The sequence below is a fragment of the Pseudomonas sp. P135 genome, assembly GCF_020312125.1.
Taxonomy (GTDB): Bacteria; Pseudomonadota; Gammaproteobacteria; order Pseudomonadales; family Pseudomonadaceae; genus Aquipseudomonas; species Aquipseudomonas fragariae.
On sequence record NZ_JAGPYR010000015.1, the window covers coordinates 56363 to 113569 of the forward strand.

Below are 57207 nucleotides of genomic sequence, written 5' to 3' on the forward strand. Positions count from 1 at the left end.
CGCTGCCACGCGACGTACGCAAGCCGCTCAAGCGCTTTGCCAAGGAGCTTGAAGAGCGCGCCTCCCAGGCCCGTGAGCTGCCCCTGCTGCTTGGCGAGCTGAGCAATTTGCAGGGCCAGGCCCTGACCCAGATTGAAAAACCTGAAGAAGGTCCCCGTCAGGGGCTGCTGCAACGCCTGTTCGGTTCGCGCGAGGGTCACGGCCACGAGCCTCATCCTGAGGCGGCTCATCCCGAAGACGCCGCCTCCTCGGCGCCGGAATCGCATGAACCCGACGTCGCGCCGCAAGCAGCGAATACTTACGCCCCGCCAGACGCGTCTCCTGTCGAAGCCGAGGCCGTTGATTCCACTGCCGCAGCCGCCGTTGCCGCAGACAGCACGCCGCCAACGCCGGCCCCGGAAACCGATGCGCCTGCCGCAGTGATACCCGCCGTTGCGACGCCTGAAGAACCTGCGCCATCGACCACCGCTGCGGACATTGCTCCAGCACCAACAGAGGCCGTCGCCGAACCTGCACCGATCACTGTCGAACCCATCGATTTCGCGGATCTCCTGGCGCCTGTCCCATCAGTGCCCTACCAGCAGCGACCCGCGCCAATCGACGTGCCAGTTGAAGAACCCGACGCAGAGGCCGAGCAGCAGCCCGAGTCGGCAGAAGGCGAAGAAGGTTACGCGCTACCCTCCTCACCAGAGCCCAGCTATAGCTCGGTGGCGGCACACATTGAACAGACCCTGCTGGGCCTGCTGGACGACCTGACCCTGTCAGAGCACTTTCGCCCCCAGGTCGAGGACATGCAGTTACGCTTGAAACATGGGCTTAACTGGTACGAATTGCTGCCGATCCTCGACGATCTGGCAGTGTTGATGCTGGCGATCAACAACGGCGGCCAACAGGAGTTCGGCACTTACCTCAAGCAGCTCAATGAACGGCTCGAATCGTTTCAGAGCCACCTGCAGGCCGCCAGTGAAGATCACGCCGAGGACCAGTCCACCGCGCGCGACCTGAACGAACAGTTGCGCGAACAGGTGGGCGGCCTGCAAAGCAGTGTTCAGGACGCCTCCGATCTGCCCAGCCTCAAGCGGGTGCTCGACAATCGGCTTGAGGCCCTGCTCGGCACCATGGATCACTACCAGCTCAAGCGCGATGCCCGCGAGCGCGAAGTGGCCTCGCGCCTGCAAGGTCTGGCGGCCCGCGTCGCGAGCATGGAGCAGGAGGCCCTGGGTTTCAGGACTCACCTGGAGGAACAGCGTCAAAAGGCCCTGATCGACCCGCTTACCGGACTGCCCAATCGTGCCGCCTGGGGCGAGCGCCTTGAACGGGAGATGGCCCGCTGGCACGAAGAAAAAAACAGCCTGCTGGTGTGCATTCTGGACCTGGACCATTTCAAACGCATCAACGATGGCTACGGGCACCTGGCTGGCGACAAGGTATTGAAGATCGTCGCCAATGTCCTCAGCAAACGCCTGCGCGCCGATGACTTCATGGCACGGTTTGGCGGCGAAGAATTTGTCATGCTGCTGCCTGCGACACCTCCTGCCACCGGGCTGAAACTGCTCGATGAACTGCGCGCCGCCGTCGAGTCATGCCCTTTCCACTTCAAGGGCGAACGAGTCACCATCACTGTATCCATCGGCATGACGGCCTTTCGTCCGTCAGAGCGGAGCGACACCGCCATCAAACGTGCCGACCAGGCGCTTTACAAGGCCAAGGAGAACGGTCGCAACCGCATCGAACAGGGCTGACTGAAACATTTTGACCTGAACAAATGGCTGGTGCCCCATGCTATTTGTATACATTTTGTTATGATGTTTCATTTCCTGCCGATGCTGCCGACCTCATGAAGCTGTATTTATCCGCCTTTCTCATGCTCCTCCTCACTGCCTGTGCCAGCGGCCCAAGGCTGGACACCAGCCATCCTTCGGTAAATTTCGATGGCCGTGCTCAGTACGTGGTGATGCATTACACCTCGACGTCGCTGGAACACTCGCTGCAATTACTGACGCATGGCGAGGTCAGCGCCCACTACCTGATCGGTGACGACAGCAAAGCCACCATCTACAAGCTGGTCGATGAAAACGCGCGTGCCTGGCATGCCGGCGAAAGCGAGTGGGAAGGCCGCACCTGGCTCAACTCCAGCTCGATCGGCATCGAGATCGTCAATCCGGGTTTCAAGGAAACGCCGACAGGGCGCCTGTGGTATCCGTATACCGAAGCGCAGACCCAGTCGATCATTGTCCTGCTCAAGGACATCGTCAAACGCAACAGGATCGACCCCAAACACATCATCGGTCATAGCGACATCGCCCCATTGCGCAAGCAGGACCCGGGGCCATTGTTCCCGTGGAAACGCCTCGCTGCCGAAGGTCTGGGGAACTGGCCGGATGAACGCCAGGTTGCCCAGCGTCAGGCACTGCTGGCAACTAACCTGCCGAGCATCACCTGGTTCCAGCAGCAGTTGGCGCGCCTGGGCTACAGCACCCCGCAGACCGGTGAGCTGGATGTCGCGACACGTCAGGTACTGGCCGCCTTCCAGATGCACTATCGCCCGGCACGCTTCGACGGCGAGCCGGACGCACAGAGCGCGGCCATCCTGGAGGTGCTCAATCACTCGAATTGAAACGTATGAAGGCTGATACTCAGTCAACCGATGAGGGCCTGGTGCTCAAGCCCTCAGAGCGGTAACGCCATATAGAACTGCGTGCCCTGCCCCGGCCGTGAATAAACGCCCATGCGTCCGCCGTGCAGCTGGACAATCTCCTTGCACAGCGCCAGCCCGAGCCCGGCACCGCCTTTCTTGCGGCCGACCTGGACGAAGGGCTCGAAGATCCGCCCCTGCTGCCCATAGGCAATGCCCTCGCCGTTGTCTTCGACACTGATGATCGCCCGCTCGCCGTGGCGCCTGGCCTGCAAGCGAATCAGGCCGTTCGGCGGCGTGTGCCGCAACGCGTTGTCCAGCAGATTGTCCAGTACCCGCTCCAGCTGAGACTGATCGGCATGCAGGCGCGGCATCGGCTCCTGCATATCCAGCATCAGCACAATATCCTGCTCCTGGGCCTGATCCTCGAAGCGCGCCTTGGCTTCCTGCAGCAACGTTTCGATGGAGCACGGCGCGAGTTTGAGCTTCTGCAGACCGTTCTGGTAACGCGAGAAATTCAGCAGGTCGTTGATGAGCTGCATCAGGCGCTGCATTTCTTCGGTGACCGTATTGAGCAGGTCGGCCTCGCGGGACTCGGGAGCGAAATGCAAACGCTCCTGAAGAAGGCCGAACGCCATGTGCATGCCCGTGACCGGGGTGCGCAACTCATGCGAGGCGCGCAGGACGAACTCGCTGCGTACCCGCTCGAAAGCACGCTGCTCGGTCACGTCGTGCAGCACCATCACCGCACCCAGGATGTGGCCCTTGGTGTGGCTGACCGGTGTCATGCTGTAGGTCAGCAGTCGCGACTCGCCGTCGATTTCGATGGCCAGGTCTTCCGGCGCGCGCTCCAGCGTTCCGCCCCGCAGCACCAGATGCAATTGCTCATCCAGCTCGGGACGGCCCAACGCCTCACCGAGACTGTGCCCGAGGCGACTCTCGTCCCATCCGAGCTGACGCTGCGCAACAGGGTTGAGGTGCTCCAGGTGGCCTTGCCGATCGATCATCAGCAGGCCATCGTCAATACTGTCGAGGACCGCCTGCAGGCGCTGCTGGCCCGCCAGAAGCTCATCGACGTTGGTCGCCTGATGCTGACGCAGGGCTTCGGCCATGATGCCGAAGCGCCGGGTCAGCAGGTTCATTTCGGCAGCCGAGGAAATGGGCAGCGTGACCTCGTAATCACCCTCGCCAATGCGATCGGCGGCCTTGGCCAGCGCCTCGATCGGCGCACCGAAACGGCGGGCGATGCCGTGCGCGGTGACAAAGCCGATGCACAGCACCGCCAGCCCGACCAGGCCCAGCAAGCCGGCGATCCACAATGCTCGATCCCTGGAATTGATCTCGGCGTTGCTGATGTTCTCCAACGCCTTGCGATGCACATCCATCAGACCGTTACGCAGCGTGTCGAAACTTTCGCTCAATTGCGAGTTGCCGCGTATGCCTCGCGGATCATTGCCGTATTGCTGCCAGGTGGCGATGAATCGCTGATAATCGCCTCGGGTCTTTTCAAAACCGTTGCGCACATTTTGCTGGGTGTCCTGCGCCGATCCTTCCTCCAGCAGCTCTTCAAACTGCTTCTGCATTCTTTGCAGCTCAGGCTCATTGCGACTGGAACCGGTCATCAACACCAACTGATCGCCCATGTTCTGGCGCAGCTTCAAGCCCAGATCGAGGATGGCGAAGTTATGCTGAATCAGTGATTCCTGAGTCCGGGCCATCTGCATGACACTGACGAGCCCCAGCAGCAGCCCGAGCAAAGCGACCGTGATAAGCGCCGAAATACTCAGAAAGAGGCGGGTGCGCAACTTCATGGCCAGCTTCATTTGAGGTATTTCATAGGTTGTACTGTTTTCGTTTGCGGTAAAGCGTCGAAGCATCGATACCCAGCGTCTTGGCGGCCTGATCAAGGGTTTCACTGGTTGCCAGTACGGCCCCGATGTGTGCCTTTTCAAGCTCGTCCAGACTCAAGGCTGCCCCCACCCGCGGTGCGTTGTTGGTCGGTTGCTCAGCCATGCCCAGATGACTGACCTCTACGCGCTCCTGTGGACAGATGATGCTGGCACGCTCGATCACGTTGCGCAGCTCACGAATGTTGCCCGGCCAGCGGTAATTGAGCAGCGCCGCGCGGGCCTCCTCGCTGAAGCCGCGAGCCGGACGAGCGTACTCCTTGACGAAGCGCGCCAGAAAGCGATCCGCCAGGGTCAGAATGTCTTCGCTGCGCTCACGCAGGGCGGGCAGATTCAGGGTGATCACGTTCAGGCGGTACAGCAGATCCTCACGGAAACGTCCGCTGCGCACCATGTCCTCAAGGTTGAGGTTGGTGGCGGCCAGGATGCGCACGTCGGCACGTCGAGTCACCGGGTCGCCGACGCGCTCGTATTCCTTGTCCTGAATGAAGCGCAGCAGCTTGGGCTGCAGCGTCAGCGGGAAGTCACCGATTTCGTCGAGGAACAGGGTGCCGCCATCGGCCTGATTGACGCGACCCAGCGTGCTTTCGCTGGCACCGGTAAAGGCACCGCGGCTGTGGCCGAACAGCTCGCTTTCCATCAGTTCTGCGGTCAGCGACGGGCAGTTGATCGTGACGCAGGACTTCTTGGCCCGCTTGCTCCAGCCATGAATCGCCCTGGCCAGCTCGCCCTTACCGGTACCCGACTCGCCCAGAATCAGGATGTTGGCATCGGTGACCGCCACCTGACGGGCCGTTTCCAGAATGGCCATCATCGAAGGGCTGTGGGAATCCAGACCATCCTTGGGCTTGCGAACCTCGCCTTCCAGTGCTTCGAGACGTGCGGACAGTTGCCTGACTTCAAGCTGCTTGGCCGTTGCAAGACGCAACTGGTCAGGACTGCACGGCTTGACCAGATAGTCGGCTGCGCCAGCCTGAATGGCATCCACAGCCGTATCCACCGCCGAATGGGCAGTCACGATCACCACACGCATCCACGGCGCCTGAATCCGCATCTGCGCCAGCACGTCCAGGCCGTTGTCTTCGCCCAGACGCAAATCGAGAAAGCACAGATCGAATACTTGACGCTGCATGAGCGTGTCGGCCTGGGCTGCGCTGTTGGCAGTGGCGACACTGTAGCCTTCGTCTTCCAGACAGTACCGGAAAGTGCGGAGGATGGCGGACTCGTCGTCCACAAGCAGAATACGGCCCTGATTCTCAGTGGCTGCTTCCATTTTTCCTACGCTCCTTAATGAATTGTCTCAGTTAGTCTCGGAATCATCGGGCAAGTTGCATGGTCAATTCTGATTGATTCTTCGGCATGCATGGTAGCTTTCTGATCAGCTAATGGCGAACAGCCTGATTAATCCGCGTTTATGCCGTTAAAACCGTCTATTCGGAGACGAAATCTCACCGCAAAAGGAACGCTTCTATGTTTTCACTGAAAAAGATTGCTCTGATCACGGCCGCCGCTGCGCTGCTGGGCAGCGGCCCGGTACTCGCCCAGCCTGACCTGCCTACTCAGCTCACCGAGGCGCGTCAGGAAGGTTCGATCTGGACAGCTTTCGCGCTGAACAAGCATCTGAGCCCGTTCAAGATCGATGTGGGTGTCGAACAAGGCACTGCGACGCTCAAGGGCAAGGTTGAAAACGAGGTGGACCGCGAACTGGCCGAGCGCATCGCGCTGGATACCAAAGGCATCGAAAAGGTCGACAATCAGCTGGAGGTGGACCCTTCTGTCGCCAGCGAGCCTGGAACCCGAACCAACATGGCTCAGCGGTTCGAAGATGCGACGCTGGTCGCGACGGTGAAATCCAAGCTGCTGTGGAGCAGCGTGACCGAAGCGCTGAATATCGAAGTCGACAGCAAGGACGGCGTCATCACCCTCAAGGGCCGAGCGCAAAGCCCCGAAGCGAAGGAACTGGCCGGTAGCCTGGCCAGCAACACCGATGGCGTGGTCAGCGTCAACAACCTGATCAGCCTCAGCGCGGCCGATTCGATTGCCGCCAAGGCCCAGCCACAATCTCTGACCCCGACCGAGGAAATGAGCGATGCCTGGATCACCAGCAAGGTCAAGGCAAGCCTGATCTATAGCCGAACGCTGGATGGGCTGAACATCAAAGTGGACACCAAGGCCGGTGTTGTCAGCCTGAATGGCGTGGTCGCCAACTTCGCCGAGAAAGAACTGGCGGTGGAAATCGCGAAAAATATTCGTGGTGTCAAAGGCGTCAACGGCGACGCGCTGAAGGTCATGGCGCGCAGCGCAGGCTGAGGGTTCAGCGCCATCGCGCTGAGCGCTTCGTGCAGAACGCACGATTACAAAGGGGTAATCGTGCAGGTTGCTGGTAGGACGCTCTTGCGTTACTTATTAACTTATTGATTTTAAAGAGATTTATATCGTTCAAAAACTGGCATGCAGTCTGCAATAACCCATTCAACAAAGGTCGGTACACAACGACCCATCAGATTGAATGCCCACTCAGGCCAGGGGATTTTGCAGATGAACAGCCAGCGTATTGCACAATTGCGTATCTCTCCCCTGCATATCCAGCAAGGTCTTTTTCTGCTCCTTGCCTTGCTCGTCACTCTGATCGCCATTCAGCAGTTCCAGCGTTGGAATCAAGCCAGCGAGGCAGCTCAACCGAAACAGCAATTCATCCAGACCAGCAGCATCTCCTATCGCGGTGTTAGTGCACCAGCAGTCAAGGACATGTCCTCAAGCCTGCGCAATGTCGACGGCCTGGTTTCTGTAGATGAAGTCGCTCCACAGCAAAAATGGGTTTTCTGACCCGACCTTAAAAAAAAGCAGCACCCTTATTAAAACGGCATCAAAAGGAGTATCACCATGTTGAGTTGGGCAATCACGTTTCTGATCATCGCTATCGTCGCTGCAGTACTGGGCTTCGGTGGTATCGCGGGCACGGCTACCGGTATCGCCAAGATCCTGTTCGTCGTCTTCCTGGTGATGTTCGTTGTGTCGTTCTTCTTCGGTCGTCGCGGTCGAGGCTGATAATGCACACGTCATTTCGCACACTGGCCGCCGCCCTGTTGATGGGCGGTAGTGCCATGGTCATGGCAGCCAATGATGGACAGTCTCGGGTCAATGAGCTTCTGAGCTCCGCACCCGAGTACCGCACCACCTGGGCGAAGGTCGTCAAGAAGGAAGAGCGTTTGCCGGATTGGGTGATCAACCTGTCCGGTGCTTCCGGGCAGCAGATGACAGCGGCCACTGAAGACGGTGACAACTATCTGGTTGGACCGCTTTGCGAAACGGCCGATACGTGCAAAAGCAAGCGCCTGATCGTGGCTTTCAGCCTCGACAAGGAAGATGCTTACGCCATGTTGGTTGAGGTGCCTGCCGGTCTTCCTGCAGACAAATCGCCAACACGTCACGCGACTTACCGTTACCTGGGTAAGCCTGACGAGGGTATGCAAAAGCTCTTGAATGAAGAGCTGCGCAAAGACCCGAACTGGTATTGATCCAGAAGAAAGGTGTCGGCTCCAGGAGTCGACACCTTTCGGCTTTGTGCGGCCTGAGGAAGGTACGCACATGACCAGGGGGCCGGGACGCGTTGATCATATGATCGGCGTGACCTAGGGGTACAGGGAGTACCTCCGCCAAGGGCCGGGTCAGGCAAGCCGCCGTGCAGGTCCACGAGAATGCGTCAACCTTTCGCACGCCTCCCGTGACCTTGTACGGCGCTTTATATTTACCCTCTCGCTTTGCCCTCTTCTTAAATTGCATCCCTCGGCAGCATCAGCCCCAGCGGCAGCCTTACGCGTGCTTCCAGTCCGCCTCCCGAACGATTTCTCAACTCGACGTTGCCGCCGTGCATGGCTGCGATACGCTTGACGATGGCCAGGCCGAGGCCGGTGCCCTTGCCACTGCGTGCGCGATCACCGCGAATGAACGGGTTGAAGATGGTGTCCAGCTCGGACGGATCGATGCCCGCCCCCCGGTCCAGCACGCTCAACACCACGTAGGGCGCGTTTCGGTCGCCGGATACGTAGGCGGCGACTTCGATACCGTTACCGGCATGGTGCTTGGCATTGCCAATCAGGTTGGTCAGCAGGCGCTTCATCGACACGCGGCGTAACGGGAAGGGCGGAATGGGCTCCAGGCACAGACGGATGCTGTCTTCATCGTCATTGAAAGGTGCAACCACATCGCGTACCAGATGCCCCAGATCGACCTCTTCGATCTCTTCGTCGCGCCCATCGCGGATGAAGGCCAGGAACTGATCGAGAATGGCGTCCATGTCCTCGATATCGCGCACCATGCCTTCGGAGAACTCATTGTCGTTCATCAGCTCCAGAGACAGGCGCAGGCGCGTCAGCGGCGTGCGCAAGTCGTGGGAAACACCGGCCAGCATCAACTCGCGTTCCTGCCCGGCCTGCTCGACGTCTTCGGCCATCTGATTGAAGGCCCGGTAGACTTCGGTCATCTCGCTCGGCGTGTCACTCACCGGCAGCCGTACGCTGCGCCCCTGCCCCAACTGGCGCGCCGCAAACACCAGACGCTTGAGCGGCTGATTCAACTGGCGTACGAAAATCCAGGCTGATGCCGTGGAGAGCAATCCGATGGCCAGGAACCAGCCCAGCACGTTCCAGATTTTCTGACCGCGCAACGGGTGCGGATACAGCGGCACTTTCAGCCAGCCGTCACCCAGGCTCGGCGCTCGCACCCACAGCGCGGGCGGCGCGTGTACGCGCAGACGCACTTCCGTATCGGCACCCAGCTCGGCCTGCATCTGTCGCTGATAGATCTCACTGTAAGGCCAGTGCTGCTCGCCTTCCGGCACGCCACCGCCCACTACCCGAATCAGGCCCGCCGCCTCGGCAATCGCCTCGCGATCGTTTTCACCGGCGGCCCAGTACGCGCGCAGGGTCAGAGCAACACCGTGGCTGTATTGCCTGTCGACCAGCACGTCTTCGTTCATCAGCAGATAAACCAGCGTCAGCGCCTTGGAAAACAGCACGACGATGAGCACCAGCCAGAGCGTGCGGGAGAAAAAGCTTTGCGGGAACCAGAGCGGAGTCTTCATAACTGCAGCCATACACTTTGCAGGGCGAGCGAGGCTCGCAGGTTTGCCGAACGCGGGCCGGACCCGATGGACGAACGCAAAAAACCAGTACGTCGATAACCCTTTTAAGATTATCGACGTGACTGGCAGCAATGACGGATTTCCAGGCCGACAACCGGGTTATCAGCGACTTCCGGCACCGTCCGGAACAAATACATAACCTACGCCCCAGACCGTCTGGATATAACGGGGCTTGGACGGGTCAGGCTCGATCAGGCGACGCAGGCGGGAAATCTGCACGTCGATGGATCGTTCCAGCGCATCCCACTCCCGGCCACGCGCCAGGTTCATCAGTTTGTCGCGGGTCAGCGGCTCGCGAGCGTGCATGACCAGCGCTTTCAGTACCGCGAATTCACCGGTGGTGAGCATGTGCACTTCTTCACCGCGCTTGAGCTCGCGGGTTGCCAGAGACAGCACGTAGTCACCGAAACTGACCGACTCGTCCTCGCTGCCGGGTGCGCCGGGCACCGGTGCCGCCTGACGACGCAACACCGCCTTGACCCGCGCCATCAGCTCGTCCGGGTTGAACGGCTTGGCCAGATAATCGTCAGCACCCAGTTCGAGCCCCTTGATGCGGCTCAGCTCATCGCCCTTGGCGGTCAGCATGATAATCGGCACCTGATTGTTCGCGGCACGCAGACGACGACAGGCTGAAAGGCCGTCTTCGCCGGGCAGCATGAGGTCCAGCACCACAAGGTTGAAAACCTCACGGGCCAGCAACCGGTCCATTTGTTCCACATTTGCCACGGCGCGGGCACGATAGCCCTTGCTGGTGAAAAAACGTTCCAGGAGGCTGCTCAGCCCCGGATCGTCATCGACAATAAGGATTTTTTCGCCTTCGGCATTTTGTGCGGTGCTGCTCATCGGATGCTCCTCTGATCTCGGGGCGCATTATGGCGTAGCTGCGGTGATGCGCACCTTGTGCATTGTTAGCAGATTTTACTGGAGGCGACACTTGTGCCTGCGTTTTCGCCGAAAAAACACCCCATTTATCGGCCGATCCCCTAATCCGGCTTCGCTGGGTATAATGCGCCGCCCTCGAAGTCAGGCAACGCCGGACTCATGGCGGTTCGCCAGCTCTGAAAATAAATGCTGGCGCACGATACCCAGGCAAGGCAATTCGTACATAGCCCAGTTTTTTGCTCACAACTCCAGGTGGTTTTATGGACAGCATCAACAGCCGCATCGCCGAAGAACTCGGCGTACGCCCACAACAGGTCGCAGCGGCCGTCGCACTACTGGATGAAGGCTCGACCGTGCCTTTCATTTCCCGCTACCGCAAGGAAGTGACCGGCAGTCTTGATGACACGCAACTGCGCCATCTGGAAGAGCGCCTGCGTTATCTGCGTGAACTGGACGAGCGGCGCGTCAGCATTCTTGCCAGCATCGAAGAGCAAGGCAAGCTGACCCCGGAGCTGGCCCGCGACATCAAGCTGGCCGACACCAAGACCCGCCTCGAAGACTTGTACCTGCCTTATAAGCAGAAACGCCGCACCAAGGGCCAGATCGCCCTTGAAGCCGGGTTGGGCGAACTGGCTGACGGCCTGTTCAACGACCCGAGCCTGGCCCCGGAAGCAGAAGCAGCGCGCTTCGTCGACGCGGATAAAGGCGTGGCCGATATAAAAGCCGCGCTGGAAGGCGCCAAGTACATTCTGATGGAGCGCTTTGCCGAAGATGCCTCGCTGCTGGACAAGCTGCGCAGCTTCCTCAAGCAGGAAGCGGTGATCAGCGCACGCGTGGTGCCGGGCAAGGAAGAGGAAGGCGCCAAGTTCCGCGATTACTTCGAACACGACGAACCGCTCAAGAGCATGCCGTCGCACCGTGCGCTGGCGATTTTCCGCGGTCGTAACGAAGGCTTCCTGAGCTCGGCGCTGAAAGTCGGTGAAGAATTGCCGGGCGCCATGCACCCGTGCGAGCTGATGATCGGTGAGCGCTTCGGTATCCAGAACCAGAACCGCCCGGCAGACAAATGGCTGGCCGAAGTGGTGCGTTGGACCTGGAAGGTCAAGCTGTACAGCCACCTTGAAACCGATCTGCTGGGTGAGCTGCGTGACGGCGCGGAAACCGAAGCGATCAATGTCTTCGCCCACAACCTGCACGACCTGTTGCTCGCCGCGCCGGCCGGTCAGCGCGCCACGCTGGGCCTCGATCCTGGCCTGCGCACCGGCTGCAAGGTCGCCGTGGTCGACGCCACCGGCAAACTGCTCGACTACGCCACCGTCTATCCGCACGTACCGAAAAACCAGTGGGACCAGACCATCGCTGTACTGGCCGCACTGTGCGCCAAACATTCGGTCGATCTGATCGCCATCGGCAACGGCACCGCCAGCCGCGAAACCGACAAGCTGGCTGCCGACCTGATCAAAAAATACCCAGGCCTGAAGATGACCAAGGTCATGGTTTCCGAAGCAGGCGCTTCGGTGTACTCGGCATCGGAACTGGCCGCCAAGGAATTCCCGGACCTCGACGTGTCGATCCGTGGCGCGGTGTCCATTGCCCGTCGCTTGCAGGACCCGCTCGCCGAACTGGTGAAAATCGACCCGAAATCCATCGGGGTCGGCCAGTATCAGCACGACGTTTCGCAGCTCAAGCTGGCGCGCGGCCTGGATGCAGTGGTGGAAGACTGCGTGAACGCCGTGGGCGTGGACGTGAACACGGCCTCCGTGGCGCTGCTGGCACGCATTTCCGGCCTCAACACCACGCTGGCGCAGAACATCGTTGCGCATCGTGATGAAAACGGCGCGTTCAAGACCCGCGCGGCGCTGAAGAAAGTCAGCCGCCTGGGCGAAAAGACCTTTGAACAGGCCGCCGGCTTCCTGCGCGTCATGACCGGTGACAACCCGCTCGACGCCTCCGCCGTTCACCCGGAAGCCTACCCGCTGGTGCAGCGCATTGCGGCTGAAACCGACCGCGATATTCGCTCGCTGATCGGCGACGCCAGCTTTCTCAAGCGTCTGGACCCGAAGAAATTCACCGACGAGACCTTTGGTCTGCCGACCGTGACCGACATCCTTCAGGAGCTCGAAAAGCCGGGCCGCGATCCGCGTCCGGAGTTCAAGACCGCAGAGTTTCAGGACGGGGTCGAAGACCTCAAGGACCTGCAACTGGGGATGATCCTCGAGGGCGTGGTCACCAACGTCACCAACTTCGGTGCATTCGTCGATATCGGCGTGCATCAGGACGGTCTGGTGCACATCTCGGCGTTGTCCGAGAAGTTCATCAAGGACCCGCGCGAAGCAGTCAAGGCCGGTGATGTGGTGAAAGTGAAGGTCATGGAAGTCGATATCCCGCGCAAACGCGTCGGTCTGTCGATGCGCATGAGCGACACGCCCGGCGAGAAAATCGATGGCGCGCGCGGTGCCCGTCCGGGTTCTTCGCCTCGCCAGAACAACGCCCCGCGCAAGGAAACCACTGCGCCAGCACCCGCCAACAATGCGATGGCATCGCTGTTCGCCAATGCCAAGCAACTGAAGAAGCGCTGATGGACATTCCTGAAGATCTGACCCACAGCGCCTACTTCAAGATGCTCGGCTGTGAGCTGCGGCGTCTGGACGAGGGCGTTGCCGAAGTTGCGTTGCCGCTGGAGGCGCACCTGCGCAATCGCGGCAACGTGATGCACGGCGGTGCAATCTTCAGCCTGGTCGATATCGCCATGGGCCTGGCCTGTTCCAGCGTTCACGGTTTCGACCAGCGCAGCGTGACCATCGAGTGCAAGATCAACTACGTGCGTGGCGTCTCCGAAGGCGAAGTCCTGTGCATCGCCAGGGTCCTGCACGCGGGTCGCCGCACGCTGGTGGTCGAGGCCGAAGTCGTTCAGGGCGACAAGCTCGTTGCCAAAGCCCAGGGCACATTTGCGGTCATCTAGACCCGAAAAGAGGCGATGAACACAATCACTGCAAACTGAACCTAGCCGTATCGACATCATTTGGGTTAATTTCGGCACCATTAGCGTGGTGCCGAGTCCATTTGGGTAGTACGACAAAGAGCAGTGATTGTGAACGGGCGTTACAGACCAACCAGGCGACTACGCCAGTTCCTTTCTTCACCCTTGTAGACCGTCAAGTCCACCCCCATATCGGGGCGACCGATGCGTGAAGGATTACACCTTGAGCGAATTTTTGAACCGCCGTCTTGCCTTGCTCGGCGAGCGCAACAACCTCTCTTTGCTGGAGCAATGCCTGCACGGTATAGAGCGTGAGTGTCTGCGCGTTACTGCAACGGCAGACCTGGCCTGCACGCCTCATCCACAAGCTCTGGGTGCCGCACTGACCAATGGCCAGGTCACGACCGATTATTCCGAATCGCTGCTGGAGTTCATCACGCCTGCGCTGAAGAACCCGGCCGAGACCATCGACAACCTGGACCGTATCCATCGCTTCGTTTACAGCAAGCTGGGCGACGAGCTGCTGTGGAGCCCGTCGATGCCCTGCCCGTTGCCCGACGAAGAGCACATCCCGATCGCGTATTACGGCACGTCGAACATCGGCAAGCTCAAGTACGTCTATCGCAAGGGTCTGGCGCTGCGTTATGGCAAGACCATGCAGTGCATTGCCGGCATTCACTACAACTTCTCGTTGCCGGAAGACGCCTGGGCGCTGCTCAAGCAGACCGAAGACTTTGCAGGCGATGCGCGCGACTACCAGTCGCATTCCTACATCGCGCTGATTCGTAACTTCCGCCGCTACAGCTGGCTGTTGATGTACCTGTTCGGTGCTTCACCGGCACTCGACGCGGGTTTCCTGCGCGGCCGCAAGCATCAGCTGGAGCAACACTTCGACGCCGATACCCTGTATCTGCCGTATGCCACCAGTCTGCGCATGAGCGACCTGGGCTATCAGAGTGACGCCCAGGCCGACCTGACCCCTTGCTACAACGATCTGGTCAGCTACACCGACAGCCTGCGCAAGGCCGTGGCCACGCCTTACAAGCCTTACGTCGAGGTCGGCACTCATGACCAGAATGGCGAGTGGGTGCAGCTCAACACCAACGTGCTGCAGATCGAGAACGAGTACTACTCCAATATTCGCCCCAAGCGTGTGACCTATAGCGGCGAACGCCCCATTCAGGCGCTGGTGGCCCGTGGTGTGCAGTACGTCGAAGTGCGCTGCCTGGACATCAACCCGTTCCTGCCGACCGGCATCAGCCTGGAGCAGTCGCGCTTCATCGATGCGTTCGTGCTGTATTGCGCCCTCGAGGAAAGCCAGCAACTGGCCCGCCACGAGTGCTCCAACGCAAGCTCGAACTTCCTGTCAGTGGTCAAGGAAGGGCGTCGCCCGGGCCTGAGCCTGATGCGTGACAACCGCCCTGTCGATCTCAAGACCTGGGCAACCGAGCTGATGGAGAAGATCACACCGATTGCCCGCTTGCTCGATCAGGCGCAGGGCACCGACGAGCACCTCAAGTCGATTGCCGTGCAACAGGCCAAGATCGACGATACCGCGCTCACACCGTCTGCTCAGGTGCTGGCCAGCATGGAAGCGCATAACGAGGGCTTTACCGCGTTCTCCCTGCGCCAGAGCCAGGTCCACGCCGAATACTTCCGCACTCACCCGCTGAGCGCTGAGGAACAGGCAGACTTCGAAGCCCAGGCCAAAACCTCGATTGAGGAGCAGGCCGAGCTGGAAGCGACCGAGGAAGTGGTGGATTTCGACACGTTCGTGGGTTCGTATCAGGCGAGCATTCTGTCGATCAGTAACTGATCGTGCAATTACTGTGGGGAGATTGCTCACGAAGGTGCCGGTGCAGGCGCGACTATCGTGCGGCGCTCTGCGTCGCATGCCTTTCTGGACGCTCCGCGTCCTCTTGAGGACGCAGAGCGTCGAGAACTGCATTCCCACGCTGGAGCGTGAGGAACGATCATCTCAACTATCGTGCCCAATGCTCTGCGCTTCTGCCCGAAGGGCGTGGGTGAGCTTGCTCACGAAAGGGACGGTTCAAACGCCCCTTTCTGGGGGCTTGTTCCAGCCTCTTCGTGAGCAAGCTCACTCCCACAAAATATAGTCCGCCCCCAGGCTTATATCGCCTTTTCGAAGATCTTCGAATTACGCTGGTAGTTGTACAGCGAGGCGCGGGCGCTTGGCAGACGGTCGACGCTGCTGGGTTCGAAACCGCGTTCGCGGAACCAGTGTGCGGTGCGGGTGGTGAGGACGAACAGGGTCTTGATGCCCAAGGCACGAGCGCGGTTTTCAATGCGCTCCAGCAGTTCATCGCCACGGCCACCGTGCCGGTATTCCGGGTTGACCGCCAGACACGCCAGCTCGCCCGACTCCGAATCGGCAATCGGATACAGCGCAGCACAGGCGATGATCAGCCCTTCGCGCTCGACCACGCTGAACTGGGTGATCTCGCGTTCCAGCACCTCGCGGGAGCGACGCACCAGAATGCCCTGCTCTTCCAGCGGCGTGATCAGGTCCATCAAACCGCCGACGTCCTCGATAGCCGCTTCGCGCACCAGTTCGAACTGTTCCTGCGCGACCAGCGTGCCGCCACCGTCACGGGTAAACAGCTCGGTCAGCAGCGCGCCGTTCTCGGCATAACTGACGATATGGCTGCGCGCCACACCGCCACGGCAGGCCTCGGCCGCAGCGTCCAGCAATTCCGCCTGATAGTTGGCACCCAGACGCTGCAGGTGCGCGGGCACCTGTTGCGGACGCAGTTCGCGCACCAACCGGCCCTGCTCGTCCAGCAAGCCGGTTTCGGCGCCGAACAGCAGCAGTTTGTCAGCAGCCAGATCGATGGCCGCGCGGGTGGCGACGTCTTCGCAGGCCAGGTTGAAAATCTCGCCGGTCGGTGAGTAACCCAGTGGCGACAGCAGCACGATATGGCGCTCGTCCAGCAGGCGATTGATGCCCTTGCGGTCGACGCGGCGCACTTCGCCGGTGTGCTGATAATCGACCCCCTCAAGCACGCCGATAGGCCGTGCGGTCACCACGTTGCCGCTGGTCACTCGCAAGCGCGAGCCCTGCATGGGCGAGGCGGCCATGTCCATCGACAGACGCGCCTCGATCGAGATGCGCAGCTGACCCACGGCATCGATCACGCACTCCAGCGTTTCGGTGTCAGTGATCCGCAGGTCACGGTGGTAACGCGGCGTAATCCCGCGCTGGGCCAGGCGGCTCTCGATCTGCGGACGGGAACCGTGAACCAGCACCAGACGCACGCCCAGGCTGTGCAGCAGCACCAGATCGTGGACGATATTGCCGAAATTGGGGTGCGCAACGCCGTCGCCGGGCAGCATGACGACGAAGGTGCAATCGCGGTGAGCATTGATGTACGGAGACGCGTGGCGAAGCCAGTTGACGTATTCGGGCATGACAACAAGAGCCTGTAGAAAAAATGGACGAAGAAAAGAAGCACGCACAACGGTGTGGTGGTTATCGTCGGAACAGGCTTGGCAGCACGCGCAGTCTCCTTTTACTCAAGATGCTTTGATTAACAAACACGGGGTATGCCTGACTCACTGGGGCGTCAGGCAGTAATGTTCGATCAGTTGACGTAACAGACGCACTGTAGGGTCAAGACGTGACATTTCGAGGTATTCCCCCGGCTGATGCGCACAGGCGATGTCGCCCGGGCCGAGCACCAGTGTCTCGCAGCCGAGGCGCTGAAGATAAGGCGCTTCGGTGCCGAATGCTACTGCGGCAGCGGTATGACCGGTCAGACGTTCAGCGACACGCACAAGTTCAGCGTCAGCGATCTGCTCAAACGGCGCACATTCGGGGAACAGCGGTGCGTAGTCGATCTGTACCTGATGCAGCTCGGCCAGCGGCTGCAGCTTCTGCCGAATCGCCGAGCGCAGCATCTCCGGGTCCATGCCCGGCAGCGGACGCAGGTCGAACTCCAGCGAGCACTGGCCACAAATCCGGTTCGGGTTGTCGCCGCCATGAATACAGCCCAGGTTCAGCGTCGGCTGCGGCACCGTGAATTGCGGGTTGCGGTACTTCGCCTGCCACTGCGTGCGCAGGCCCTTGAGTTCGCTGATGGCGTCGTGCATGGCTTCGAGTGCGCTGTGCCCGAGGCTCGGGTCGGAGGAATGACCGCTGCGCCCGAGAATATCGATGCGCTCCATCATCACGCCCTTATGCAGGCGGATCGGCTTGAGCCCGGTCGGCTCGCCAATCACTGCCGCACGACCCAGCGGGCGTCCGGCGTCGGCCAGCGCGCGGGCACCGGCCATCGAGCTTTCCTCGTCGCAGGTGGCGAGGATCAGCAGCGGCTGCTTGAACGGCTGGTCAAGAAGGCCACGCACCGCTTCGATGACCAGCGCAAAGAAGCCCTTCATGTCACAACTGCCCAGCCCGACCCAGCGGCCATCCACCTCGGTCAGCTTCAAGGGGTCGGTTTTCCACAGTGCCTCGTCGAACGGCACGGTATCGCTGTGCCCCGCCAGTACCAGGCCGCCCGGGCCTGTACCGTAGGTCGCCAGCAGATTGAACTTGCCGGGGGAAACTTGCTGGATGTCGCAGGCAAACCCCAGATCGCCGAGCCATCCGGCCAGCAGATCGATGACGGGGCGGTTGCTCTGGTCCAGGGAAGGCTGAGTGCAGCTCACCGAGGGTACGGCGATCAGCGCGGCGAACTGGTCTTTCATGGACGGCAACGGCATGGACGCTTCCTGTAATCGAGACGGAACACGGCCCATCATAGGGCCATAACAACCCAGGAATAAACCGTTTCGGGCCATGTCCTGTACACTGACGGCCTCGGCAGCCGTTCAATCATGGGCTGCGCTCCCGTTTATCCGTATCAGCGTTTGGATTCCCCCGGCCATGCAAAAAGAAACAGAAATCAAACTCCGCGTCAGCCGCGAGACCCTCGCTGCACTGCGTGAACACCCGTTGCTCAAGAAGCGCAACAAGAGTGGCTGGGAGCGCCTGGAACTGTCGAACCAGTATTTCGATACCCCCGAAGGTGAGCTGGCGCAGGCCAAAGTCGCCCTGCGCATCCGCCGCGACGGCGATCAGATCATCCAGACCATGAAAACTCGCGGGCAAAGCGTGGCCGGCCTGTCCGAGCGCAATGAGTACAACTGGGACCTGAGCAAGGCCAAGCTGGACCTGAAGAAGCTCGAAGGCGATTGCTGGCCCGAACAACTGGCCGATCTGGACAAGAAAACCATCAAACCGCTGTTCACCACCGATTTCGTGCGTGAGAAAGCCGAGATTGCCTGGGGCCGTGGCAAGGCCAAAGTGGTGATCGAAGCCGCACTGGATCTGGGCCAGGTGGTTGCGGGCAAGCAGAAGGAAGAAATCTGCGAGCTGGAACTCGAGCTGCGTGAAGGCGAGCCTGCCGCGCTGCTGGAACTCGCCGCCGAGCTGGCTGCAACGCTGCCGCTGATGCCGTGCGATATCAGCAAGGCCGAGCGCGGCTACCGTCTGCTCGATGCCAGCAGCTACTCGCTGAGCCTGCACGCGCCCGCCCTGAATGCTGAAACGCCGCTGGACGACGCTTATTCCGCGCTGGCATGGCATCTGTTGGGCAGCAGCCAGCGTCTGGCCGAGCAATACCGTTTCAACGGCCACTGGCGCCTGCTGCAGGACTGGGTCGAGATGCTCGCCGAACTGCGTGCTCTGACCAGCAGCCTCGGTCAGGCCGCGCCACGCACTTCGACCGCACAACTGCGTGCTGCGCTCGACGCCTTGCTGGAAGACTGGCGTCCGCTGGTCCAGGCCGGACAGGACGATGCCGATGTACGCGGTGCCGCCCACGAGCAATTCCTCGAAGAATTGCAGGACACGCGCTGGGGCGAGTTCTCGCTGAATACCTCACGCTGGTTGCTGACGCGCAGCTGGACCACCGAACGCAACACCCGCGGCAATCGTCAGGGCGCCGCGCTGTTGAGCAGCTGGCTGCCACGCCTGCTGGGCGAAGAAGCCACGTCCCTGCAACTGAGCCGTTATCAGCAGCAGCCGGAAGACCTGGCCGAGCAACTGCCGCGCATCGAGCGCATCCAGTCCTGGCTGCACTGGGCACGCGGCGCGCTGGGCCTGCCGGAGCTGGACCGTCTGTACGGCGAACTGCGCAAGCTGGAAGAACTGGCGCACCTGGACATCAGCGACGAAGTCCTCGATGCCCGCGTGCAACAGGCAATCACCGTCTTCCAGAGCCGTGCCTGGAAAACCCTGCTGCGCTTGTAAGGCTGGATCAGAAGGCCGTAGAAGCCTGAAACGTTTTAGGGCCGCTTCGCAGCCCATCGCGGACAAGTCCGCTCCTACGCCCTCCGGGCAGAAGCACTGCTGCAGGCCAGATCATTCAGCGTCATACGCAAGTCCGCTTTTGATTCTGCCCGAAGGGCGTGGGAGCAGACCGGGCGACGCTGCGCTTGTACATGATCTCCCGTTTTTTGTAGGAGCGGACTTGTCCGCGAACTGCCGGGAACCGGCAGCAAAACCAGCCACCTCGGTGCACGAGGCACAACCGAGGCGGGCGCAACTCCGGGCACCAGCCCCGTCAGCGCAACAGCGGCAGGCTGGTCGTGGATTTGATCTCGGAGAGGGCCACTGTCGAGTTCACTTCCTGAATACCGGGTACCAGCGACAGTTTTTCGAAAAAGAACCGCTCGTACGCCTCGATATCCGGGGTCACGATGCGCAGCAGAAAATCCACCGATCCCATCAGCACATAGCACTCCAGCACCTCCGGGAAGCCACGAATCGCGTCGGTGAACTCGGTGAAGTTGGAGCGCCCGTGGGCGTTGAGTTTCACCTCGGCGAATATCTGCGTGTTCAGACCGATTTTCTTGCGGTCCAGCAACGCCACCTGACGGCGAATCACCCCTTCATCCTTGAGCCGCTGTATGCGGCGCCAGCAGGGTGATTGCGACAGACCGACCTGCTCGGCAATCTGCGCACTGGAAAGCGAAGCATCTTCCTGCAGCAGCGCCAGAATCCTGCGATCGTAACTGTCCAGCTCGATTTGCATAATTAATTTTCCGAAATAGCCTGCAGCGCATTAACAAGTCTTATAAAGACTAATCCACCCAATGATGGACCAGAAATTTCTTTTCACGCATGCAAAGATTTCCAGCATCCTTGTGGAGTATCAGCATGCCCAATCTCGAAGCCGTCACCCTCCCTTCGCAGCGTCCAGATAGCTGGTCGTCCAGCAATGCGCAGTGCTGCGCACGCTACCGTGTCTGCGCCGAAGCCGAGCCTGCCTTGCTCTGTCAGGTGTTGAACCTGTTTGCCATGCAGTACCTGATTCCCGACCAATTGAGTGCTGTGCAACAAGAGAGCCTGCTGCTCATCGACCTTCAGGTTTCCAGATTGAGCTGGCATCGAGCACAGGTGATTGGCGAAAAAATGCGCAACCTGATCGACGTCTGCTCAGTGGAAGTCGAGCAGGTCGACGCCCGGAACACCGCGCAATCCCGTGCCGCCCTGGCGACGGGCTGAATCAATTCGCCTGCTCCGGCAATTCCCGGTCGCATAGAACCCATAACGCTGTCACGCTTGGCGTCTACTCTTGTTCATCGTCCAATGACGAATTGCCTCAAGGAGCGCACATGGCAGCCCTGGCCCCCTCTTCACAGGATCGCTGGCTCGATCTGAATGATGTGTTGCGTGATCTGGTTGCCGAAGGCTATCTCGGCCAGGACGACGCGGAAACGGCACTCACCCAACGTCGCAGTGCGGTGAACATTCAGCTGCACCCCCTCGAGTTTCTCGCTTCGCTGCAGTTTGACGATCTCAAGCGGCCGGGCAAGAAGCTGGACGTGGAAACCCTGACCGCCTGGCTGGCCAAAGCCTGTGACCAGCCTTACATGCGTATCGACCCGCTGAAGATCAACGTCGCGGCGGTCACGCCACTGATGTCCTACGCCTTTGCCCAGCGCCACAAGATTCTCGCCGTGGCGGTCGATCGCGAATCGGTGACCATCGCCAGCGCGCAGCCGTATGTGCGCTCATGGGAAGCCGACCTGGCGCATGTGCTCAAGCTGCAGATCAAACGTGTGGTCGCCAACCCGGCAGACATCCAGCGCATGGCGATGGAGTTTTTCAGGCTGGCCAAGTCGGTCAGCGGCGCCAGCGCCTCCGAGCAAAAAATGAGCAACATGGGCAACTTCGAACAGTTGCTCAAGCTCGGTGCCAGCGATCAGGAGCCTGACGCCAACGACGCGCACATCGTCAATATCGTCGACTGGCTGTTCCAGTACGCCTTCCAGCAACGCGCCAGTGATATTCACATCGAGCCGCGCCGCGAGCAGGGCACCGTGCGCTTTCGCATCGACGGGGTGCTGCACAACGTTTACCAGTTTCCGGCGCAGGTGATCATGGCGATAGTCAGCCGCCTGAAAAGCCTGGGGCGGATGAATGTCGCCGAAAAGCGCAAACCACAGGACGGGCGGGTCAAGACCACCACGCCGGAGAATCGCGAAGTGGAGTTGCGCCTGTCGACCCTGCCGACCGCGTTCGGCGAAAAAATGGTCATGCGGATCTTCGACCCCGAGGTGTTGCTCAAGGACTTCGATCAACTGGGCTTTTCCAGTGACGACCTGCGGCGCTGGCAGGAAATGACCCGCCAGCCCAACGGCATTATTCTGGTCACCGGCCCGACCGGTTCGGGCAAAACCACCACGCTTTACACCACCCTCAAGAAGCTGGCGACCTCCGAGGTCAACCTGTGCACCATCGAAGATCCCATCGAGATGGTCGAACCGGCCTTCAACCAGATGCAGGTTCAACACAACATCGACCTGAACTTTGCCGCCGGCGTGCGCGCGCTGATGCGCCAGGACCCGGATATCATCATGATCGGCGAGATTCGTGACCTGGAGACCGCCGAAATGGCGATTCAGGCGGCACTCACCGGCCACCTGGTGCTGTCGACGCTACACACCAACGATGCGCCCAGCGCAATCAGCCGGATGCTCGAACTGGGTGTACCGCATTACCTGCTCAAGGCGACCATCCTCGGCGTCATGGCACAGCGTCTGGTGCGCACCCTGTGCCCACACTGCAAGGCGCCCATCAACCTCAACGAGACCGACTGGCAAACCCTGACCCGCCCCTGGCAGGCACCGGTGCCGCCTGGCGCGCATCAGGCGGTCGGCTGCGTGGAGTGTCGCGATACCGGCTACCGGGGCCGGGCGGGTGTTTACGAGATCATGGTCATGTCCGACAACATCAAGGCATTGATCTCGGCGGACCTGGACCTGACTGCCATGCGTCGTCAGGCATTCAAGGAAGGAACGCGCAGCCTGCGTCTGTCCGGCGCGCAGAAAGTCTCGGCAGGCCTGACTACACTCGAGGAAGTGCTGCGAGTGACACCGCAGAGCGAACAACGCTGATCAGGGTTGAGAGCGTCGTTCCAGAAGGCCTGGCGGCATGCCGAGCCAGCTAAAGTGAACTGCGCGGTACACCTTGATTGAACTAGTTCATGCCTTTAGCTATCCAACCCCTCAGAACAACCACAGCTGGAGTAATTCATCATGCGTCTCAAGTTCGCTGTCGCCACCGTAGCCTTGCTTTCCATCCCAATGGGTTCAGCGATGGCTGACACCTTCTGGCGTAATGTGCTGTCTTCCGGTGCAACCACCGGCTCGACTTACCTGACCTTCAAGGATCACAAACTGATCGTCGCCGCCCAGGACGACGCAGGCAGCTTCGTCGCCAGCGACGGTGGCATCCGCGGTCCATTCCTGGAAGCAGCCATCGAGCAGGTGCGCAAAGACAATCCAGGCCTGAAAGCCACCGACATGGAACTGGCCAACGCGATCCTGGATAAGAATCTGGTCGCTGAAAACCAGTAAGCGTCATAAATAAAAAATGCTGCTTGATGAGCCTGATACCGCTCGCTCAAGCGAAGCAGCATCGCGGCTTATTATAGAAATATTCACCGTCCTTGGCCTTTAAGGCCTGGACGGTGATTCATTAACACCCCTCCCGTCTCTGCATTGAGCAAAATATCGTCCTGTCGACGACATCGGCTGTTCGGTCCGTGTCTAAAAGTGGCGACATGCCAAACCTTCATCAGAGATGTTCAGCCGTGTGGGTGCCTTGCAAATCATTACTAAACAAGGCCATGCAGCGCAGGAATCAATGTAGCTCGTCAGCGGTATACGAGGTCGGCCAACGGTTGCCCGACTGGAGACACACACCGCACGAGCGACATCCTCTACAAGACTGTTATTAATAAAGGTGCTCAGGCCTTGGCGACTGAAATCTCATTGAGAACGCGCCCAAAACTCATATAAAACGACAAACTTTCAAGCGTATTTAAAACTCAGAATTCGGCCATAACGCACTACTCTTAAAGCTCCAAAACCATATAAAAAATGTCAATACTATCAGTAGATAACCTCTCATCCGCCTGACAAAATAAAAAGACTGACAAATAATTTCAAGGAGAATTACATGAATACGGATGTCGAAAAATCCTTCACCGCGAAGTTGGCCTACAACGACAAGAAGAACGACGGAAGCAGCATTTTAATAAATATTGATTTTTGTTCTCTTGCTTCAACACAGAAGGCAGGTAACGTATCCCCCCTTCATTATGAGAGGATCTCCACTGGCTCTGAGATTGTACCTGGGGAGTATTTGTGCGCTAACGCTAAAGCGGCCACCTCGGTTGAGCTTTATTTTCGCTATGACAGCGGTCGGGGTGCCTACCGAATCTGGGTGAGAGACGGCAATTGTCAAGGAGGGCTTCTTGCCGACTCAAATAATGGCTATATATACGCCAGTAGAAACTATGATCGCCCCCACCTTTTTTGGTTATATCAACCAGACGAAAATGGCACCTGGAGAACCATAACCATTGACCAATATGCTCCCTCAACACCCTTTCGCATACAACAAGCTGATACGCAAACAAATATCGGCGTTTACTCGAAAAACATCCCCTTTTCAGGCGAACCGTCAATATGGTGGGCCTATATAACCACCGGTTCCGAGAGTGATAAGTTTGTATTAAACGCCATTAAAAAGGGCGTTGATTACGCACGAACAGATGTCTGGGGCGTGGGTAAAGCCTAAGCTGCTCGGCCATCAATCTACTTTGATGGCCGAGTCTTTGACGCCTTCGAATGCTCTCGAAAACCTTTCCCAGGCTTTAACATTCTGTTAATCCATCCCAGAAGGCCGTGAGGTGGTTCTACTTAAGTGAACCACCTTACCCCCCATCAACAGCACTCTCGTGCATTGATTATTCGCCGATGACGCCCTCGTATCCATTGGCATCCAGCAGCTTGGCCAGATCACCGTTGGCATCGCTTGGCTTGAGCTTGAAGATCCAGGCACCGTACGAATCACTGTTGAGCGACTCGGGGGCATCGCCCAACGCTGTGTTGACTTCGATCACCTCGCCCGCAACCGGCGAGTAGATATCCGAAGCGGCCTTGACCGACTCGACAACACCGGCGGTGTCACCGGCAGCGAACGCTGTGCCGATTTCCGGCAGTTCGACGAAGACCACATCGCCCAGTGCTTCCTGTGCATGGTCCGAGATGCCGACGGTCACGGTACCGTCTGACTCCAGACGTGCCCATTCATGACTTTCGGCGAAACGCAGCTCGGCGGGAATATTGCTCATTTAGTCATCCTCAACATCGGGTCAGCGGAAAACCCGCCATAGGTTAGATCAAGGTTTTGCCATGGCGCACGAACGCAGGCTGCACCACCCGCACCGGGTACCATTTGCCGCGGATTTCCACCTCGGCCCGGTCAGCGGTCGCCATCGGAACGCGAGCCAGTGCAATGGATTTGCTCAACGTAGGAGAGAAACTACCACTGGTGATCTCTCCTTCGCCAATTTCTGCAACACGTACCACCTGATGCGCCCGCAAGACACCGCGCTCTTCGAGCACCAATCCGACGAGCTTGAAGGCAGTTCCTTCAGCCCGTTCGCTCTCCAGCGCCTTGCGACCGATAAAATCACGCTCGGCAGGCTCCCAGGCGATGCTCCAGGCCATATTCGAGGCCAAGGGCGAGACATGCTCGCCGATGTCCTGGCCATACAGGTTCATGCCGGCCTCAAGGCGCAGCGTGTCGCGAGCGCCCAGGCCGATCGGGGAAATACCCGCGCCAACCAATTCATTGAAAAAGCTTTGGGCCTCTTCGGCAGGCAGCATGATCTCCAGGCCGTCCTCGCCGGTGTAGCCGGTGCGCGCGATAAACCAGTCGCCATCATCGAGCCCTTCGAACGGCTTGAGCCGGTGAATCAGTTCGGCGCGGGTGCTTGAAACCAGCTCGGCAATACGGGCTCTGGCCTTGGGGCCTTGAATGGCGAGCATGGCCATTTCACTGCGCTCGACCAGTTGCACGTCGAAGTCACCCAGTTGCGCCTGCATCCAGGCAAGATCCTTGACGCCGGTCGCCGCGTTGACGACCAGCCGATAACCTTCAGGCGTGAGGTAGACGATCATGTCATCGATCACCCCGCCGCTCTCGTCCAGCATGGCGCTGTACAAGGCACGACCGGGGGTTTTGAGCTTGTCTACATCATTGGCCAGCAGACGACGCAGCCAGACTCGGGCCTGAGGGCCGAGCACATCGATCACGTTCATGTGAGAGACATCGAAGACCCCACAGTCGCGACGCACCTGATGGTGTTCCTCGACCTGCGATCCGTAATGCAACGGCATGTCCCAGCCACCAAAATCGACCATTTTCGCGCCAAGGGCGAGGTGCAGGTCGAACAGGGGGGTACGCTGTCCCATGGGTTTCTCCTTCCGGGCGTGGCGAAGGTGCGGGCAGACGAGATCGGCAAGCCCCCCATGAACCGGAGTTTGCAGCACGTAACAGCTGACCGAATTATCTGACAGACCGCACCAATTGCGGCGCATTGTAGCCGCAAGGTGAGGCCCCCGCACCTAACCAATCTGACGGGCAGAGCGACGAATCAGCCCAATGACGGGTAATAATCCTACAAGCACCAGCGACAAAGCTGGCAACGCAGCCCGCGCCCACTCGCCCTCGCTGGTCATTTCGAAGATGCGAACCGCCAGCGTATCCCAGCCAAACGGGCGCATAAGCAGGGTTGCCGGCATTTCCTTGAGCACATCGACGAACACCAGCAGCGCCGCGCTCAGCGCCCCTGGCACCAGCAACGGCAGATACACGTTGAGAAACAACTTTGGCCCGCTGACCCCCAGACTGCGCGCCGCTTCAGGCAATGACGGGCGGATCCGCGACAGGCTGTGCTCCAGCGGACCGAAGGCGACGGCGATGAAACGCACTAGATACGCCAGAAGCAAGGCCGAGAGGCTGCCCAGCAGCAAGGGCTTGCCTGCGCCGCCCAGCCAGCCGGACAGCGGAATGACCAGTTCGCGGTCCAGGTAACTGAACGCCAGCATGATTGAAACGGCCAGTACCGAGCCTGGCAATGCGTAGCCGAGGTTGGCGAGACTGACGCCGGAGCGGATCGCGGGCGTGGGCGCCATACGTCGGGCAAACGCCAGAATCAGCGCCACGCTGACAGTGATCAACGCCGCCATGCCACCCAGATAGAGTGTGTGCAGAATCAGACCGGTGTAGCGCTCATCCAGATCGAAGCGACCACGCTGCCAGACCCAGACGATCAATTGCAGCATCGGCACCACGAAGGCACAGAGAAACACCAGCCCACACCAGAAGCTCGCGGCCCATGCCTTGATGCCGCGTAACCGGTAAAGCGCAGCGCCACGCGGACGCTCGTTGGCCGGTCGACTTGCCCCCCGGGCGCGGCGTTCACCGTACAGCAGCACCAACACGGCCAACAGCAACAGGCTGGCCAGTTGCGCGGCGCTGGACAGGCTGAAGAAGCCGTACCAGGTCTTGTAGATGGCAGTGGTGAACGTGTCGAAGTTGAACACCGACACGGCACCAAAATCGGCCAGGGTCTCCATCAGCGCCAGCGCCACCCCCGCGCCGATGGCCGGACGCGCCATTGGCAGCGCCACGCGCCAGAAAGCCTGCAGGGGCGTATTGCCCAGCACTCGCGCAGCTTCCATCAGACCCTTGCCCTGCGCCAGAAACGCCGTGCGCGCCAACAGGTAGACGTAGGGATAGAAAACCAGCACCAGGACGATGATCACCCCACCGGTAGAACGCACCCGGGGCAGGCGCAGACCGGAGCCGAACCATTCGCGCATCAGGGTCTGCACCGGGCCGGAAAAATCCAGCAGCCCGACGAACACGAACGCCAGCACATAGGCGGGGATCGCGAACGGCAGCATCAGCGCCCAGTCCAGCCAGCGGCGGCCAGGGAATTCACACAGGCTGGTCAGCCACGCAAGGCTCACCCCCAGCAGGGTCACGCCCACGCCGACACCCAGCACCAGGATCAGCGTATTGCTCAGCAGACGCGCCATCTGGGTTTCGAGCAGGTGCGACCATATCTGCTGGTCGACCGTCTCCCACGACAGCAGCAGAACGCTCAGCGGCAGCACGACCAGTGCAGCGATGGCGAAAACCAGGGGGTACCAGCGGCGTTGGGCAGGATGGGCCACGGAGGTTCTCGAAATGAGGGGGTTCAAGAGGGTAAGCAGAGCGTGCGCACAGGTCTGCTTCTGATTCTGGCTGAAAGCCGTAGGAGCGGACTTGTCCGCGAAAAGGCCGGTACATTCTCAGAAAATGCATTATCTGAACTGACGGCTTCGCGGACAAGTCCGCTCCTACGCCCTGCGGGCAGAAGCCTGAAAGCCCCGTGTTCCAGGCTATTCAGTACCTGAGCTAACGCTGAGCACTGAAGCGTGGGAGCGATAAGGCACTGGGTATTAAATCAATTCCAGCCCGCGCGATCCATCATGCGTATCGCTTCTGCCTGACGCTTGCCTGCCACTTCGACCGGGAGGGTGTCGGCCTTGAACGGCCCCCAGCTGGCCACTTCTTCTGAAGGCGCCACGTTCGGGTTGGCCGGGAACTCCTGATTGACGCTGGAGAAAATCTTCTGCGCCTCGGGGCCGGTCATCCACTCGACCAGCGCCTTGGCGGCTTCAGGATGCGGGGCGTACTTGGTCAGACCGATACCCGACAGGTTGACGTGCACACCGCGATCAGCCTGGTTCGGCCAGAACAGCTTCACCGCCAGATCCGGTTTTTCCTTGTGCAGGCGACCGTAGTAATAGGAATTGACGATACCCACGTCGCACTGCCCGGCATTGATCGCCTCAAGCACCGCGATGTCATCGGAGAACACGTCGGTGGACAGGTTGTTGACCCAGCCCTTGAGGATTTTCTCCGACGCTTCGGCGCCGTGGGTTTCGATCAGCGTAGCGGTCAGCGACTGGTTGTAGACCTTCTTCGCGGTACGCAGGCACAGACGGCCTTCCCAGTTCTTGTCGGCCAGCGCCTCGTAGGTGCTCAGCTCGGCAGGCTTCACCCGGTCGGTGGAGTAGGCGATGGTCCGCGCGCGAAGGCTCAGACCGGTCCAGCCGTGGGTCGACGAGCGATACTGCGGTGGAATGTTGGCTTCGATCACCGGGGAGGTAAACGGCTGCAGGATACCCATCTGCTCGGCCTGCCAGAGGTTGCCCGCGTCGACCGTCAGCAACAGGTCGGCGGTGGCATTCTCGCCCTCGGCCTTGATGCGCTGCATCAGCGGCGCTTCCTTGTCGGTGATGAATTTGATCTTCACCCCGGTACTGGCCGTGTACGCATCGAATACCGGCTTGATCAGTTCGTCGATCCGGGACGAATACACCACCACTTCATCGGCAGCCTGAGCGGTGCTGCCCAGTAAAGTCAGTGTCAGAGCAGCCAGAAGACGCTTGCTTGCCTGCATCGGGGTATCTCGCGTTCGCAAAGGAGGCGAAATGGTAGTGAATCCCATTTGCTATCTCAATCGAAGCGACAGCGGAGCCGTTACCGGATGTGTCCAGGCCCGATCATGACCGGTGATCAGCACACAGCCCTGGCTCTGGAAAAGTTCGCGACCCTGCGCAGCCTGTCCACATCGAACACCTCCAGGTGCCCCTCTCCCAGGCGCACGATCCTGCGCTCATGCAGGTCCTGGAGTACTTCCAGCAAGGCCGGCGAGGCAAGCGCAAGACGCTCCGCCGCCTGAATGTCATCCAGCGCAATCAGGCGGCGTGCGTGGCTCAACGGGCCATACCCCTCGCTGAGCATCAACAGCCGCCAGGCGATCCGCGCCCGCGGCGGCAGCTGACGCATTTTCTCGGGGCTCTGCAGTGGCAAGCCGACCTTCTGGCTGAGCAGTGCGGCAAACCAGCGCCAGTACTCGGGGTGCCTGTCGAGCAGCCGGGCGAGGAATGGCTGGGGGATGTGCAGGAAGATGCTCTGCTCAAGCGAGCAGACTTCGAAACGGCGCGGCAGCCCGTCAAACAGCGAGACTTCGCCAAACCAGCACGGCGCGCTTGTCGATTCCACGTGCCTCAGCAGCCGCTGCTCGTGGGCGGCGCCGATCCGCACGCTGCCCTCCAGCAGCACATAAACACCGCAGGGCAGATCGCCCTTGTCGAACAGCCGCCTGCCGGGCGTCTTGCGGCGCTGGCGGGCAGCCTCCAGCAGGCTATCCTGCAGATCGGCAGGCAGATGGGAAAACCAGTAATCGGATAGCAATCGTGACCGCCACGACACTCCATTTGTCATTTTTGCTCCCTTCTCTTTCAGCCATGCATGTTGTACAAGAAATCAGGCTCACGCCGGCCATCGTCTCAGGCAGGAATAATAATGAAAACCCTTGTCGATCATCTCAGCCAATACGCGGCTTATCACCGTGATTCACGCAATATCGTGACGCACTTCGTGGGTATTCCACTGATCGTGCTGGCCGTGGCGGTGCTTCTCTCGCGACCGGGCTGGACTGTCAGCGGGCTGTGGCTTTCACCTGCGGCGCTGCTGGCGCTGGGCTCGACGGTGTTTTACCTGCGACTTGATCGCACCCTGGGCATGGTCATGGCGGTGTTATTGGCGCTGTGTATCTGGGCCGGGGCCAACCTTGCGCAGCAGGCAACCATGGTCTGGCTGAGTGCGGGCGTCGGGCTCTTTGTGATTGGCTGGATCATCCAGTTCGTCGGCCATTACTACGAAGGGCGCAAACCGGCCTTCATCGATGACCTGACCGGGCTGATCATCGGCCCGCTGTTTGTGGTCGCAGAGCTGGCGTTCCTGATGGGCCAGCGCAAAGCTCTGCAGCACGCCATCGAAGAGCGTGCGGGTCCGGTGGGGCGTGCGACCCGCAAGGCAACGACCTAGACGCCGGAAACCGATCGTCGCCAGCGGCAACGATCAGTGCCCGCGTCTTAACCGGCAAGCCCGGTGCTGTTCTGCAACCCGGCCAGCAACAGCCGCTGATACAACTCTTCGCGCAAGCCCTGCGGCGCGTCGAGCTGCATGCGCTGCAAGTGCGCGTGGAAGGCTTCGGGGTCCGGAGCGTCGAGAGTCGCCTTGCCCAGCTCAAGGATTTCAGTGAGCTTGAGCTTGCTCTTCAGCCAGTTCAAGGCTCTCAGCAGGTCGCGCTCCTCGGCGGTAAAGTCGCACCCCAGCGGGTATTCGGTAAACAGTGACGGGTAGCGTGATGCAGTGTCCTTGAGGCGCTCGGGCGTATTGTCGGTGAAGCGCGGATCGAGACGGAAGTCCTTGGGCAGCTTGCCAGCCTTTTGCGCCTGCTCGATCAGGCCCGACTGAAACCGCGAGTCAGTAATGTTCAGAATTCGCTCGATGACTGTCGCGTCGGTCTGCCCGCGCAGATCAGCGATGCCGTATTCGGTGACGACAATGTCACGCAAGTGTCGGGGAATGGTGGTGTGGCCATACTGCCAGACGATGTTGGAGCTGACCTCGCCGCCCGACTCACGCCAGCTGCGCAGCATCAGAATCGAACGGGCGCCTTCCAGTGCATGGGCCTGCGCCACGAAGTTGTACTGACCGCCCACGCCACTGAGCACCCGGCCATCTTCCAGCTGATCAGCCACTGCCGCGCCCATCAGGGTGACGGTGAACGCACTGTTGATGAAGCGCGCATCGCGGCGTTGCAGGCGCTTGAGTTCTTCCTGGCCGTAAAGCTCGTTGATGTAGCTGATGGCGGTCATGTTGAACTGTGCCAGCCGCTCGGCGGGCAGCTCGCGCAGTCGCGCGTAAAAACTCTGCGGGCCGAGGAAAAAACCGCCATGCACGACCACGCCACCGGGATGGGCATCCTCATCCAGCGTGCCCATGTTGGCCAGCCGTTGCAGTTCTGCATCGGCATACACCTTGCGCCGTACGATACCGGCATCGGCGAGTACCAGCAGGCCGTTGACGAACATTTCGCTGCAACCGTAAAGGCCGCTGGCGAACGGCTGAACGCCGCCTTCCCGATCTATCAGGGTCTGCCAGTTGCTCATGTTCAACTCGGCCAGCAGGCCGCGCCAGGTTTCGTTATCGGCCTGGCGAGCCAGCAGCGCGCCGGTCAGTGCATCGCCCATCGAGCCGATGCCGATCTGTAACGTGCCGCCGTCACGCACCAGCGTGCTGGCGTGCAGGCCGATCAGGTGGTCCTGATAGCCCACCGGCATATTGGGGGTGGAAAACAGCGTACTGCGCTCGTCTTCGTCGATCAGCACATCGAAGGCGTCGACATCCAGTTCCGAGTCGCCCGGCATGTAAGGCAGGTCGGCGTGCACCTGGCCGAGCATCAGAATGGTCTCTCCGGCAGCCCGACGCTTGGCGATCATGGGCAACAGGTCGAGGGTCACGTCCGGGTTGCAGCTCAGACTCAGCGTGCCCGGGTGTTGTTCGTCACGGGCCACCAGTTGCGCGACCAGATTCAGGCCATTGGCATTGATGTCGCGGGCGGCATGGCTGTAATTGCTGCTGACGTAGTCTTGCTGGGCTGAATGGCTGTTGAGCAGACTGCCCGGCTGCATGAAGAATTGCTGCACACGGATATTGGCAGGGAGTTTGTCGCGGCGCAGTGCAGCGAGGAAATCGAGCTCCGGATAGTCAGCGAAGACGCGCTCCAGAAACGGTTCGAGAAAGCGCGCCTGCAAACCCTCCCCCGGCGTCGGCCGCCCGAGTGTCAGCGCGGTGTAGATCGTCAGCCGTCGTTCGGGCAACTCGCTGATGCGCTGGTACAACGCGTTGACGAACCGGTTGGGCTTGCCCAGCCCCAGCGGCATCCCCAGGTGGATATGCTCGGGTAGCTGCGCCAGAACGTGATCGACGGCATGCTCGATGGAACAGGAATACGGCATCCCAGCTCTCCTGAATTGTTATTGGGTGCAGGTTGGACAGGCGGCAACGTCAAAGTGCTGCATGCTCGCCACGCAGAGCATCATCGTTATACACAATCCCTGGAACGCCCGGAACAAAAGGCTTCCAGGCTTCTGCCCAAAGGGCGTAGGAGCGAACTTGTTCGCGAAAAGGGCGTGTAATATCGCCAAAAATGCATCGATCTAAACATCATCTTCGCGAGCAAGCGAAGCGTCGCCCGGCTCGCTCCCACAAAACGTATGCACAGCGCCGGGCGCTCAGGCACGGGAACGAGGGTGCACCTCACTTCAGCCCGGACATGCTCTGGATGGCGCTCTTCAGTTCATCGTTTGTGCAATCGCCGCAGGTGCCTTTCGGGGGCATGATGCCGAGGCCTTTGATGGTGCTGGCCAGCAGTCCATCAAGGCCGCCTTTTTGCTGGGCGCGCTGTTCCCAGGCCGCCGTGTCACCGATCTTCGGCGCGTTGAGCAGACCTACGCTGTGACAGGCAACACAATGCGCCGCGATGATGTCGTCAGGCGCTCGGGCGGTATCGGCGGCTTGCACATTGAGCGCCCACAACGTCAGGACGCCTGCGCTGCTCAGAATCTTCCAGGTCAGTTTCACGCGTCACTCATCGCAAGGGGGCGGGTCAGAAATTGGCCGGGGTGGCCGCACTGATCAATCGTGCCGGGACGTCGAACGGGTTACGAAAGCGATGCGGCCGGGTGCTTTCGAAATAATAGCTGTCACCTGCTTCGAGCACGTAGGTATCCAGCCCGACCACCAGTTCCAGCCGACCCTCAACCAGGATGCCGGTCTCTTCGCCTTCGTGGACGAGCATTTCTTCGCCGGTATCGGCACCCGGGGGGTAGGTCTCGGTGAGAAAGGCGATGGCGCGGCCCTGATGCGACTTGCCGACCAGCTTCATGGTCACGGCGCCGTCCGATATATCAATCAGCTCACTGGCCTTGTACACCACTTGAGCCGCGTTCTCGGGCACGGATTCTTCCGAGAAAAATTCGACCATGGACATGGGGATGCCGCCGAGTACCTTGCGCAGCGAGCTGATCGAAGGGCTGACGCTGTTTTTTTCGATCATGGAGATGGTGCTGTTGGTCACACCTGCGCGCTTGGCGAGTTCACGCTGGGACAGGCCTTTGAGCTTGCGAATCGATTGCAGTCGTTCACCCACGTCCAATGCGATATTCCCCCAGGTTTTGTCAGGTCTAGTCGATATGAACGCCATCATGGCAACAGCGTTCGATATTTACAACACTTCGACAGACACCTGACCCACCGCGGCCTGGAGCACAGAGGGCTGAATCAGTCCTCGGAATAGATGCGCGGAACGCGACGCAGATTGCAGAAGATTTCGTAGGGAATGGTTTCTGCGCGCCGGGCCACTTCACTGGCGAGCACCTGCTTGCCCCACAGCTCGACGCGGCTGCCGAGCCCGGCCTGCGGCACCTCGGTGAGATCGACGCAGAGCATGTCCATGGACACGCGTCCGAGCAGCCTGGATGGCTGGCCATCGATCTGCACGGGCGTGCCGGTCGGCGCGTGACGCGGATAGCCGTCGGCGTACCCCATCGCCACTACACCGATACGCAACGGCCGGTCACAGACAAATGTCGCGCCATAGCCCACGGGCTCACCAACGGGCAGTTCACGCACGCTGATGATCTTCGATTCCAGGGTCATCACCGGTTGCAGGCGATCCGCCAGCGGGTGCACCTGATCAAACGGCGTAGCACCGTAGAGCATGATGCCCGGGCGCGACCAGTCACTCGGAATCTGTGGCCAGCCCAGCACCGCCGGGGAGTTTTTCAGACTGGTTTCTGCTGCCAGCCCCTTGCGAAAGGTCTCGAATACGGCGAGCTGCTCATCACTGCAGCCGCTGTTCAGCTCATCGGCGCGGGAGAAGTGGCTCATCAGCACGATCCTGGCCACTTTGCCGGTTGCCAGCAGACGCTGATAACCCGCCTGGTACTCGTGAGGATGCAGGCCGACCCGGTGCATGCCGGTGTCGAGCTTGAGCCAGACGGTTATCGGCTTGCCCAGGCGCGCCTGCTCGATAGCTTCCAGTTGCCAGGTCGCGTGTACAACGGTCCACAGGTCATGCTCGACAATCAGCGCCAGCTCGTCGGCTTCGAAAAAGCCTTCGAGCAGCAGGACGGGCGCACGGATACCTGCCGCACGCAGCTCTAGCGCCTCTTCGATGCAAGCCACTGCAAAACCGTCGGCCTGCGCTTCCAGTGACTGCGCGACGCGCACCGCGCCGTGACCGTAGGCATCGGCCTTGAGGACGGCGAGCGCTTTGCCGCCGCTGCTTTCACGGGCCAATTGGTAGTTGTGACGCAGTGCCTGAAGATCGATAAAGGCGCGGGCTGGACGCATGATGACGTTTACTTGCCTGAAAGGATGGAAGGGGAAGATCAACCCGACGCAGGGACGCGCCGGGCAAAAGGGAGTCAGGGCAGCGCGGCAACCACCGACAGTTCAACGAGGATTTCCGGCTCGCACAGCTTGGCCTCGACCGTTGCGCGTGCAGGCGCGAAACCCTTGGGCAGCCATTTGTCCCAGACGCTGTTCATGCCGGCGAAGTCGGCGTCGATGTCTTTCAGGTAAATGGTGACCGACAGGATACGCGTCTTGTCGGTGCCGGCCAGGTCGAGCAGGCGCTCGATGCTGTTCAGAACCTCTCGGGTCTGCTGCTCGACACCGGCGGTCATGTCATTGCCGACCTGGCCCGACAGATAGACGGTGCCATTGTGGACAACGACCTGACTCATGCGCTCATTGGTGAGCTGGCGCTGGATGGACATGCTGTGCATTCTCCTGGGTATTGCCGTAACGAGAGATATCAAGGCCTTCAGCACTAATACGAGGTGTCTTGCGGGCGATGAGGTCTGCCAGCAAACGACCGGAACCACACGCCATCGTCCAGCCCAGGGTGCCATGGCCGGTATTGAGGAACAGGTTACGGAACGGTGTCGCACCCACAATCGGTGTACCGTCGGGCGTGGTCGGACGCAACCCGGTCCAGAAATCGGCCTGGGTCAGGTCGCCGCCCTGAGGATAGAGGTCACCGACGATCATCTCCAGTGTTTCGCGTCGACGCGGATTGAGCGACAGGTCAAAACCGGCGATTTCCGCCATGCCGCCGACGCGGATCCGGTTGTCGAAACGAGTGATCGCGACTTTATAGGTTTCATCGAGAATGGTCGAAGTCGGTGCCATGTCCGGGTTGGTGATCGGCACGGTCAGCGAATAGCCCTTCAGCGGATAGACCGGTGCCTTGATGCCCAGCGGCTTGAGCAACTGCGGCGAGTAACTGCCCAGCGCCAGCACGTAACGATCGGCGGTCTCCAGCTTGCCGTCGATCCACACGCCATTGATGCGGTCGCCAGCGTGATCGAGGCGTTCGATGTTCTGCCCGTAGCGGAACTCGACACCCAGCGCCACGGCCATTTCCGCCAGGCGCGTGGTGAACAGCTGACAGTCACCGGTCTGGTCGTTGGGCAGGCGCAACGCGCCGCTGAGGATGCCGGTCACGCCGGCCAGCGCGGGCTCGACACGGGCAATGCCGTCGCGATCGAGCAGTTCATAGGGCACACCGGACTGCTCGAGCACAGCGATGTCTTTGGCAGCGTTATCCAGCTGGGCCTGGGTACGGAACAACTGCGTGGTGCCCAGGCTGCGTCCTTCGTAGGCAATGCCGGTCTCGAGGCGCAGTTCATCCAGGCAATCGCGGCTGTATTCGGACAGGCGTACCATGCGTTCTTTATTGACGGCATAGCGGCTGGCCGTGCAGTTGCGCAGCATTTGCGCCATCCACAGGTACTGATCGATATCCGCTGTTGCCTTGATCGCCAATGGCGCATGACGCTGCAGCAGCCATTTGAGCGCTTTGAGCGGAACACCCGGCGCAGCCCATGGCGACGCATAGCCCGGAGAAACCTGGCCGGCATTGGCAAAACTGGTTTCCATGGCAGCAGCAGGCTGACGGTCAACGACGGTCACCTGGAAACCGGCACGCGCCAGATAATAAGCACTGGTTGTACCGATGACGCCACTACCCAGGACCAGAACGCGCATGTCGATGACCTCATCGCGGATATCCGCTGACAATTCGAAGTTTTAAGCAAGAATGTGCGCAGTATATTGAGCAATGAGCAGTGCTTCTCACTGTATAAAGATTTATATTCAGTGTTTATTCGCGGCGATAAACACTTTGCTAGAGGGGAAATGACCCGTGCGCACTCAACACCAGTCAAATCGTGAACTGGACAAGATAGATCGCAACATTCTGCGCATCCTGCAGGCCGACGGGCGCATCTCGTTCACCGAGCTTGGCGAGCGGGTCGGCCTGTCTACCACGCCCTGTACCGAACGGGTGCGCAGGCTGGAACGCGAAGGGATCATCATGGGCTACACCGCCCGACTGAACCCGCAAAGCCTCAAGGCCAGCCTGCTGGTATTCGTCGAGATCAGCCTGGACTACAAGTCTGGCGACACCTTCGAAGAATTCCGCCGTGCCGTGCTGAAGCTGCCCCATGTGCTGGAGTGCCATCTGGTGTCCGGCGACTTCGACTACCTGGTCAAGGCGCGGATTTCCGAAATGGCCTCCTACCGCAAACTGCTGGGCGATATCCTGCTCAAACTGCCGCATGTGCGTGAGTCCAAGAGCTACATCGTCATGGAAGAAGTCAAAGAGAGCCTGAATCTGCCGATTCCCGACTGATTGCCTGCTATACGAGTACCTGACGGGTCGAGGCCATATATTCGTGTATCTGCTTTTCGACCCGTGGATGAATCAGTTCGACCGGGCGACGGCCATTCGGGCAGGGCAGGCTTGCGGTGGTGCCGAACAGGCGGCAGATCAGTGGGCGCTCGTCATACACGGTGCAGCCTTGCGGCCCAAGGTGTAAGCAATTGAGTTCATCCAGCGCAGCTTCCTGCTCGGCAGCCGTCTTGCGCGGCAGACGCGACATTTCTTCGGGCGAGGTGGTCACCGGCCCGCAGCAGTCGTGGCAGCCGGGCACACATTCGAACGAAGGAATCTGGCGGCGCAGATCCGCTATTTTCTGACGGTTGCAGCTCATTGACTCGACCACTCATGCACAAGGCCGAGAGTTTGCCTCAGTTGGCAGGCTCATGACAGCGGCTTATCCTCCCGACACGCCATCCGCCACCAACAGGACACGCTCATGAACGCCCGCGTTCAGAACACGCCCCGTCAAGATCAGCACGTTGCCTCCTATTACGCCGCCAGCAGTCATGCACAAGCGGATCATCCTGCGCTGCAAGGTGAGGTGAAAGTCGATGTGTGCGTGGTCGGCGGTGGATTCTCCGGCCTCAATACCGCCATCGAACTGGCCGAGCGCGGGTTCAGCGTTGCGTTGCTCGAGGCACGCAAGATCGGTTGGGGGGCCAGCGGGCGCAATGGCGGCCAGTTGATTCGCGGGGTCGGTCATGGTGTCGAACAGTTCGCCAATGTCATCGGCAGCGAAGGCGTGCGGCAGCTCAAACTGCTGGGCATCGAGGCCGTCGAGATCGTGCGTCAGCGCATCGAGCGGTACGCTATCGATTGCGACCTGAAGTGGGGTTATTGCGATCTGGCCAACAAGCCCCGCGACCTGCACAGCCTTGCTGAAGATGCAGAAGAGTTGCGCAGCCTGGGTTATCGCCATGCACTGCAGCTGCTGCAACCGGAAGAGATGCACAGCGTGGTGGGCTCCTCGCGCTATGTCGGCGGTCTGATCGACATGGGCTCGGGGCATTTGCATCCGTTGAACCTTGCCTTGGGCGAAGCGGCGGTAGCGCAGTCGCTCGGCGTTCAGTTGTTCGAGCATTCAGCGGTGACGAACATTGATTATGGCCCGCAGGTCAGAGTGCATACGGCTGCCGGTTCGGTGCAGGCGCAGACCCTGGTGCTGGGTTGCAACGCCTACCTCAATGACTTGAATCCGGAAATCAGCGGCAAGGTGTTGCCTGCCGGCAGCTACATCATCGCCACCGAGCCGTTGAGCGAAGCGCAGGCCCGTGAAGTGTTGCCGCAGGACATGGCGGTGTGTGATCAGCGGGTGACGGTGGATTACTACAGGCTGTCTGCCGACCGCCGCTTGCTGTTCGGCGGTGCCTGCCATTACTCGGGGCGTGACCCTCAGGACATCGCCGCGTACATGCGGCCGAAGATGCTCGATGTGTTCCCGCAACTGGCCGCCGTGAAGATCGATTACCAGTGGGGCGGGATGATCGGCATCGGCGCCAATCGCCTGCCGCAGATAGGCCGGCTCAAGCAGCACCCCAACGTGTTTTATGCGCAGGCCTACTCGGGCCACGGTCTGAATGCCACGCATCTCGCGGGCCGGCTGCTGGCCGAAGCCATCGCCGGGCAACACAGCGATGGTTTCGAGTTGTTCGCCAAAGTGCCGCACATGACCTTTCCCGGCGGCAAGCACTTGCGCTCGCCTCTGCTGGCATTGGGCATGCTCTGGCACCGTCTCAAAGAGCTGCGCTAGGCTCAGGGCCTCCAGAACGGCTTCATGGCCTCGACCCGCGCCTGGCGGAAATCCAGGCCAATGTCGCGCAACTGGTCGTCGGTCAGTGTCAGCAAGCTGCGGCGCGACGCCCAGCGATGGCGATACAGTGCCCAGCGCCCCATGCCTGCCAACAGATCGGCCTTGTTCGAGCGAACGGTTCTGACCGTCGCTGGCCGATATTCATTCAGTTCCTGGCTGTGAAGCGCAAGGCGCACATCGCTGAACCCGTTCATGTCCTGTTCCCTCATCCTGGGTGGCTGTGGGTTCATGATGAAGCGAACGGCAAAACCAATACAGATTCAAAAGCCTCTTATATTTTCCATACAGATGATTCAAAAACGCCACTGAATGCTATATTTCCGGCCAATCTGTATTGCTTTACCGCATTCGAATTCCTGAGAGTACGCCATGACGCTCTACGTCAACCTCGCCGAACTGCTCGGCTCGCGCATCGAAAACGGCTTCTACCGCCCCGGCGACCGCCTGCCCTCGGTACGCGCGTTGAGCGTCGAGCATGGCGTCAGTCTTAGCACCGTGCAGCAAGCGTATCGGGTGCTGGAAGACCATGGCCTGGCCGCGCCGAAACCCAAATCCGGCTACTTCGTCTCGGTCAGCCGAAAAGCCCCTGCGCTGCCAGCGGTCGGCAGGCCTGTGCAGCGGCCTGTGGATATCTCTCAATGGGATCAGGTGCTGGACCTGATTCGCGTGGCGCCCCTTGAAGCCGTCACGCAACTGGGGCGCGGCATGCCGGATGTCACCAGCCCGACCCTGAAACCTTTGATGCGCGCGCTGAGTCAGTTGAGTCGCCATCAGGACATGCCGGGGCTGTATTACGACAACATCTACGGCGTGCGCAGGCTGCGCGAACAGATTGCCCGGCTGATGCTCGACTCGGGCTGCAGCCTGACCGCCAATGACCTGATCGTCACCAATGGCTGTCATGAAGCGCTATCAGCCAGTGTCCGGGCCATCTGCTCGCCGGGGGACATCGTGGCGGTGGACTCGCCAAGCTTCTTCGGCGCCATGCAGACGCTCAAGGGCGTGGGCATGAAAGCCATGGAAATCCCTACCGACCCGTTGACCGGCATCAGCCTCGAAGCGCTGGAACTGGCGCTGGAGCAATGGCCGATCAAGATCATTCAGCTGACGCCCAACTGCAACAACCCGCTGGGTTATGTCATGCCCGAAGCGCGCAAGCGGGCGCTGCTGACCCTGGCACAGCGCTTCGACGTGGCGATCATCGAAGATGATGTGTATGGCGACCTGGCCTACAACTACCCTCGCCCGCGCACCATCAAATCCTTCGACGAAGACGGTCGCGTGCTGTTGTGCAGTTCGTTTTCCAAGACCCTGGCACCGGGGCTGCGAATCGGCTGGGTAGCGCCGGGCCGTTATCTGGAGCAGGTGCTGCACATGAAATACATCGGCACCGGCTCCACCGCCCCGCAGCCACAATTGGCCATCGCCGATTTCATCGAAGGCGGCCATTACGAGCCCCACGTGCGACGCATGCGTAGCCAATACCAGCGCAGTCGCGACCAGATGATCGACTGGGTGATGCGCTATTTCCCCGAGGGCACACGCGCCAGCCGGCCGCAAGGCGGTTTCATGCTGTGGGTGGAGCTGGCCGAAGGCTTCGACACCCTGCGCCTGAACCGCGCCTTGCTGGGCAAGGGTGTGCAGATTGCGGTGGGCAGTATCTTTTCGGCATCGGGCAAGTATCGCAACTGCATGCGCATGAACTTCGCGACCAAACCCAGCCGCGAAATCGAAAGCGCGGCGCGTATCGTCGGCGAGACAATTGCGCTACTGAATGCGCAAACTGACTGATGCGGGCAAATCTTTCCCGGTTTTGCGGGTCATATCGCCAAGTCGAGCCATGTCCAGACGCGGAAGATCAATTTGAATAACTCATGGGCCTTGCCCTTTTGCTTGCTGGTTGCGTTGTGCGTCAGCGGTTGCGCGCATCAACAGGTCACCAGTGAGCCAAGCCAGGCCATGCCGTCTTCAGGTTCCGCGTTCGGCCGTTCGATCCAGGCAATGGCCGTGCCGCATGAGGGACGTTCTGGCTTCCGCCTGCTGCCTGACAGCAGTGACGCGTTCAAGGCTCGCGCCGAACTGATCCGCAACGCCAAAAGCAGCCTTGATCTGCAGTATTACATCGTCCACGACGGCCTGAGTACGCGCGCCCTGATCGACGAACTGCTCAAGGCGGCTGACCGTGGCGTTCGTGTGCGCATCCTGCTGGACGACACCACCAGCGACGGTCTGGATCAGGCCATCGCCACCCTCGCCGCTCACCCGAACATCCAGATTCGCCTGTTCAATCCGCAAAACCTGGGGCGCGAGACCGGCATCACCCGCAGCCTCGGGCGCCTGATGAACCTGTCGCGCCAGCACCGGCGCATGCACAACAAGCTGTGGCTGGCCGACAGCAGTGTGGCCATCGTCGGCGGGCGCAACCTGGGCGATGAATACTTCGATGCCGAGCCGAACCTGAACTTCACCGATATCGACATGCTCAGCGTGGGGCCGGTGGCCGAGCAGCTCGGCCACAGCTTCGACCAGTACTGGAACAGCACGCTCAGCAAGCCTATCGGTGAATTCATCTATTTCCTGCCCGACGGCGAGGATCTGGCCGAGGCCCGGCGCAAGCTGGACGATTCTCTGGAGCAGGCGCACCAGCAGCACAAGGCGCTGTATGAGCGACTGATGGCCTACAAGACCCAGCCGCGCATGAAAACCTGGCTCAACGAGCTGGTCTGGGCATACAACCAGGCGCTGTGGGACGCACCGACCAAGGTACTGGCGCAGGGCGAGCCTGACCCGCATCTGCTGCTGACCACGCAACTGGCGCCTGAACTGCTGAACACTCACAAGGAACTGATGCTGATCTCGGCCTACTTTGTACCGGGCCCGGAAGGCTTGCTGTACCTCACCGGCCGCGCCGATGCCGGCGTCAATGTCAGCCTGCTGACCAATTCCCTGGAAGCCACCGACGTGCCCGCCGTGCATGGCGGCTACGCACCGTACCGCAAGGCACTGCTGGAGCATGGCGTGAAGCTGTTCGAGCTGCGCCGACAGCCTGGCGATACCGAGACGATGCGCGGCAGCGGCCCGCATCTGTTCAAGAAAAGCCATTCCCTGGTCAGTTCCGAATCAAGCTTGCACAGCAAGGCGATGATCTTCGATCGGCAGAAGGTCTTTGTCGGCTCATTCAACTTCGACCCGCGCTCTGTGCTGTGGAATACCGAAGTCGGCGTGCTGGTCGACAGCCCGCAACTGGCTGAAGAATTGCGCGAACTGACCTTGCAGGGCATGGCCCCGTCGCTCACCTATGAAGCGCGGCTGGAGGACGGCAAAGTGGTGTGGGTGACCGAAGACAACGGCCAGATCCACACTCTGCATACCGAACCGGGCGACTGGTGGCGGCGTTTCAACGCGTGGATGAGCCGCGCCATCGGCCTGGAAAGAATGCTTTAAGCGGGCACAGCCTGGGCATCGCCGAACGCGCCACGTCGCCGGATCAGTATCAGCAGGCCCAAAGCACCGGCAGCCATCATCAACGGCAAGGCCTCGCCACTGACCCACTGGCTGCCCGCGCCGGCTATCAACGGGCCGAGCAGGCAGCCGATGCCCCACAGTTGCGCCACATGCGCGTTGGCGCGGACCAGCGAGTCATCGCGATAGCGTTCGCCGATCAGAATCAGCGACAGGGTAAACAGCCCGCCGGCACTGGCACCGAAGACGGTCCACAGTGGCCAGATCAGAACGGTATCGATCAGCAGCGGCACCAGCAGGCTCGACGCCAGTAGCAAGGCGGCACAGCCGGTGAACATCGCGCGACGTGAAATGCGGTCGGCGAGCATGCCGATCGGCAGTTGCAACAGCGCGTCACCGACCACCACCACGCTGACCATGATCAGGGCGATTTCCGGGGTGAAGCCGTGGCGTATGCAGTAAAGCGGCAACAGGGTGAGGATCAGCGCTTCGAACGCAGCGAACAGCGCGACCGCCCAGGCGATCGCAGGCATGCCGCGACAGAAACCGGACAGATCGGCAAACGTCACGTTGCAGGCTTCGGTCGACGGCGCGCCGGTGCGCCCCAGCAGCAGAAACGGTGAGCCGACCAGCAGCGCTACGCCGATCCAGAAACCATAATCGGCCTGGGTGCCGATCACGCCCAGTAGCAGTGGACCTGCCAGTTGACTCAATGCGTAGGTGCTGCCATACAGCGCCACCAGACGCCCGCGCAGGCGCTCGATGACCAGCTGATTGATCCAGCTTTCACCCAGCACGAAGACGATGGTCAGAATCACCCCTAGCGTCAGGCGCAAGACCAGCCAGATCCAGTAATACGGCAGCAGCGCCAGCGCGCCGACCGAAACCGCCCCGGCCCATAAGCACAGGCGCATCAGATTGGCAGTGCCGAAGCGCGCCGCCAGACGACTGGCCAGCGCCGCGCCGAGCAGCACACCCACCGCCGGCATCGCCGCCATGATGCCAATGGCAAACGAGCCATAGCCCCAGCCTGCCAGCCGCAATGAAACCAGCGGCATGCTGACGCCCATTGCCAGACCGACACCCAGCACGGACGCCAGCACAGCAAAATAAGTACCCCAACGCATTTCCACGCTCCTGCCCGGCGCCACGCTACGCGCTCATCGCCTTGTACAAATCCTGTGTGGCGCGATGATCAATCTTGAGATGACCATCATGCCAATGCTCCGCGTTGGCATGCAGCCCGTGACGCTCCGCGTCACACATCCGTGCCGCTACGCACATCAAAGCCAGGACGCGGAGCGTGGGGGCGATGATCTTGAGACCCCATCGTGCCAATGCTCCGAGGGCAGAGCCTCGGAGCGATAGGCAAATGACTACAGCTTGATCCAGGTCGACTTCAGCTCGGTGTATTTGTCGAACGCATGCAGCGACTTGTCACGACCGTTGCCCGACTGTTTGAAGCCACCGAACGGTGCGGTCATGTCGCCGCCGTCGTACTGGTTGACCCATACGCTGCCTGCGCGCAAAGCCTTGGCGGTCAGGTGCGCCTTGGAGATGTTCGCGGTCCATACGGCAGCCGCCAGGCCATACTGCGTGTCGTTGGCGATCTGGATCGCCTCTTCGGCAGTATCGAACGTCAGCACCGAAAGCACCGGGCCGAAGATTTCTTCCTGAGCGATTTTCATCGCGTTGTTCACGCCGTCGAAAATGGTCGGCTCGACATAGGTGCCGCCGGTCTCCTGCAGAATGCGCTTGCCGCCCGCAACCAGTTTGGCGCCATCGGTATGGCCCGCTTCGATATAAGACAACACGGTATTCATCTGCTGGGTATCGACCAGCGCGCCCACAGTGGTCGCAGGGTCAAGCGGGTTGCCGGGCTTCCAGGCACTGAGCGCCTCGATCACCATCGGCAGGAAGCGATCCTTGATGGAGCGCTCGACCAACAGGCGTGAACCGGCGGTGCAGACTTCGCCCTGGTTGAAGGCAATCGCGCTGGCGGCTGCGCTGGCGGCGGCCTGCAAATCAGGCGCGTCGGCAAAGACGATATTCGGGCTCTTGCCGCCGGCTTCCAGCCAGACGCGCTTCATGTTCGATTCGCCCGCATAGATCATCAGTTGCTTGGCGATTTTGGTCGAGCCGGTGAACACCACGGTGTCCACATCCATATGCAGGGCAAGTGCCTTGCCGACGGTGTGGCCATAGCCAGGCAACACATTGAGCACGCCCGCAGGAATGCCAGCCTCAATGGCCAGTTGTGCGATACGAATGGCCGTCAGCGGAGATTTTTCCGAGGGCTTGAGGATGACCGAGTTGCCGGTGGACAGGGCAGGCCCCAGCTTCCAGCAGGCCATCATCAGCGGAAAATTCCACGGTACGATGGCGGCGACGACACCCACCGGCTCGCGTGTTACCAGGCCCAGTTGGTCATGAGGCGTTGCCGCGACTTCGTCATACAGCTTGTCGATGGCCTCGCCGCTCCAGCTCAGGGCCCGGGCGCCGCCGGGTATGTCGACACCCAGCGAGTCGCTGATCGGCTTGCCCATGTCCAGCGTTTCAAGCAGGGCCAGTTCTTCAGCATTCTGCTCAAGCAACCCCGCGAAACGGATCATGGTGGCCTTGCGTTTCGCCGGGGCCAGTCGTGACCAGACGCCGGAGTTGAAAGCGCTGCGCGCGCTGTCGACGGCGCGTTGCGCGTCAGCGGCATCGCAACTGGCGACCTTGGCAAGCAACCGGCCATCGACCGGACTGATGCAGTCAAACGTCTCGCCGGAGGAGGCTGCGGTGTATTCACCTTGAATGAAGGCACGGCCTTCGATCTTCAAATTCCGGGCGCGTTGCTCCCAGTCAGCACGAGTCAGGGTGGTCATTTGCATGTCCTCCTCTTGTTGAATGTGGGTGTGTCATGGTTGATTGAAGACACAATCTGAAATTTTTCAGGACGGCCGTTACCCTAAACCAGCGGCCCGACAAAACCAATATATTTGACATAAATAGCCGCTACGGTGCTTTTATGTTGATTTTATTAAACAGCTCCGTACGCGCGCCGAGGCACTAACGCACTGCACGCACGTCAAACCTTCAACGCATTCAGGACAAAGGGGCCCATCATGAGCATCGAAAGCATCGTCGACTTCAGTGAAGCCAGCACCGCCGCCGAGCACTATCGCCCTGCACCGGAAAAGGTCTTCAAGGGCGATCCGGCACAAACCCTCTACAACCACTACAACAGCCCCTGCGGACAGATGAGCGCGGGCGTCTGGAATGGCGAGCCCGGGCAGTGGCAGGTAAATTATTCGGAGCATGAGTATTGCGAGATTGTGCAGGGTGTTTCAGTCCTGCGCGACGAGCAGGGCCACGCGAAAACCCTGCGCGCAGGTGACCGCTTCGTGATCCCGGCAGGCTTCAAGGGTACTTGGGAGGTGCTGGAAACATGCCGCAAGATTTATGTGGTGTTTGAGGCGGCTGCAGATAAATAAATACCGCCCTGGCAGCGACGCCAGGAGCGCAGGCACAAAAAAACCCGCCAGAGCGGGTTTTTTTGCAGCCGACAGAATCAATTACTTGATTTTGCCTTCTTTGTAGATCACGTGCTTGCGTACAACCGGATCGAATTTTTTGATTTCGATTTTATCCGGGGTAGTACGTTTGTTCTTGTCGGTGGTGTAGAAATGGCCTGTACCAGCGCTCGACACCAAACGGATCAATTCACGCATGATTTTCTCCCTTAAATTTTGCCGTCGCGACGCAGTTCAGCGAGCACAACTTCAATGCCACGCTTGTCGATGATACGCATGCCTTTAGCAGATACGCGCAGACGAACAAAACGCTTCTCGCCTTCAACCCAGAAGCGGTGATGCTGCAGGTTTGGCAGGAAACGACGACGGGTTTTGTTGTTTGCGTGGGAAATGTTATTCCCAGTCACCGGACCCTTACCGGTAACTTGACATACTCTCGACATGCCTCAGCCCTCTAAAACCACATGCCCAACCCGGCATGGGTTGGCCGCTTAATCTCTCAGTCATTTGGCGCCAGGCGCCGCGTTTCTTTAAGGGTCTTACCGGCTACACCTACAGTGAAGGAACCGGGCCCCTAGAAAAGAGCGCTGCTTTATACCAGAAAGCCTTGGGCACAACAACAGGCAAAGCACTTTGACCCGAATGATCACGCCTCGCGCAGCGGTATGCTCAAGCACTGCGGGGGCACAGGCAAATCGACCGCTCGTCGCTCCATGACGATTGTTCTGCGCCAGTACATGGTCTAGGGTTAGTCCCTCACCAGACTGCGCCGGCAGATGGGGCCCTTTCTGAACAGGAAATAACGCCATGCGCCTAGCTGCACTCCCTTTTTTACTCGTTCCACTCCTGCTTCCCGTCGCTGCCCAGGCATCGAACCTTGTGGTCTGCACCGAAGCCAGCCCCGAGGGCTTCGACGTTGTACAGTACAACTCGCTGACCACCACCAACGCATCGGCCGACGTGCTGATGAACCGCCTTGTAGACTTCGATGCCAAGAGCGGCAAGCTGGTGCCGAGCCTGGCAGATAGCTGGACCGTGTCCAAAGACGGCCTGACGTACGACTTCAAGCTGCACCCCGGAGTGAAATTCCACACCACCGACTATTTCAAGCCGACTCGCGAGCTGAGCGCGGATGACGTGCTGTTCAGCTTCCAGCGCATGCTCGACCCGCAGAACCCGTGGCACAAGATCGCCCAGAGCGGCTTCCCGCATGCGCAGTCCATGCAGCTGCCCGCGTTGATCAAGAGCATCGAAGCGCCTGATGCACACACCGTGCGCTTCACGCTCAACCATGCGGACTCGACCTTCCTGGCCACGCTGAGCATGGGTTTCGCCTCCATCTATTCAGCCGAATATACTGCGCAGCTGTTGAAAGCGGGCACGCCGGAGAAACTCAACAGCCAGCCGATCGGCACCGGGCCGTTCGTGTTCAAGCGCTTCCAGAAAGATGCCGTGGTGCGCTATGAGGCGTTCGACGATTACTTCGCCGGCAAATCTGATATCGACACATTGGTGTACGCCATCACCCCGGACGCCAATGTGCGCCTGCAGAAAATCCGTCAGGACGAATGCCAGATAGCGCTCTCGCCCAAGCCCCTGGATATTCAGGCAGCCAGCAAGGACGACTCGCTCAAGGTGGAGAAAACTGAAGCGTTCATGACCGCGTTTGTCGCGATCAACAGCCAGCACCCGCCGTTCGACAAGCCGGAAGTTCGCCAGGCCATCAATCTGGCGTTCGACAGGGACAATTACCTGAAAGCCGTGTTCGAAGGCACCGCTGAAAAGGCCAACGGCCCTTACCCGCCCAACACCTGGAGTTACGCCAAGGACCTGCCCGGCTATCAGCACGATGTTGCCAAGGCCAAGGCGCTGCTGGCCAAGGCCGATGTGAAAGAGGGCTTCAAGACCACTATCTGGACACGACCTTCCGGGAGCCTGCTGAATCCGAACCCGAGCCTGGGTGCTCAATTGCTGCAGGCTGACTTGAAACAGATCGGCATCAATGCCGAGATCAAGATCATTGAATGGGGCGAGCTGATTCGCCGCGCAAAGGCTGGCGAGCATGACCTGCTGTTCATGGGCTGGGCGGGCGACAATGGCGACCCGGATAACTTCCTGACCCCGCAGTTCTCGTGTGCGGCCGTGCAATCGGGCACCAACTTCGCCCGCTATTGCGACAAGACACTGGACAAGCTGATCGCAGACGGTAAATCAGTCAGTGATCAGGGCGAACGCAGCAAGCTGTATCACCAGGCCCAGCAGCAGATTCAACAGCAGGCACTGTGGATCCCCCTCGCCCACCCGACAGCTGCTGCACTGGTGCGCAAGGACGTCACTGGCTATCAGGTCAGCCCGTTCGGCCGGCAGGATTTCTACAAGGTGCAGGTCAAGTAAGTCGCCAGACTGACCTCGGCCTCTCTGTGTGATGGCGTGCCAATGCCTGCTGCATTGGCACGCCCCGTCTGAAGACCGGACGCGGAGCGTGAGAACGATAATCCGAGTGCCACCCTATCGCTCTGCGTGGGCGCTACATCAACCCGCGCTCCACCATCGACAGTGGCTCGCCGTCCCCCACGATCACGTGGTCAAGCACATGAACGTCCACCAGCAGCAGTGCTTCCTTGAGGCGCTTGGTCAGGTCGATGTCGGAACGGCTGGGCGTGGTGATACCGGAAGGATGGTTGTGGCAGAGGATCAGGCTGGCAGCGTTATGCGCCATCGCGCGTTTCACCACCTGGCGCGGGTGTACATAAGACGCATTGATCGTCCCGCGAAACAATATCTCGAAGGTCATGACCCGGTGCTTGTTATCGAGAAACAGGCAGCCGAAGACTTCGTGCGGCTCATGCCGCAGCAGGGCCTTGAGATAGCTGCGAACCTGGGTCGGGTTTTCCAGCGCTGATTCACGGCGCAGGGACTCGGCCATGTGCCGACGCGCCATTTCCATCACAGCCTGCAACTGAGCGAACTTGGCAGGCCCGAGCCCCAGTTGTGAGGTGAATGCCGACAGATCCGCATCCAGTAACGGTCTGAGCCCGTCAAATTGATTCAGCAGATGACGCGCAAGGTCTACAGCGCTTTTTCCGGCCACGCCGGTGCGTAAAAAGATAGCCAGCAACTCGGCATCGGAAAGGCTCGCCGCCCCCAACTCCAACAAGCGTTCCCGGGGGCGTTCAGCCGCGGGCCAACTGCGAATACTCATAGCACCTCCATGTGATTGGGCACCGCTGTTCCGGTGCGGTCGCTGTGCTATCTTAGCCCATCTTTTTTGCACGACGATCTGGCCTGGGGAGGCGTCATGGCCGTCGTGTGTTCACTCGACCAAAAAGGCAGGTCTATGCAGCGGCTGTATCGAAAACGCATCGTTCTTGGCGTCGGCGGCGGCATCGCGGCCTACAAGAGCGCTGAACTGGTCCGCCGCCTGCGCGATCAGGGCGCTGAAGTGCGTGTGGTCATGACCCGGGGCGGGGCCGAGTTTATCACCCCGCTGACCATGCAGGCGCTCTCCGGGCACCCTGTGCACCTGGACCTTCTCGATCCGGCTGCCGAGGCCGCGATGGGCCATATCGAACTGGCCAAATGGGCCGACCTGATCCTCATCGCACCGGCCACCGCCGACCTCATCGCGCGCCTGGCGCAAGGCATCGCCAACGACCTGCTGACCACCATCGTGCTGGCCACCGACGCGACCGTCGCCATCGCCCCGGCGATGAACCAGGCGATGTGGCGTGACGCCTCCGTGCAGGCCAATACCCGCCTGCTCGAAGAGCGCGATTTTCGTGTGTTCGGGCCGGCGTCCGGCAGTCAGGCGTGTGGCGACGTCGGCTTCGGGCGCATGCTGGAGGCCGACGACCTGGCCCAGTGCGCGGCCGACTGCTTCCAGCGCCTGACCCTGACCGGCAAGCATGTGCTGATCACCGCAGGCCCGACCCAGGAAAACATCGACCCGGTGCGCTACATCACCAACCACAGCTCCGGAAAAATGGGCTTTGCCCTGGCCGAAGCGGCGGTGGAAGCCGGCGCCCGCGTCACGCTGATCACCGGCCCGGTCAACCTGCCTACGCCTGATCGCGTCTCGCGCATCGACGTGGTCAGCGCCCGCGACATGCTGGCAGCGTGCGAGGCGGCGATCCCCTGCGACCTGTTCATCGCCTCGGCAGCCGTGGCCGACTACCGCCCGGAAGTCGTTGCCCCGCACAAATTGAAGAAAGATCCTTCGAACGGTGACGGCTTGCTGCTGCAGATGGTGCGCAATCCGGATATTCTGGCGACCATCGCAACCCGCCCGGATCGCCCCTTCAGTGTCGGCTTTGCCGCCGAGACCGAACACCTGCTCGACTACGCTGCCCGCAAGCTCAAGGACAAGAACCTCGACCTGATTGTCGCCAACGATGTCGCGAACCCGAGCATCGGCTTCAATAGTGAGGAAAACGCCTGCAGCGTGATTGACCGAGGGTTGCACGCAACGCTTTTCGCCCAGACCAGCAAGGCCAAGATCGCTCGCCAGCTGGTCACTTTTATCGCCGACCGCATGAATCAGGTTTAACTACGAATGCACGCTCTACAAGCCAAGATCCTCGACCCTCGCATTGGCAACGAATTTCCGCTGCCGGCTTACGCCACTACCGGCTCGGCTGGCCTGGACCTGCGCGCCATGCTCAAGGAAGACACGCTCCTTGAGCCGGGCCAGACCCTGCTGATCCCTACCGGCCTGTCGATTTACATTGGCGATCCGGGTCTTGCCGCGCTGATCCTGCCGCGCTCCGGCCTGGGCCACAAACACGGCATCGTGCTGGGCAATCTGGTAGGCCTGATCGACTCCGATTACCAGGGCGAACTGATGGTCTCCTGCTGGAACCGCGGCCAGACGGCTTTCAACATCGCAGTCGGCGAGCGCATCGCCCAATTGGTCCTGGTGCCGGTCGTACAGGCGCACTTCGAGCTGGTTGAAGCGTTCGACGAAAGTCAGCGTGGCGCTGGCGGCTTCGGTCATTCCGGCAGTCATTGATCGCCATTCGGCACATAATCCGGGTTCGGAACAAGGCTCAGGGAGAGGTCGGTGAAAGGTAGTCAGCACAGCGCTTCACAGCACGCCATACCCACCGACAACTCGCCTCCGGCTGCGAGCCTCACAGGCCTCGCGCCCGGCCTGGTGCCTGCCGCCATCGGCCTGCTCATCGCTGCGGCGCTGGTCTGGATGGCTCTGGCCACCGGCCCGCAGCAACAGGACCAGCTGGTTCAGGCCTGGGGCGGCAGTCAGGCGGCAGCGGTGGGTCTGGCGCTGCGCCAGATCAACGCGGACACCCAGTCAGCAGCATCCGGTGCGGCGCTTGTGCAGACATTGCAAAGCAATGATGCCGCTGCCCTGCTGGCCACTCAGGATCGATTCACCCGTTGGGACGGCCTCGCAGGCGCTCGGCTTTACCCCAAGGGGCTGGCCGATGTGGATACGCAAGGCGCACTGCCCGTCAGTTTCGCCACCCTGGATATGCTCAACAAGGCCGCACAAGGTGAGGCCGTCGCCCCGGAGGCGCGCAAGGTCGGCGAGCGCTGGTTGATCTACAGCGCCGCGCCGGTGCGTGCCGCTGCCAGTCAGCCGGTGGTGGGTACGCTGCTGCTGGCCTTCGACCTGCAGCGCTTGCTCAATGCCTTGCCGGCGCTGCCTGCCGACGCCGGGCAAGTGGTGCTCAGCCAGCAATTCGGCAGCGGACCTGCTCAGGTGTTCCTGCAACGCGGTCAGGCCGAGGAAGGCAAAGCCCAGGCTTTCGATACCGGTTATCCTGGCTGGAAACTCGAGTTCACGCCCGGCCCCGGGCTGAAAACCTCACCGTCCGTGATGCTTCTGCTGCTGGCACTGATTATCGCTGCAGCGGGCGTGCTGCTTGGCTTGCACCGTAACGAACGGGCCCTGCAGAAGCGTATTTGCGCCGACGCACGGCAACTGGATCAGCTGCTCCAAGAACTCTCACGCGGAAAAGCCGTCAAACCCTTCGGTTTGAGCCTCCCGGCCCTTAGTGGTCTGGCTCAGGCCCTTGCTCGTGTCTCGCTTCGTAGTCAGCCTCAGGCAGCGCCTGTCCTGGCGGCGGGCGAGCAGCGCGATGCAGATATTGCCAAAGGCAGTGCTTCGTCCACCGTGGCTGCATCACGCACCGACTGGACCGATCCGCTGTTTCAAGATACCGATATCCTTGATATCGACCTTCTCGACGAAAACCAGGACTTCCTGAGATCGGAGCATAACCTCGCTATGAACAGTCCAGCATCCGTGGCACCCAACCTTCCCGAGACTATTTTCCGTGCCTACGACATCCGTGGCGTGGTCGGGGACACCCTCAACGCTGAAACGGCTTACTGGATCGGCCGCGCCATCGGCTCCGAAAGCCTGGCGCAGAACGAACCCAACGTCAGCGTTGGCCGCGACGGTCGGCTTTCCGGTCCTGAACTGGTACAGCAACTGATTCAAGGTCTGCACGACAGCGGCTGTCACGTCAGCGATGTAGGCCTGGTGCCAACGCCTGCGCTGTATTACGCAGCCAACGTGCTGGCCGGCAAGACCGGCGTCATGCTGACCGGCAGCCATAACCCGAAGGACTACAACGGCTTCAAGATCGTCATCGCCGGCGACACCCTCGCCAACGAGCAGATCCAGGCGCTGCACGAGCGCATCAAGACCAACAACCTGACGTCGCAGAAAGGCAGCATCACCCAGGTCGACATCCTTGAGCGCTACTTCCAGCAGATCAAGAATGACATCGTCATGGCGCGCAAGCTGAAGGTCGTGGTCGACTGCGGTAACGGCGCGGCAGGCGTGATCGCTCCGCAGCTGATCGAAGCGCTGGGCTGTGAAGTGATTTCCCTGTTCGCGGAAGTGGATGGCAACTTCCCCAACCATCACCCGGATCCGGGCAAGCTGGAAAACCTGCAGGACCTGATTGCCAAGGTCAAGGAAACCGGTGCCGATCTGGGCCTGGCCTTCGACGGTGACGGCGACCGTGTCGGTGTCGTGACCAACGCAGGCAACGTGGTGTACCCGGACCGCCTGTTGATGCTGTTCGCGCTGGACGTGCTCAAGCGCAATCCGGGTGCCGACATCATTTTCGACGTCAAATGCACACGCCGCCTGACTCCGCTGATCAGCGAGCATGGCGGCCGTCCGGTGATGTGGAAAACCGGTCACTCGCTGATCAAGAAAGAAATGAAGAAAAGCGGTGCGCTGCTGGCAGGCGAAATGAGCGGCCACATCTTCTTCAAGGAACGCTGGTTCGGTTTCGACGACGGTATCTACAGCGCAGCACGCCTGCTGGAGATCCTCAGCCAGGAGTCGGCCAACGCCGAAGACCTGTTCGAGACCTTCCCGAACGATATTTCGACGCCTGAAATCAACATCAAGGTGACGGATGTCACCAAGTTCAGCATCATCAAGGCCCTTGAAACGGATGCGCAGTGGGGCGACGCCAAACTGACCACCATCGACGGTGTCCGTGTGGACTATCCGAAGGGCTGGGGTCTGGTTCGCGCTTCCAATACCACGCCGGTACTGGTGCTGCGTTTCGAAGCCGAGACCGAGGCCGAATTGCAGCGTATCAAGGACGTGTTCCACGCAGAACTGAAGAAAGTTGCGCCGGACCTCGACCTGCCATTTTGATTGTTTTTCCTTTTGACTGGAGCCCTGAATGACCCTCGAACGCGATGCCGCCTCTAATGTAGCCAAGGTCCTTTCCGAAGCGCTGCCTTACATTCGCCGCTTTGTCGGCAAGACGCTGGTTATCAAGTACGGCGGCAACGCCATGGAGAGCGAAGAGCTGAAAACCGGCTTTGCGCGCGACATCGTGTTGATGAAAGCGGTGGGCATCAACCCGGTAGTGGTTCACGGCGGCGGGCCGCAGATCGGCGATCTGCTCAAGCGACTGTCCATTGAGAGCCACTTCATCGACGGCATGCGTGTGACCGATGCGCAAACCATGGATGTCGTGGAGATGGTACTGGGCGGCCAGGTCAACAAGGACATCGTCAACCTGATCAACCGTCATGGCGGCAGCGCGATCGGTCTGACCGGCAAGGACGCTGAGCTGATTCGTGCGAAGAAGCTCACCGTCACGCGCCAGACGCCGGAAATGACCAAGCCCGAAATCATCGACATCGGTCAGGTCGGTGAAGTCGTCGGGGTCAACACCGGGCTGCTCAACATGCTGGTCAAAGGCGATTTCATTCCGGTCATCGCGCCTATCGGCGTGGGCCCGGACGGCGAGTCGTACAACATCAACGCCGACCTGGTAGCAGGCAAGGTTGCCGAAGCCCTCAAGGCCGAGAAGCTGATTCTGCTGACCAACATCGCCGGCCTGATGAACAAGCAGGGCGAAGTCCTGACCGGCCTGACCACCGAGCAGGTCGACGGCCTGATCGCCGACGGCACCATCTACGGTGGCATGCTGCCGAAGATTCGCTGCGCGCTGGAAGCGGTTCAGGGCGGCGTCAACAGCTCGCACATCATTGACGGTCGAGTGCCCAACGCGGTCCTGCTGGAGATCTTTACCGACAGCGGTGTAGGTACCCAGATCACCAACCGCAAGCGGCACTGATGCACACGTAACACCCAAAGGCCCCGTGAGCTAACACTCACGGGGCCTTTTTTGTTGGCTGATGATTGAGAACACTATCGTGTTCATGCTCCGCGCTCAGCGTCATATACAAGTCTGCTCTTGATTCTGGCCGCAGGCCGTGGGAGCGAGCTTGCTCGCGAAGAGGCCGGTAAAGCCCCTGAAAATGGGGCGTCTGGACCATCGTATTCGTGAGCATTGCGGATCGCCGCCCGGTCACTCCCACGCACTTCGGGCAGAAGCCGGAAAGTCACGTTTCACGGGCTCTTCAAGACTTATGTATAACGTTGAGTGCTCCGCGTGGGTATGCCGTTCTGGACGCTCTGCGTCCTATCCTGATTGAGCGGCGCGGCGCAGATTTGTGACGCGGAGCGTCACGACAGGCATTCCCACGCTGGAGCGTGAGGAACGAGAGGTGTCTGGGAGATCAGGGAGCGTAACGTGCCCGGAAGAACACTATCGTACCCATGCTCCGCGTGGGTATGCCGCTCTGGACGCTCTGCGTCCGGTCACTGAGTCAGCCGCTGGACGCGGGCGCGATCGACGGCGAAGTCTGCTTCGGCCTTTACGCGTGCGGCCTGATACCCGGTGATATCGGCTTGCAGTTTCTGCTGCTGATCGCGAAGGTCGTTCAGTTGATCGACAAGTGCCTGCTGAACCGGACGCCCTGCGCGCTCAAGGTCGGCGGCCTGGCCTTGCAGACTGCGCTGCTGCGCCGCCAGCCCCTGAATGTTGCCCTGGGCAACGCCAACCAGTGCATCGAGCTCAGCCAGTTTGCGGGCCTTCATGCGGTCCACTTCAGCGACGCTGCTGTACAGGCTCAGCAGTTGTGCATCGGCGGCGGCCTGGCGCTTGTCCGCTTCGGACTGACGAATCTGCTCGGCCGTAGGCGCAGGTGGCACGATTTGAACCACCCGGCCACGACTGTTGAGCACTTCATAGCCTTTGGCAACGTAGTCGGGCGGCACGCCTTGCGTGTCGATCACTGTCACCCCGCGGCTGTCGACGTAGCGATAAAGCCGTGGCTCAGGTGCGTCGGCCGCTTGGGCGAGCATGGGCGCAAGCATGACGACAGCCAGCAAGGCCCGAAAAACGCTCAGCGCGTCTGAAACCGATCCCCAAGACCTGCCGCCGGCCGCCATAGGCTCGTCCTCAGATTCCGAATTGCGCGCGATAGGCTTCGACAGCAGGCAGATGCTGCTTGAGCTGCGGGTCGTCGGCCAGGAACTCGAGCACCTGATTCAGCGACACGATACTCACCACCGGAATCCCGAAGTCACGTTCGACGTCCTGAATCGCCGACAGCTCGCCATTGCCGCGCTCCTGACGATTGAGCGCGATCAGCACGCCCGCAGCTGTCGCATCCTGGTCCTTGATGATCTGCATGACCTCACGGATCGCGGTGCCCGCAGTGATCACGTCGTCGATAATCAGCACATTCCCCGCCAGCGGCGAGCCCACCAGACTGCCGCCCTCGCCGTGCGCCTTGGCTTCCTTGCGGTTGAAACACCACGGCAGATCACGGTCATGATGCTCGGCCAGCGCCACGGCAGTGGCCGATGCGAGCGGAATGCCCTTGTAGGCCGGACCGAACAGAACGTCGAAGGCAATACCGCTTTCAACCACGGCGGCTGCGTAGAAACGCCCCAGTTGTGCCAGTGCGGAACCGGTGTTGAACAGCCCCGCATTGAAGAAGTACGGGCTGGTGCGCCCGGACTTGAGAGTGAACTCACCGAAGCGCAGAACACCGCGATCGATGGCAAAACGAATGAAATCGCGTTGATACGCCTGCATGAAAAAAGCTCCGAATACCACGGATTTAGCTAATTAGGTAGAGCTCGGGTATCATACACGCACGTGATTTTTGGGGCCATTTATGCGGATCATCAGTGTGAACGTAAATGGCATTCAGGCTGCGGTCGAGCGTGGTTTGCTCAGCTGGCTGCAAGCTCAGAATGCCGACGTCATCTGCTTACAGGACACCCGCGCCTCCACCTTTGAACTGGACGATCCAGCCTTTCAGCTGGATGGTTACTTCCTCTATGCCTGCGAAGCCGAGGTTCCCGCTCAGGGTGGTGTGGCGCTGTATTCGCGGTTGCAGCCGAAGGCGGTAATCAGCGGCCTCGGCTTCGAGACAGCCGACCGCTACGGGCGCTACCTGCAAGCAGATTTCGACAAGGTCAGTATCGCTACCCTGCTCTTTCCGTCGGGGATGAATGGCGATGAAGACCTGAATCAGAAATTCAAGCTCATGGACGATTTCGG

General features: G+C 60.4%; 53 protein-coding genes (2 of these 53 only partly in view). 26 read left to right on the forward strand and 27 right to left on the reverse strand.

The genetic code is table 11. The features are described from left to right. Together KBY08_RS20030 and KBY08_RS20035 are read left to right on the forward strand one after the other, a co-directional pair. Positions 1-1742: the 3' portion of a GGDEF domain-containing protein gene (locus KBY08_RS20030; protein WP_011266287.1), read on the forward strand. The gene continues 331 nt to the left of window position 1, outside the view; 1742 of the gene's 2073 nt are visible here — the last part of the coding sequence; its start codon lies off the left edge, out of view; the stop codon is at positions 1740-1742. Between the two features lie 95 nt (positions 1743-1837). Then, positions 1838-2617 (forward strand): N-acetylmuramoyl-L-alanine amidase, encoded by a 780-nt coding sequence (locus KBY08_RS20035; RefSeq protein ID WP_024661191.1) that lies wholly within the window; start codon positions 1838-1840, stop codon positions 2615-2617. 53 nt (positions 2618-2670) lie between these two features. Here the strand turns inward: KBY08_RS20035 and KBY08_RS20040 are convergent, their stop codons facing one another. Next, positions 2671-4458, reverse strand: a complete 1788-nt coding sequence (locus KBY08_RS20040) for a KinB sensor domain-containing domain (protein WP_011266285.1) — start codon at positions 4456-4458, stop codon at positions 2671-2673. Between the two features lie 10 nt (positions 4459-4468). Beyond that, on the reverse strand, positions 4469-5815 hold the full coding sequence (gene algB / locus KBY08_RS20045; protein ID WP_003318895.1) for a sigma-54-dependent response regulator transcription factor AlgB: 1347 nt from the start codon (positions 5813-5815) through the stop codon (positions 4469-4471). Between the two features lie 197 nt (positions 5816-6012). Here algB and KBY08_RS20050 point away from each other — a divergent pair, with 197 nt between their 5' ends. The 4 genes from KBY08_RS20050 to KBY08_RS20065 all read left to right on the forward strand — a co-directional run bounded on the left by KBY08_RS20050 (position 6013) and on the right by KBY08_RS20065 (position 8060). After that, on the forward strand, positions 6013-6852 hold the full coding sequence (locus tag KBY08_RS20050) for a BON domain-containing protein (protein WP_032655389.1): 840 nt from the start codon (positions 6013-6015) through the stop codon (positions 6850-6852). A gap of 228 nt (positions 6853-7080) precedes the next feature. Further along, positions 7081-7368 (forward strand): hypothetical protein, encoded by a 288-nt coding sequence (locus KBY08_RS20055; protein ID WP_024638976.1) that lies wholly within the window; start codon positions 7081-7083, stop codon positions 7366-7368. Between the two features lie 57 nt (positions 7369-7425). Beyond that, complete coding sequence (locus KBY08_RS20060) at positions 7426-7590, forward strand: DUF1328 domain-containing protein (protein ID WP_002555679.1); 165 nt, start codon at positions 7426-7428, stop codon at positions 7588-7590. A 2-nt stretch (positions 7591-7592) separates the two neighbouring features. Continuing rightward, positions 7593-8060: an inhibitor of vertebrate lysozyme family protein gene (locus tag KBY08_RS20065; RefSeq protein ID WP_011266282.1), complete on the forward strand. Its 468-nt coding sequence runs from the start codon at positions 7593-7595 to the stop codon at positions 8058-8060. 254 nt (positions 8061-8314) lie between these two features. Here the strand turns inward: KBY08_RS20065 and KBY08_RS20070 are convergent, their stop codons facing one another. Together KBY08_RS20070 and ompR are read right to left on the reverse strand one after the other, a co-directional pair. Continuing rightward, positions 8315-9625 (reverse strand): ATP-binding protein, encoded by a 1311-nt coding sequence (locus KBY08_RS20070; protein ID WP_003403907.1) that lies wholly within the window; start codon positions 9623-9625, stop codon positions 8315-8317. A gap of 162 nt (positions 9626-9787) precedes the next feature. Further along, the gene (ompR, locus tag KBY08_RS20075; protein ID WP_003318889.1) at positions 9788-10528 is read right to left on the reverse strand and encodes a two-component system response regulator OmpR; all 741 of its coding nucleotides are present in this window, start codon (positions 10526-10528) and stop codon (positions 9788-9790) included. A gap of 299 nt (positions 10529-10827) precedes the next feature. Here ompR and KBY08_RS20080 point away from each other — a divergent pair, with 299 nt between their 5' ends. From KBY08_RS20080 to gshA, 3 genes are all read left to right on the forward strand, one after another. Then, positions 10828-13146 carry a Tex family protein gene (locus tag KBY08_RS20080; RefSeq protein ID WP_103359461.1) on the forward strand — a complete coding sequence of 773 codons (2319 nt, stop codon included), beginning with the start codon at positions 10828-10830 and terminating at the stop codon, positions 13144-13146. Then, positions 13146-13529, forward strand: coding sequence for a PaaI family thioesterase (locus tag KBY08_RS20085; RefSeq protein WP_003403909.1), 384 nt, complete (start codon positions 13146-13148; stop codon positions 13527-13529). The genes KBY08_RS20080 and KBY08_RS20085 overlap by 1 nt, the downstream gene beginning before the upstream one ends. A gap of 241 nt (positions 13530-13770) precedes the next feature. Next, positions 13771-15363 (forward strand): glutamate--cysteine ligase, encoded by a 1593-nt coding sequence (gshA, locus tag KBY08_RS20090; protein WP_177410939.1) that lies wholly within the window; start codon positions 13771-13773, stop codon positions 15361-15363. 314 nt (positions 15364-15677) lie between these two features. On the opposite strand, the gene argA is transcribed toward gshA, so the two are convergent. Continuing rightward, positions 15678-16976: an amino-acid N-acetyltransferase gene (argA, locus tag KBY08_RS20095; protein ID WP_003403912.1), complete on the reverse strand. Its 1299-nt coding sequence runs from the start codon at positions 16974-16976 to the stop codon at positions 15678-15680. Positions 16977-17120: 144 nt separating this feature from the next. Beyond that, positions 17121-18269, reverse strand: coding sequence for an acetylornithine deacetylase (gene argE / locus KBY08_RS20100; protein ID WP_003403914.1), 1149 nt, complete (start codon positions 18267-18269; stop codon positions 17121-17123). Between the two features lie 163 nt (positions 18270-18432). Between argE and KBY08_RS20105 the strand changes: the two genes are divergently transcribed. Next, a complete protein-coding gene (locus KBY08_RS20105; protein WP_177410940.1) occupies positions 18433-19800 on the forward strand; it encodes an inorganic triphosphatase in 1368 nt (455 codons plus the stop codon). 313 nt (positions 19801-20113) lie between these two features. Here the strand turns inward: KBY08_RS20105 and KBY08_RS20110 are convergent, their stop codons facing one another. Then, entirely contained in the window at positions 20114-20584 is a 471-nt protein-coding gene (locus KBY08_RS20110; protein WP_003305413.1) for an Lrp/AsnC family transcriptional regulator, read from the reverse strand. Between the two features lie 125 nt (positions 20585-20709). Between KBY08_RS20110 and KBY08_RS20115 the strand changes: the two genes are divergently transcribed. The 4 genes from KBY08_RS20115 to KBY08_RS20130 all read left to right on the forward strand — a co-directional run bounded on the left by KBY08_RS20115 (position 20710) and on the right by KBY08_RS20130 (position 24642). Then, complete coding sequence (locus tag KBY08_RS20115; protein ID WP_003403920.1) at positions 20710-21057, forward strand: hypothetical protein; 348 nt, start codon at positions 20710-20712, stop codon at positions 21055-21057. A 110-nt stretch (positions 21058-21167) separates the two neighbouring features. After that, positions 21168-22952: a GspE/PulE family protein gene (locus tag KBY08_RS20120; RefSeq protein ID WP_111522331.1), complete on the forward strand. Its 1785-nt coding sequence runs from the start codon at positions 21168-21170 to the stop codon at positions 22950-22952. A gap of 141 nt (positions 22953-23093) precedes the next feature. After that, positions 23094-23414 (forward strand): DUF2388 domain-containing protein, encoded by a 321-nt coding sequence (locus KBY08_RS20125; RefSeq protein WP_002551535.1) that lies wholly within the window; start codon positions 23094-23096, stop codon positions 23412-23414. A 604-nt stretch (positions 23415-24018) separates the two neighbouring features. After that, positions 24019-24642: a hypothetical protein gene (locus tag KBY08_RS20130; RefSeq protein ID WP_003403925.1), complete on the forward strand. Its 624-nt coding sequence runs from the start codon at positions 24019-24021 to the stop codon at positions 24640-24642. Between the two features lie 169 nt (positions 24643-24811). Here KBY08_RS20130 and gcvH read toward each other — a convergent pair whose 3' ends face one another. The 5 genes from gcvH to KBY08_RS20155 all read right to left on the reverse strand — a co-directional run bounded on the left by gcvH (position 24812) and on the right by KBY08_RS20155 (position 30195). Next, entirely contained in the window at positions 24812-25198 is a 387-nt protein-coding gene (gcvH, locus tag KBY08_RS20135; RefSeq protein WP_111522332.1) for a glycine cleavage system protein GcvH, read from the reverse strand. A gap of 43 nt (positions 25199-25241) precedes the next feature. After that, positions 25242-26324 carry a glycine cleavage system aminomethyltransferase GcvT gene (gene gcvT, locus KBY08_RS20140; protein ID WP_111522333.1) on the reverse strand — a complete coding sequence of 361 codons (1083 nt, stop codon included), beginning with the start codon at positions 26322-26324 and terminating at the stop codon, positions 25242-25244. 153 nt (positions 26325-26477) lie between these two features. Next, positions 26478-28094 carry an ABC transporter permease gene (locus KBY08_RS20145; RefSeq protein WP_104723010.1) on the reverse strand — a complete coding sequence of 539 codons (1617 nt, stop codon included), beginning with the start codon at positions 28092-28094 and terminating at the stop codon, positions 26478-26480. A 272-nt stretch (positions 28095-28366) separates the two neighbouring features. Beyond that, the gene (locus KBY08_RS20150) at positions 28367-29368 is read right to left on the reverse strand and encodes an extracellular solute-binding protein (protein ID WP_003414043.1); all 1002 of its coding nucleotides are present in this window, start codon (positions 29366-29368) and stop codon (positions 28367-28369) included. A gap of 116 nt (positions 29369-29484) precedes the next feature. Next, on the reverse strand, positions 29485-30195 hold the full coding sequence (locus tag KBY08_RS20155) for a Crp/Fnr family transcriptional regulator (protein ID WP_103359457.1): 711 nt from the start codon (positions 30193-30195) through the stop codon (positions 29485-29487). 81 nt (positions 30196-30276) lie between these two features. On the opposite strand from KBY08_RS20155, the gene KBY08_RS20160 reads away from it, so the two are divergent. Further along, on the forward strand, positions 30277-30801 hold the full coding sequence (locus KBY08_RS20160) for a DUF962 domain-containing protein (RefSeq protein WP_024652143.1): 525 nt from the start codon (positions 30277-30279) through the stop codon (positions 30799-30801). Between the two features lie 47 nt (positions 30802-30848). Here KBY08_RS20160 and KBY08_RS20165 read toward each other — a convergent pair whose 3' ends face one another. The 6 genes from KBY08_RS20165 to dadA form a co-directional block, all read right to left on the reverse strand. Beyond that, positions 30849-32780, reverse strand: coding sequence for an acetyl-CoA hydrolase/transferase C-terminal domain-containing protein (locus KBY08_RS20165; RefSeq protein ID WP_103359456.1), 1932 nt, complete (start codon positions 32778-32780; stop codon positions 30849-30851). Positions 32781-33081: 301 nt separating this feature from the next. Beyond that, complete coding sequence (locus KBY08_RS20170) at positions 33082-33405, reverse strand: c-type cytochrome (RefSeq protein ID WP_103359455.1); 324 nt, start codon at positions 33403-33405, stop codon at positions 33082-33084. 25 nt (positions 33406-33430) lie between these two features. Further along, positions 33431-33979 carry a cupin domain-containing protein gene (locus KBY08_RS20175; protein ID WP_003314015.1) on the reverse strand — a complete coding sequence of 183 codons (549 nt, stop codon included), beginning with the start codon at positions 33977-33979 and terminating at the stop codon, positions 33431-33433. Between the two features lie 125 nt (positions 33980-34104). Continuing rightward, entirely contained in the window at positions 34105-35178 is a 1074-nt protein-coding gene (alr, locus tag KBY08_RS20180) for an alanine racemase (RefSeq protein WP_103359454.1), read from the reverse strand. A gap of 74 nt (positions 35179-35252) precedes the next feature. Continuing rightward, positions 35253-35606 (reverse strand): RidA family protein, encoded by a 354-nt coding sequence (locus KBY08_RS20185; RefSeq protein ID WP_003392569.1) that lies wholly within the window; start codon positions 35604-35606, stop codon positions 35253-35255. Further along, positions 35578-36879, reverse strand: a complete 1302-nt coding sequence (gene dadA, locus KBY08_RS20190; RefSeq protein ID WP_024638965.1) for a D-amino acid dehydrogenase — start codon at positions 36877-36879, stop codon at positions 35578-35580. Before dadA ends, KBY08_RS20185 begins: the two co-directional genes overlap by 29 nt. Positions 36880-37036: 157 nt before the next feature. Between dadA and dadR the strand changes: the two genes are divergently transcribed. After that, positions 37037-37525, forward strand: a complete 489-nt coding sequence (dadR, locus tag KBY08_RS20195; RefSeq protein ID WP_003314011.1) for a transcriptional regulator DadR — start codon at positions 37037-37039, stop codon at positions 37523-37525. A 7-nt stretch (positions 37526-37532) separates the two neighbouring features. Here dadR and KBY08_RS20200 read toward each other — a convergent pair whose 3' ends face one another. Then, entirely contained in the window at positions 37533-37886 is a 354-nt protein-coding gene (locus tag KBY08_RS20200) for a YkgJ family cysteine cluster protein (protein ID WP_103359453.1), read from the reverse strand. A 105-nt stretch (positions 37887-37991) separates the two neighbouring features. Here KBY08_RS20200 and KBY08_RS20205 point away from each other — a divergent pair, with 105 nt between their 5' ends. After that, positions 37992-39305, forward strand: a complete 1314-nt coding sequence (locus tag KBY08_RS20205; protein ID WP_003403953.1) for an NAD(P)/FAD-dependent oxidoreductase — start codon at positions 37992-37994, stop codon at positions 39303-39305. A gap of 2 nt (positions 39306-39307) precedes the next feature. Here KBY08_RS20205 and KBY08_RS20210 read toward each other — a convergent pair whose 3' ends face one another. Beyond that, positions 39308-39559: a DUF1127 domain-containing protein gene (locus KBY08_RS20210; protein ID WP_003403956.1), complete on the reverse strand. Its 252-nt coding sequence runs from the start codon at positions 39557-39559 to the stop codon at positions 39308-39310. A 175-nt stretch (positions 39560-39734) separates the two neighbouring features. On the opposite strand from KBY08_RS20210, the gene KBY08_RS20215 reads away from it, so the two are divergent. Then, on the forward strand, positions 39735-41156 hold the full coding sequence (locus tag KBY08_RS20215) for a PLP-dependent aminotransferase family protein (RefSeq protein ID WP_111522335.1): 1422 nt from the start codon (positions 39735-39737) through the stop codon (positions 41154-41156). A 72-nt stretch (positions 41157-41228) separates the two neighbouring features. Beyond that, the gene (locus tag KBY08_RS20220) at positions 41229-42809 is read left to right on the forward strand and encodes a phospholipase D family protein (RefSeq protein ID WP_003403960.1); all 1581 of its coding nucleotides are present in this window, start codon (positions 41229-41231) and stop codon (positions 42807-42809) included. On the opposite strand, the gene KBY08_RS20225 is transcribed toward KBY08_RS20220, so the two are convergent. Both KBY08_RS20225 and KBY08_RS20230 read right to left on the reverse strand, forming a co-directional pair. Next, a complete protein-coding gene (locus tag KBY08_RS20225) occupies positions 42806-43954 on the reverse strand; it encodes an MFS transporter (RefSeq protein ID WP_003403964.1) in 1149 nt (382 codons plus the stop codon). The genes KBY08_RS20220 and KBY08_RS20225 overlap by 4 nt on opposite strands. A gap of 249 nt (positions 43955-44203) precedes the next feature. Then, the gene (locus tag KBY08_RS20230) at positions 44204-45697 is read right to left on the reverse strand and encodes an aldehyde dehydrogenase (RefSeq protein ID WP_024661264.1); all 1494 of its coding nucleotides are present in this window, start codon (positions 45695-45697) and stop codon (positions 44204-44206) included. A gap of 240 nt (positions 45698-45937) precedes the next feature. Between KBY08_RS20230 and KBY08_RS20235 the strand changes: the two genes are divergently transcribed. Further along, a complete protein-coding gene (locus tag KBY08_RS20235) occupies positions 45938-46306 on the forward strand; it encodes a cupin domain-containing protein (RefSeq protein WP_003403970.1) in 369 nt (122 codons plus the stop codon). Positions 46307-46387: 81 nt separating this feature from the next. On the opposite strand, the gene rpmG is transcribed toward KBY08_RS20235, so the two are convergent. After that, on the reverse strand, positions 46388-46543 hold the full coding sequence (rpmG, locus tag KBY08_RS20240; protein WP_002551515.1) for a 50S ribosomal protein L33: 156 nt from the start codon (positions 46541-46543) through the stop codon (positions 46388-46390). Positions 46544-46554: 11 nt separating this feature from the next. Further along, a complete protein-coding gene (gene rpmB, locus KBY08_RS20245; RefSeq protein WP_002551514.1) occupies positions 46555-46788 on the reverse strand; it encodes a 50S ribosomal protein L28 in 234 nt (77 codons plus the stop codon). Between the two features lie 364 nt (positions 46789-47152). On the opposite strand from rpmB, the gene KBY08_RS20250 reads away from it, so the two are divergent. Then, positions 47153-48739, forward strand: a complete 1587-nt coding sequence (locus tag KBY08_RS20250) for an ABC transporter substrate-binding protein (protein ID WP_225651249.1) — start codon at positions 47153-47155, stop codon at positions 48737-48739. Positions 48740-48872: 133 nt separating this feature from the next. Here KBY08_RS20250 and radC read toward each other — a convergent pair whose 3' ends face one another. Next, positions 48873-49547, reverse strand: coding sequence for a RadC family protein (gene radC, locus KBY08_RS20255; protein ID WP_003403975.1), 675 nt, complete (start codon positions 49545-49547; stop codon positions 48873-48875). A gap of 135 nt (positions 49548-49682) precedes the next feature. Here radC and coaBC point away from each other — a divergent pair, with 135 nt between their 5' ends. Genes coaBC through argB form a run of 4 tightly spaced genes read left to right on the forward strand, consistent with a single transcriptional unit; the run spans position 49683 to position 54924 of the window. Next, positions 49683-50891: a bifunctional phosphopantothenoylcysteine decarboxylase/phosphopantothenate--cysteine ligase CoaBC gene (coaBC, locus tag KBY08_RS20260; RefSeq protein WP_003414013.1), complete on the forward strand. Its 1209-nt coding sequence runs from the start codon at positions 49683-49685 to the stop codon at positions 50889-50891. A gap of 6 nt (positions 50892-50897) precedes the next feature. Next, the gene (dut, locus tag KBY08_RS20265) at positions 50898-51353 is read left to right on the forward strand and encodes a dUTP diphosphatase (RefSeq protein WP_024641395.1); all 456 of its coding nucleotides are present in this window, start codon (positions 50898-50900) and stop codon (positions 51351-51353) included. A gap of 51 nt (positions 51354-51404) precedes the next feature. Next, complete coding sequence (locus KBY08_RS26555) at positions 51405-53990, forward strand: phosphomannomutase/phosphoglucomutase (RefSeq protein ID WP_054092912.1); 2586 nt, start codon at positions 51405-51407, stop codon at positions 53988-53990. A gap of 28 nt (positions 53991-54018) precedes the next feature. After that, positions 54019-54924, forward strand: a complete 906-nt coding sequence (argB, locus tag KBY08_RS20275) for an acetylglutamate kinase (RefSeq protein ID WP_002551508.1) — start codon at positions 54019-54021, stop codon at positions 54922-54924. A 527-nt stretch (positions 54925-55451) separates the two neighbouring features. On the opposite strand, the gene KBY08_RS20280 is transcribed toward argB, so the two are convergent. Then, a complete protein-coding gene (locus KBY08_RS20280) occupies positions 55452-56084 on the reverse strand; it encodes a DUF4124 domain-containing protein (protein ID WP_111522337.1) in 633 nt (210 codons plus the stop codon). A gap of 10 nt (positions 56085-56094) precedes the next feature. Next, positions 56095-56736 carry an orotate phosphoribosyltransferase gene (gene pyrE, locus KBY08_RS20285; protein ID WP_225651250.1) on the reverse strand — a complete coding sequence of 214 codons (642 nt, stop codon included), beginning with the start codon at positions 56734-56736 and terminating at the stop codon, positions 56095-56097. Positions 56737-56818: 82 nt separating this feature from the next. Between pyrE and KBY08_RS20290 the strand changes: the two genes are divergently transcribed. After that, positions 56819-57207, forward strand: partial view of an exodeoxyribonuclease III gene (locus KBY08_RS20290; RefSeq protein WP_002551505.1) — the beginning only. Its footprint extends 391 nt past the window's final position; only the first 389 of its 780 coding nucleotides appear in the window; it begins with the start codon at positions 56819-56821; its stop codon lies off the right edge, out of view.

Excerpts from the sequence above, each read along its gene's own strand:
- KBY08_RS20215 (WP_111522335.1), top strand. The coding sequence starts at position 39,735 with ATGACGCTCTACGTCAACCTCGCCGAACTGCTCGGCTCGCGCATCGAA.
- argB (WP_002551508.1), top strand. The coding sequence starts at position 54,019 with ATGACCCTCGAACGCGATGCCGCCTCTAATGTAGCCAAGGTCCTTTCC.
- KBY08_RS20155 (WP_103359457.1), bottom strand. The coding sequence starts at position 30,195 with ATGACAAATGGAGTGTCGTGGCGGTCACGATTGCTATCCGATTACTGG.
- dadA (WP_024638965.1), bottom strand. The coding sequence starts at position 36,879 with ATGCGCGTTCTGGTCCTGGGTAGTGGCGTCATCGGTACAACCAGTGCT.
- KBY08_RS20050 (WP_032655389.1), top strand. The coding sequence starts at position 6,013 with ATGTTTTCACTGAAAAAGATTGCTCTGATCACGGCCGCCGCTGCGCTG.
- dut (WP_024641395.1), top strand. The coding sequence starts at position 50,898 with ATGCACGCTCTACAAGCCAAGATCCTCGACCCTCGCATTGGCAACGAA.
- KBY08_RS20040 (WP_011266285.1), bottom strand. The coding sequence starts at position 4,458 with ATGAAGCTGGCCATGAAGTTGCGCACCCGCCTCTTTCTGAGTATTTCG.
- KBY08_RS20035 (WP_024661191.1), top strand. The coding sequence starts at position 1,838 with ATGAAGCTGTATTTATCCGCCTTTCTCATGCTCCTCCTCACTGCCTGT.
- KBY08_RS20235 (WP_003403970.1), top strand. The coding sequence starts at position 45,938 with ATGAGCATCGAAAGCATCGTCGACTTCAGTGAAGCCAGCACCGCCGCC.
- KBY08_RS20280 (WP_111522337.1), bottom strand. The coding sequence starts at position 56,084 with ATGGCGGCCGGCGGCAGGTCTTGGGGATCGGTTTCAGACGCGCTGAGC.
- alr (WP_103359454.1), bottom strand. The coding sequence starts at position 35,178 with ATGCGTCCAGCCCGCGCCTTTATCGATCTTCAGGCACTGCGTCACAAC.
- KBY08_RS20130 (WP_003403925.1), top strand. The coding sequence starts at position 24,019 with ATGAATACGGATGTCGAAAAATCCTTCACCGCGAAGTTGGCCTACAAC.
- rpmB (WP_002551514.1), bottom strand. The coding sequence starts at position 46,788 with ATGTCGAGAGTATGTCAAGTTACCGGTAAGGGTCCGGTGACTGGGAAT.
- KBY08_RS20080 (WP_103359461.1), top strand. The coding sequence starts at position 10,828 with ATGGACAGCATCAACAGCCGCATCGCCGAAGAACTCGGCGTACGCCCA.
- KBY08_RS20115 (WP_003403920.1), top strand. The coding sequence starts at position 20,710 with ATGCCCAATCTCGAAGCCGTCACCCTCCCTTCGCAGCGTCCAGATAGC.
- KBY08_RS20105 (WP_177410940.1), top strand. The coding sequence starts at position 18,433 with ATGCAAAAAGAAACAGAAATCAAACTCCGCGTCAGCCGCGAGACCCTC.
- KBY08_RS20210 (WP_003403956.1), bottom strand. The coding sequence starts at position 39,559 with ATGAACGGGTTCAGCGATGTGCGCCTTGCGCTTCACAGCCAGGAACTG.
- KBY08_RS20185 (WP_003392569.1), bottom strand. The coding sequence starts at position 35,606 with ATGTCCATCCAGCGCCAGCTCACCAATGAGCGCATGAGTCAGGTCGTT.
- radC (WP_003403975.1), bottom strand. The coding sequence starts at position 49,547 with ATGAGTATTCGCAGTTGGCCCGCGGCTGAACGCCCCCGGGAACGCTTG.
- KBY08_RS20065 (WP_011266282.1), top strand. The coding sequence starts at position 7,593 with ATGCACACGTCATTTCGCACACTGGCCGCCGCCCTGTTGATGGGCGGT.
- ompR (WP_003318889.1), bottom strand. The coding sequence starts at position 10,528 with ATGAGCAGCACCGCACAAAATGCCGAAGGCGAAAAAATCCTTATTGTC.
- pyrE (WP_225651250.1), bottom strand. The coding sequence starts at position 56,736 with ATGCAGGCGTATCAACGCGATTTCATTCGTTTTGCCATCGATCGCGGT.
- algB (WP_003318895.1), bottom strand. The coding sequence starts at position 5,815 with ATGGAAGCAGCCACTGAGAATCAGGGCCGTATTCTGCTTGTGGACGAC.
- KBY08_RS20160 (WP_024652143.1), top strand. The coding sequence starts at position 30,277 with ATGAAAACCCTTGTCGATCATCTCAGCCAATACGCGGCTTATCACCGT.
- gcvT (WP_111522333.1), bottom strand. The coding sequence starts at position 26,324 with ATGGGACAGCGTACCCCCCTGTTCGACCTGCACCTCGCCCTTGGCGCG.
- KBY08_RS20150 (WP_003414043.1), bottom strand. The coding sequence starts at position 29,368 with ATGCAGGCAAGCAAGCGTCTTCTGGCTGCTCTGACACTGACTTTACTG.
- KBY08_RS20085 (WP_003403909.1), top strand. The coding sequence starts at position 13,146 with ATGGACATTCCTGAAGATCTGACCCACAGCGCCTACTTCAAGATGCTC.
- KBY08_RS20205 (WP_003403953.1), top strand. The coding sequence starts at position 37,992 with ATGAACGCCCGCGTTCAGAACACGCCCCGTCAAGATCAGCACGTTGCC.
- KBY08_RS20165 (WP_103359456.1), bottom strand. The coding sequence starts at position 32,780 with ATGCCGTATTCCTGTTCCATCGAGCATGCCGTCGATCACGTTCTGGCG.
- KBY08_RS20200 (WP_103359453.1), bottom strand. The coding sequence starts at position 37,886 with ATGAGCTGCAACCGTCAGAAAATAGCGGATCTGCGCCGCCAGATTCCT.
- KBY08_RS20060 (WP_002555679.1), top strand. The coding sequence starts at position 7,426 with ATGTTGAGTTGGGCAATCACGTTTCTGATCATCGCTATCGTCGCTGCA.
- KBY08_RS20250 (WP_225651249.1), top strand. The coding sequence starts at position 47,153 with ATGCGCCTAGCTGCACTCCCTTTTTTACTCGTTCCACTCCTGCTTCCC.
- KBY08_RS20110 (WP_003305413.1), bottom strand. The coding sequence starts at position 20,584 with ATGCAAATCGAGCTGGACAGTTACGATCGCAGGATTCTGGCGCTGCTG.
- argE (WP_003403914.1), bottom strand. The coding sequence starts at position 18,269 with ATGCCGTTGCCGTCCATGAAAGACCAGTTCGCCGCGCTGATCGCCGTA.
- KBY08_RS20120 (WP_111522331.1), top strand. The coding sequence starts at position 21,168 with ATGGCAGCCCTGGCCCCCTCTTCACAGGATCGCTGGCTCGATCTGAAT.
- KBY08_RS20055 (WP_024638976.1), top strand. The coding sequence starts at position 7,081 with ATGAACAGCCAGCGTATTGCACAATTGCGTATCTCTCCCCTGCATATC.
- KBY08_RS20125 (WP_002551535.1), top strand. The coding sequence starts at position 23,094 with ATGCGTCTCAAGTTCGCTGTCGCCACCGTAGCCTTGCTTTCCATCCCA.
- KBY08_RS20230 (WP_024661264.1), bottom strand. The coding sequence starts at position 45,697 with ATGACCACCCTGACTCGTGCTGACTGGGAGCAACGCGCCCGGAATTTG.
- argA (WP_003403912.1), bottom strand. The coding sequence starts at position 16,976 with ATGCCCGAATACGTCAACTGGCTTCGCCACGCGTCTCCGTACATCAAT.
- gcvH (WP_111522332.1), bottom strand. The coding sequence starts at position 25,198 with ATGAGCAATATTCCCGCCGAGCTGCGTTTCGCCGAAAGTCATGAATGG.
- rpmG (WP_002551515.1), bottom strand. The coding sequence starts at position 46,543 with ATGCGTGAATTGATCCGTTTGGTGTCGAGCGCTGGTACAGGCCATTTC.
- KBY08_RS20225 (WP_003403964.1), bottom strand. The coding sequence starts at position 43,954 with ATGCGTTGGGGTACTTATTTTGCTGTGCTGGCGTCCGTGCTGGGTGTC.
- coaBC (WP_003414013.1), top strand. The coding sequence starts at position 49,683 with ATGCAGCGGCTGTATCGAAAACGCATCGTTCTTGGCGTCGGCGGCGGC.
- KBY08_RS20070 (WP_003403907.1), bottom strand. The coding sequence starts at position 9,625 with ATGAAGACTCCGCTCTGGTTCCCGCAAAGCTTTTTCTCCCGCACGCTC.